The 54,773-nt window shown below is 68.8% G+C and carries 55 protein-coding genes and 1 pseudogene (2 of these 56 cut by a window edge); 26 read left to right on the top strand and 30 right to left on the bottom strand.

Translation table 11 applies throughout. From position 1 onward, the window contains the following. From D7X96_RS03390 to D7X96_RS03375, 5 genes are all read left to right on the top strand, one after another. A protein-coding gene (locus D7X96_RS03390; RefSeq protein ID WP_158626540.1) for an endonuclease/exonuclease/phosphatase family protein crosses the window boundary here: on the top strand, positions 1-952 show its 3' portion. It extends 221 nt beyond the left edge of the window; the window shows 952 of its 1,173 coding nt (coding positions 222-1,173); its start codon lies beyond the left edge, outside the window; the stop codon is at positions 950-952. 460 nt (positions 953-1,412) lie between these two features. After that, complete coding sequence (locus D7X96_RS40735; RefSeq protein ID WP_233609417.1) at positions 1,413-1,991, top strand: transposase domain-containing protein; 579 nt, start codon at positions 1,413-1,415, stop codon at positions 1,989-1,991. Then, the gene (locus tag D7X96_RS40730) at positions 1,949-2,761 is read left to right on the top strand and encodes an IS4 family transposase (RefSeq protein ID WP_244219431.1); all 813 of its coding nucleotides are present in this window, start codon (positions 1,949-1,951) and stop codon (positions 2,759-2,761) included. The genes D7X96_RS40735 and D7X96_RS40730 overlap by 43 nt, the downstream gene beginning before the upstream one ends. A 64-nt stretch (positions 2,762-2,825) precedes the next feature. After that, positions 2,826-6,386 (top strand): eCIS core domain-containing protein, encoded by a 3,561-nt coding sequence (locus D7X96_RS03380; RefSeq protein ID WP_121768960.1) that lies wholly within the window; start codon positions 2,826-2,828, stop codon positions 6,384-6,386. Beyond that, entirely contained in the window at positions 6,383-7,072 is a 690-nt protein-coding gene (locus D7X96_RS03375) for a hypothetical protein (protein ID WP_120546835.1), read from the top strand. The genes D7X96_RS03380 and D7X96_RS03375 overlap by 4 nt, the downstream gene beginning before the upstream one ends. A gap of 56 nt (positions 7,073-7,128) precedes the next feature. Here the strand turns inward: D7X96_RS03375 and D7X96_RS03370 are convergent, their stop codons facing one another. The 7 genes and pseudogenes from D7X96_RS03370 to D7X96_RS03340 all read right to left on the bottom strand — a co-directional run bounded on the left by D7X96_RS03370 (position 7,129) and on the right by D7X96_RS03340 (position 13,223). Beyond that, a complete protein-coding gene (locus D7X96_RS03370; protein ID WP_121768959.1) occupies positions 7,129-7,692 on the bottom strand; it encodes a hypothetical protein in 564 nt (187 codons plus the stop codon). 45 nt (positions 7,693-7,737) lie between these two features. Next, positions 7,738-8,160 carry a transposase gene (locus D7X96_RS41710; protein ID WP_368667099.1) on the bottom strand — a complete coding sequence of 141 codons (423 nt, stop codon included), beginning with the start codon at positions 8,158-8,160 and terminating at the stop codon, positions 7,738-7,740. A 196-nt stretch (positions 8,161-8,356) separates the two neighbouring features. Next, positions 8,357-8,788, bottom strand: a pseudogene (locus D7X96_RS41705) (transposase); the annotation flags it as partial. Between the two features lie 565 nt (positions 8,789-9,353). Continuing rightward, a complete protein-coding gene (locus D7X96_RS03355; RefSeq protein WP_121768957.1) occupies positions 9,354-10,490 on the bottom strand; it encodes a hypothetical protein in 1,137 nt (378 codons plus the stop codon). A gap of 235 nt (positions 10,491-10,725) precedes the next feature. Further along, the gene (locus D7X96_RS03350) at positions 10,726-11,943 is read right to left on the bottom strand and encodes a hypothetical protein (RefSeq protein WP_147468214.1); all 1,218 of its coding nucleotides are present in this window, start codon (positions 11,941-11,943) and stop codon (positions 10,726-10,728) included. An 8-nt stretch (positions 11,944-11,951) separates the two neighbouring features. Further along, positions 11,952-12,278: a hypothetical protein gene (locus D7X96_RS03345; protein ID WP_121768955.1), complete on the bottom strand. Its 327-nt coding sequence runs from the start codon at positions 12,276-12,278 to the stop codon at positions 11,952-11,954. Positions 12,279-12,506: 228 nt separating this feature from the next. After that, positions 12,507-13,223, bottom strand: coding sequence for a hypothetical protein (locus D7X96_RS03340; protein ID WP_147468213.1), 717 nt, complete (start codon positions 13,221-13,223; stop codon positions 12,507-12,509). 109 nt (positions 13,224-13,332) lie between these two features. Here D7X96_RS03340 and D7X96_RS03335 point away from each other — a divergent pair, with 109 nt between their 5' ends. Next, complete coding sequence (locus D7X96_RS03335) at positions 13,333-13,590, top strand: hypothetical protein (RefSeq protein ID WP_120546837.1); 258 nt, start codon at positions 13,333-13,335, stop codon at positions 13,588-13,590. Between the two features lie 118 nt (positions 13,591-13,708). Here the strand turns inward: D7X96_RS03335 and D7X96_RS03330 are convergent, their stop codons facing one another. Next, positions 13,709-14,899: a Kelch repeat-containing protein gene (locus D7X96_RS03330; protein WP_158626539.1), complete on the bottom strand. Its 1,191-nt coding sequence runs from the start codon at positions 14,897-14,899 to the stop codon at positions 13,709-13,711. A gap of 295 nt (positions 14,900-15,194) precedes the next feature. Between D7X96_RS03330 and D7X96_RS03325 the strand changes: the two genes are divergently transcribed. Next, a complete protein-coding gene (locus tag D7X96_RS03325; RefSeq protein ID WP_244219430.1) occupies positions 15,195-16,361 on the top strand; it encodes a hypothetical protein in 1,167 nt (388 codons plus the stop codon). Positions 16,362-16,385: 24 nt separating this feature from the next. Here the strand turns inward: D7X96_RS03325 and D7X96_RS03320 are convergent, their stop codons facing one another. Beyond that, positions 16,386-16,781: a hypothetical protein gene (locus D7X96_RS03320; RefSeq protein WP_120546839.1), complete on the bottom strand. Its 396-nt coding sequence runs from the start codon at positions 16,779-16,781 to the stop codon at positions 16,386-16,388. A gap of 146 nt (positions 16,782-16,927) precedes the next feature. Beyond that, positions 16,928-17,515, bottom strand: coding sequence for a Crp/Fnr family transcriptional regulator (locus D7X96_RS03315; RefSeq protein ID WP_120546840.1), 588 nt, complete (start codon positions 17,513-17,515; stop codon positions 16,928-16,930). A gap of 67 nt (positions 17,516-17,582) precedes the next feature. On the opposite strand from D7X96_RS03315, the gene D7X96_RS03310 reads away from it, so the two are divergent. Both D7X96_RS03310 and D7X96_RS03305 read left to right on the top strand, forming a co-directional pair. Next, positions 17,583-18,833 carry a sterol desaturase family protein gene (locus D7X96_RS03310; protein WP_120546841.1) on the top strand — a complete coding sequence of 417 codons (1,251 nt, stop codon included), beginning with the start codon at positions 17,583-17,585 and terminating at the stop codon, positions 18,831-18,833. 50 nt (positions 18,834-18,883) lie between these two features. Beyond that, positions 18,884-19,705, top strand: a complete 822-nt coding sequence (locus D7X96_RS03305) for an alpha/beta fold hydrolase (RefSeq protein WP_120546842.1) — start codon at positions 18,884-18,886, stop codon at positions 19,703-19,705. Here D7X96_RS03305 and D7X96_RS03300 read toward each other — a convergent pair. Continuing rightward, positions 19,683-21,029, bottom strand: coding sequence for a DUF418 domain-containing protein (locus tag D7X96_RS03300; RefSeq protein WP_121768951.1), 1,347 nt, complete (start codon positions 21,027-21,029; stop codon positions 19,683-19,685). The genes D7X96_RS03305 and D7X96_RS03300 overlap by 23 nt on opposite strands. An 82-nt stretch (positions 21,030-21,111) precedes the next feature. Between D7X96_RS03300 and D7X96_RS03295 the strand changes: the two genes are divergently transcribed. After that, complete coding sequence (locus D7X96_RS03295) at positions 21,112-22,638, top strand: TolB-like translocation protein (RefSeq protein WP_121768950.1); 1,527 nt, start codon at positions 21,112-21,114, stop codon at positions 22,636-22,638. On the opposite strand, the gene D7X96_RS03290 is transcribed toward D7X96_RS03295, so the two are convergent. The 4 genes from D7X96_RS03290 to D7X96_RS03275 form a co-directional block, all read right to left on the bottom strand. Next, positions 22,614-23,159 (bottom strand): DUF2378 family protein, encoded by a 546-nt coding sequence (locus D7X96_RS03290; RefSeq protein ID WP_233609413.1) that lies wholly within the window; start codon positions 23,157-23,159, stop codon positions 22,614-22,616. The two genes, D7X96_RS03295 and D7X96_RS03290, sit on opposite strands and share 25 nt — an antisense overlap. 125 nt (positions 23,160-23,284) lie before the next feature. After that, positions 23,285-24,346 (bottom strand): hypothetical protein, encoded by a 1,062-nt coding sequence (locus D7X96_RS03285; protein ID WP_147468212.1) that lies wholly within the window; start codon positions 24,344-24,346, stop codon positions 23,285-23,287. Then, positions 24,292-24,801, bottom strand: coding sequence for a phage holin family protein (locus tag D7X96_RS03280; protein ID WP_120546847.1), 510 nt, complete (start codon positions 24,799-24,801; stop codon positions 24,292-24,294). The genes D7X96_RS03285 and D7X96_RS03280 overlap by 55 nt, the downstream gene beginning before the upstream one ends. Before the next feature lie 11 nt (positions 24,802-24,812). Further along, positions 24,813-25,244 (bottom strand): hypothetical protein, encoded by a 432-nt coding sequence (locus D7X96_RS03275; RefSeq protein WP_120546848.1) that lies wholly within the window; start codon positions 25,242-25,244, stop codon positions 24,813-24,815. A gap of 398 nt (positions 25,245-25,642) precedes the next feature. Here D7X96_RS03275 and D7X96_RS03270 point away from each other — a divergent pair, with 398 nt between their 5' ends. Further along, the gene (locus tag D7X96_RS03270) at positions 25,643-26,821 is read left to right on the top strand and encodes an efflux RND transporter periplasmic adaptor subunit (protein WP_120546849.1); all 1,179 of its coding nucleotides are present in this window, start codon (positions 25,643-25,645) and stop codon (positions 26,819-26,821) included. Between the two features lie 21 nt (positions 26,822-26,842). After that, complete coding sequence (locus tag D7X96_RS03265) at positions 26,843-29,950, top strand: efflux RND transporter permease subunit (RefSeq protein WP_120546850.1); 3,108 nt, start codon at positions 26,843-26,845, stop codon at positions 29,948-29,950. A 59-nt stretch (positions 29,951-30,009) separates the two neighbouring features. Here D7X96_RS03265 and D7X96_RS03260 read toward each other — a convergent pair whose 3' ends face one another. Together D7X96_RS03260 and D7X96_RS03255 are read right to left on the bottom strand one after the other, a co-directional pair. Further along, positions 30,010-30,609, bottom strand: coding sequence for an MPN domain-containing protein (locus tag D7X96_RS03260; protein WP_121768949.1), 600 nt, complete (start codon positions 30,607-30,609; stop codon positions 30,010-30,012). Then, positions 30,606-31,565, bottom strand: a complete 960-nt coding sequence (locus D7X96_RS03255) for a 3-hydroxyacyl-CoA dehydrogenase family protein (protein ID WP_121721832.1) — start codon at positions 31,563-31,565, stop codon at positions 30,606-30,608. The genes D7X96_RS03260 and D7X96_RS03255 overlap by 4 nt, the downstream gene beginning before the upstream one ends. A gap of 400 nt (positions 31,566-31,965) precedes the next feature. Between D7X96_RS03255 and D7X96_RS03250 the strand changes: the two genes are divergently transcribed. The 6 genes from D7X96_RS03250 (at position 31,966) to D7X96_RS03225 (ending at position 37,836) form a co-directional block, all read left to right on the top strand. Then, a complete protein-coding gene (locus tag D7X96_RS03250; protein ID WP_120546853.1) occupies positions 31,966-33,138 on the top strand; it encodes an NAD(P)/FAD-dependent oxidoreductase in 1,173 nt (390 codons plus the stop codon). Beyond that, positions 33,128-33,760, top strand: a complete 633-nt coding sequence (locus D7X96_RS03245) for an LbetaH domain-containing protein (RefSeq protein ID WP_120546854.1) — start codon at positions 33,128-33,130, stop codon at positions 33,758-33,760. The genes D7X96_RS03250 and D7X96_RS03245 overlap by 11 nt, the downstream gene beginning before the upstream one ends. Then, entirely contained in the window at positions 33,757-34,527 is a 771-nt protein-coding gene (locus D7X96_RS03240; RefSeq protein ID WP_121768948.1) for an aldo/keto reductase, read from the top strand. The genes D7X96_RS03245 and D7X96_RS03240 overlap by 4 nt, the downstream gene beginning before the upstream one ends. Before the next feature lies 1 nt (position 34,528). Further along, positions 34,529-35,407: a DMT family transporter gene (locus D7X96_RS03235; RefSeq protein ID WP_120546856.1), complete on the top strand. Its 879-nt coding sequence runs from the start codon at positions 34,529-34,531 to the stop codon at positions 35,405-35,407. Between the two features lie 153 nt (positions 35,408-35,560). Beyond that, positions 35,561-37,069 (top strand): aldehyde dehydrogenase family protein, encoded by a 1,509-nt coding sequence (locus D7X96_RS03230; protein ID WP_120546857.1) that lies wholly within the window; start codon positions 35,561-35,563, stop codon positions 37,067-37,069. Positions 37,070-37,095: 26 nt separating this feature from the next. After that, on the top strand, positions 37,096-37,836 hold the full coding sequence (locus D7X96_RS03225; RefSeq protein ID WP_121768947.1) for a dienelactone hydrolase family protein: 741 nt from the start codon (positions 37,096-37,098) through the stop codon (positions 37,834-37,836). A 16-nt stretch (positions 37,837-37,852) separates the two neighbouring features. On the opposite strand, the gene D7X96_RS03220 is transcribed toward D7X96_RS03225, so the two are convergent. After that, the gene (locus D7X96_RS03220; protein ID WP_121768981.1) at positions 37,853-38,698 is read right to left on the bottom strand and encodes a class I SAM-dependent methyltransferase; all 846 of its coding nucleotides are present in this window, start codon (positions 38,696-38,698) and stop codon (positions 37,853-37,855) included. A 75-nt stretch (positions 38,699-38,773) separates the two neighbouring features. Here D7X96_RS03220 and D7X96_RS03215 point away from each other — a divergent pair, with 75 nt between their 5' ends. After that, positions 38,774-39,190, top strand: a complete 417-nt coding sequence (locus D7X96_RS03215) for a helix-turn-helix domain-containing protein (RefSeq protein WP_121768946.1) — start codon at positions 38,774-38,776, stop codon at positions 39,188-39,190. Here the strand turns inward: D7X96_RS03215 and D7X96_RS03210 are convergent. Beyond that, positions 39,172-39,804, bottom strand: a complete 633-nt coding sequence (locus D7X96_RS03210; protein ID WP_121721827.1) for a glutathione S-transferase domain-containing protein — start codon at positions 39,802-39,804, stop codon at positions 39,172-39,174. The genes D7X96_RS03215 and D7X96_RS03210 overlap by 19 nt on opposite strands. Positions 39,805-39,868: 64 nt before the next feature. Further along, positions 39,869-40,357 carry a hypothetical protein gene (locus tag D7X96_RS03205; RefSeq protein WP_147442647.1) on the bottom strand — a complete coding sequence of 163 codons (489 nt, stop codon included), beginning with the start codon at positions 40,355-40,357 and terminating at the stop codon, positions 39,869-39,871. Between the two features lie 293 nt (positions 40,358-40,650). On the opposite strand from D7X96_RS03205, the gene D7X96_RS03200 reads away from it, so the two are divergent. From D7X96_RS03200 to D7X96_RS03190, 3 genes are all read left to right on the top strand, one after another. Further along, on the top strand, positions 40,651-42,054 hold the full coding sequence (locus tag D7X96_RS03200; protein WP_121768945.1) for a hypothetical protein: 1,404 nt from the start codon (positions 40,651-40,653) through the stop codon (positions 42,052-42,054). Between the two features lie 157 nt (positions 42,055-42,211). Further along, positions 42,212-43,312: a DUF1521 domain-containing protein gene (locus tag D7X96_RS03195; protein ID WP_120546863.1), complete on the top strand. Its 1,101-nt coding sequence runs from the start codon at positions 42,212-42,214 to the stop codon at positions 43,310-43,312. A gap of 57 nt (positions 43,313-43,369) precedes the next feature. Continuing rightward, positions 43,370-43,900 (top strand): tetratricopeptide repeat protein, encoded by a 531-nt coding sequence (locus D7X96_RS03190; protein WP_233609411.1) that lies wholly within the window; start codon positions 43,370-43,372, stop codon positions 43,898-43,900. Between the two features lie 8 nt (positions 43,901-43,908). Here the strand turns inward: D7X96_RS03190 and D7X96_RS03185 are convergent, their stop codons facing one another. The 3 genes from D7X96_RS03185 to D7X96_RS03175 form a co-directional block, all read right to left on the bottom strand. After that, positions 43,909-45,132, bottom strand: coding sequence for a serine hydrolase domain-containing protein (locus D7X96_RS03185; RefSeq protein WP_121768944.1), 1,224 nt, complete (start codon positions 45,130-45,132; stop codon positions 43,909-43,911). A gap of 97 nt (positions 45,133-45,229) precedes the next feature. Then, positions 45,230-46,282, bottom strand: coding sequence for a hypothetical protein (locus tag D7X96_RS03180; protein ID WP_121768943.1), 1,053 nt, complete (start codon positions 46,280-46,282; stop codon positions 45,230-45,232). A gap of 96 nt (positions 46,283-46,378) precedes the next feature. Beyond that, the gene (locus tag D7X96_RS03175) at positions 46,379-47,179 is read right to left on the bottom strand and encodes a helix-turn-helix domain-containing protein (RefSeq protein ID WP_121768980.1); all 801 of its coding nucleotides are present in this window, start codon (positions 47,177-47,179) and stop codon (positions 46,379-46,381) included. Positions 47,180-47,256: 77 nt separating this feature from the next. Here D7X96_RS03175 and D7X96_RS03170 point away from each other — a divergent pair, with 77 nt between their 5' ends. Continuing rightward, positions 47,257-47,736: a DUF1772 domain-containing protein gene (locus D7X96_RS03170; RefSeq protein WP_121768942.1), complete on the top strand. Its 480-nt coding sequence runs from the start codon at positions 47,257-47,259 to the stop codon at positions 47,734-47,736. A gap of 85 nt (positions 47,737-47,821) precedes the next feature. Then, complete coding sequence (locus tag D7X96_RS03165; RefSeq protein WP_147468211.1) at positions 47,822-49,378, top strand: putative metal-binding motif-containing protein; 1,557 nt, start codon at positions 47,822-47,824, stop codon at positions 49,376-49,378. Position 49,379: 1 nt separating this feature from the next. Here the strand turns inward: D7X96_RS03165 and D7X96_RS03160 are convergent, their stop codons facing one another. Then, the gene (locus D7X96_RS03160) at positions 49,380-49,778 is read right to left on the bottom strand and encodes a DUF3224 domain-containing protein (protein WP_120546868.1); all 399 of its coding nucleotides are present in this window, start codon (positions 49,776-49,778) and stop codon (positions 49,380-49,382) included. A 178-nt stretch (positions 49,779-49,956) separates the two neighbouring features. Between D7X96_RS03160 and D7X96_RS39835 the strand changes: the two genes are divergently transcribed. Then, a complete protein-coding gene (locus D7X96_RS39835; RefSeq protein ID WP_158616149.1) occupies positions 49,957-50,127 on the top strand; it encodes a hypothetical protein in 171 nt (56 codons plus the stop codon). A 6-nt stretch (positions 50,128-50,133) separates the two neighbouring features. Here D7X96_RS39835 and D7X96_RS03155 read toward each other — a convergent pair whose 3' ends face one another. Then, positions 50,134-50,577 (bottom strand): DUF4437 domain-containing protein, encoded by a 444-nt coding sequence (locus D7X96_RS03155; RefSeq protein WP_120546869.1) that lies wholly within the window; start codon positions 50,575-50,577, stop codon positions 50,134-50,136. Positions 50,578-50,681: 104 nt separating this feature from the next. Here D7X96_RS03155 and D7X96_RS03150 point away from each other — a divergent pair, with 104 nt between their 5' ends. Then, on the top strand, positions 50,682-51,605 hold the full coding sequence (locus D7X96_RS03150) for a LysR family transcriptional regulator (RefSeq protein ID WP_158616150.1): 924 nt from the start codon (positions 50,682-50,684) through the stop codon (positions 51,603-51,605). 6 nt (positions 51,606-51,611) lie between these two features. Here D7X96_RS03150 and D7X96_RS03145 read toward each other — a convergent pair whose 3' ends face one another. The 5 genes from D7X96_RS03145 to D7X96_RS03125 all read right to left on the bottom strand — a co-directional run. Continuing rightward, entirely contained in the window at positions 51,612-52,115 is a 504-nt protein-coding gene (locus D7X96_RS03145) for a nuclear transport factor 2 family protein (RefSeq protein WP_120546871.1), read from the bottom strand. A 78-nt stretch (positions 52,116-52,193) separates the two neighbouring features. Continuing rightward, positions 52,194-52,778 (bottom strand): hypothetical protein, encoded by a 585-nt coding sequence (locus tag D7X96_RS03140; protein WP_120546872.1) that lies wholly within the window; start codon positions 52,776-52,778, stop codon positions 52,194-52,196. Between the two features lie 108 nt (positions 52,779-52,886). Then, entirely contained in the window at positions 52,887-53,645 is a 759-nt protein-coding gene (locus D7X96_RS03135) for an iron ABC transporter ATP-binding protein (RefSeq protein WP_120546873.1), read from the bottom strand. Then, positions 53,642-54,613 carry an iron chelate uptake ABC transporter family permease subunit gene (locus tag D7X96_RS03130; protein WP_121721822.1) on the bottom strand — a complete coding sequence of 324 codons (972 nt, stop codon included), beginning with the start codon at positions 54,611-54,613 and terminating at the stop codon, positions 53,642-53,644. The genes D7X96_RS03135 and D7X96_RS03130 overlap by 4 nt, the downstream gene beginning before the upstream one ends. Next, positions 54,603-54,773 carry the end of an ABC transporter permease gene (locus D7X96_RS03125; RefSeq protein WP_121768940.1) on the bottom strand. The gene runs 882 nt beyond the window's last position, so only the last 171 of its 1,053 coding nucleotides appear in the window; its start codon lies off the right edge, out of view — the gene reads right to left on this strand; its stop codon occupies positions 54,603-54,605. The genes D7X96_RS03130 and D7X96_RS03125 overlap by 11 nt, the downstream gene beginning before the upstream one ends.

Genomic DNA, 54,773 nt, shown 5'->3' with positions numbered 1-54,773 from the left:
CCAGTTCAACATGGCGGGTGGAAGCGATGAGTACGGTAAAAGCGAGGAGGAGCATGGCCCAGGCCTCAAGGCGCCCGAAGCCCTGGTGCGAAGCATCAAGGACCGCAGCCCCAAGCTGGCATTTGTCACCATCAACGAGGGCTGCAAGGACTGGTTGGACTACCTCGACGAGCAATTGCCTGACTACAACGTCAAGTTCGATCCTGTCTTCAAGCGCGACGACAAGGGCAACCTCCAGCCGGCTCTGTGTAAACACAACTCTCGGTTTGGCAATGCCATCATCTACCGGAAAGACTTCTCCGACCTCCAGATGGAGTCATTTGACTTGCAGAGCGGCCCGGGCCGCGAGCAACGCGGGATGCTGTGTCTGAATTCGGATTCGAGGCGTCTGGTTGTCTGTGCGGCCCATCTCGTCAACGGTGATGACCACAGGGGACAGCGACAGCAGGAAGCGGAGCGGGCGAGCAGTCTGCTGGCCCAGAACTACGCGGGCTACACCGTGATTCTCGGCGGCGACCTGAATGACGTGCCTGGGTCCGAGGCGCTGAGCAGCTTCTATCTCTCTGACTACGGACTGGGCGCGCACGGGTCGCTCAAGGAAGTCGACAGCCCCTGTGGGAATGACATCAACGAGCGCAATTCCGGGGCAGGGGGGTGCCGCGACGGCGAGCACACTCATGGCGAGCTTCCGAAGGGCTGGTTGGGCGGCGTCATGGAGAAGTTCGACTATCTCTTCGTGAGCCCCGAGGTCACCGTTAACGACGCCGATGCCACCAAGTCGCTCTACTCCGACCACGACCCTCTCTGGGCGGATGTCACGGTGACCTACCCTCATGGGGAGCATCGCATCTCACCTCCGGCACAGCCCCCTCCGGCGGAAGAGCCCACCCCCGCACAGCCGACAGCCCCCACCGCGCCACGAGCGCCTTCCGGAAAGCCGAGGCCGATTTGAACGACCCGGTCGAGAAGCATGGGGCGGTGAAACGGGTGCTGGAGCAGGGCAAGTCCACCCCCAGGTGGCCCGTGACCTGGCCTTGACGGAGTCGGCGCCCCCGAAAGGACCCTGGAGTTCGAGCCCCCAGCAGCCAAACTGCAGCAGGTGTTGCGTTGACCAATTGAGTGCGCCGCGGCGACTGCGCCTGGGCGAAGAGGCCCGAGTCCGAGCACAAGAAGGGAGCCGATGGCTCCAGCCGCCGGATGGGCCTCGAGGCGAGGAGGACCTCCTCGCTCGCCGTCCCCTGCCTGGCCAGAAGCGTCTCCCCCTTGGCGGGCGTTTCCATGGAGGGAACGCAGGATGTGAACGCGAGCGGCGATGGGCGCACCTGGCCCCAATGCCGATCAGATAGGTGGTCCTTGCGAGGACCTACCGCCATGGTTGAGGGTGTGGCGATCTCATTCTTGGAGATCGCCACATGGGGCTTTCCCAGGCCATCCAGGGGGCTGCGATGGTGGCCCCCGAGCAGTTCGACCGGTTTCGGCAGCACATTGACCCGGTATGGGTGGAGGAAGCCGTGGTGGCCACCGGCTTCGCCTCGATACGCCGTCGGCGCCTGCCGGCAGACCAGGTCATCTGGTTGGTGGTGGGCATGGCGCTGATGCGCAATGAGTCCATCCAGCGCGTCGCGTCCATGCTGAATGTGGCGTTGCCGACGGGGGCGGGCTCGACGGACGTGGCGCCGAGCGCTTTGACCCAGGCACGCCAGCGCCTGGGCGACGAGCCGATGGAGTACCTCTTCAATACGACGGCCTCGGTGTGGGCCCACCGCAGCGCCCGGGCGCGCCCCTGGCACAAGCTGGCCGTCTATGCCCTGGATGGCACGACGGTGCGGGTGCCGGACTCGCCCGACAACTGGAGTCAGTTCGGTGGCAGTCCGGGTAACGGCACTCGCGCCGGTAGCGCCTACCCAACGGTGCGGGCGGTGGCGCTGAGGCGGCACGCTCCCACCTGGTGGCGGCGGTGCGCTTTGGGGCCTACGCCACGGGAGAGGTGACACTGGCGGCGGAGCTATGGAGTCAGCTGCCAGAGAATTCAGTCGTCATCGTCGACCACAACTTCACCGCGGTCCGCGACCTGATGGAGATTTCCTCGGGGGCCAAGAACCGGCACTGGCTGGTGCGGGCCAAGGCTCATATGAAACCCGTCCGGGTCGAGAAGCTCGGTCAGAACGATGACCTGGTGGAACTGCCGGTCACCCGCTCCATGCGCGCTTCGAGCGCCAAGCCCCTGCCCGAAGCCGTCCGCATGAGGGCCATCCGCTACCAGCGACCGGGCTTCCGTGCCGCAGTGCTGCTGACGTCGCTGCTGGACCCGAAGAAGTACCCGGCCCAAAAGATTGTCCAGCTGTACCACGAGCGATGGGAAATCGAGCTGGGGTACGACGAAATCAAGACGCACCTCTTGGACCGGCAGGAAGCCATCCGCAGTCGCACGCCCCAAGGTGTCCGGCAGGAGGTCTGGGGCATCCTGCTGGCCTACAACCTGGTACGCGTGGAGATGGAACGGGCCGCGAACGAAGCCGGCGTGGAGCCGACGCGCATCAGCTTCGTCAATGCGCTGGCGCTCATCCGAAACGCATGGCTGGTCTGGTCGACCCCGCCGCTGGCACCCGGGCGGATTCCAGAGCACCTGCTCGATTTGCGCAGGCACCTGGGGTTGCTGCTGTTACCGGAACGAAGGAGCGAGAGGCGCTTCCCTCGAGTCGTAAAAATCAAGATGAGTAACTACGACAAGAAGTGGGTGAAGCGCCCCCAGCCTAACTGACCGGCATTGGTGCTAGAATGGGACAAGCACAAGAAGACGCAATGCATTGGCAAAGGAGCGCGGAATGGGTTCCCGGATCTTCTTGGAGCGGAACCGTGCGGGCCCGGCTCCGGCGACGAATGGGAAGCGTCCCCAATCCTCGTGTGCTGGATGTCGGGACGGTCATGAGGCGCTGCGCCGCGTCCTTGGGGATGAACAGTCTCCCTCAAGCGAAGCCGAGCAGGTCCCACGGGGGCTGCCGGCGGCTTCCTTCGACTTCGCGAAAATTCCGCTCTACTCCGCCAAGGAACGAGAGCTTCTGCCCAAGGCCTGGTCGGCATCAGCGGGCGGCGGTGGGCTCGAAGGAGAGGCGCGTCGGTTCGTCACCCAGCGCTTTGGCTCCGTGTCCGCCGCGCCGCGGGCGGCAGCGGGCCACGCACAGCTTGAAGCCGAGGCGGAGCGGCTCGCCTTTGGCGGAATGACCGGCCAGCAGGCACGGGTGCTCGCCCGGCCTGCCGCGCCGGCGGGTGTGGCCGAGCGGACGCTCATGGCCCATGCCCTTCGCGAGCCGGGCAGCCCCTTCCCGGCACCGGTGCGAGCCTCATTCGCCCACCGCTTCGGGCAGCCCCTTGAGGACGTGCGACTCCACGTCGGCGAGGGAGCGGACACGGTAGCCCGTGCCCTGGGCGCACGTGCCTTCAGCTTCGGTGCGCACGTCGGCTTCTCGCACGGCGCGTGGGCGCCGGAAAGCGCTGAGGGACGGTCACTGCTGGCACACGAGCTGACGCACGTGCTCCAGCAGCGCGGCGGCCCTCCGGCGCTCCTGCGGCAGGAACAGCCCCGCGGCATCACGTTCTACTTCTCTGTTTGCGTCGGCCAGGAACTGGACTCTGACACGCTGCTCCTGGAGTTCATCCGGCAGTACACGCGCTTGCAGACGCTCGACGAGGCGCGGGCCGCCCGGGAAGCCGCGGACTGGCGCTGGGCGGGAACGCCCCAGTCCGCGAGCGCAGAGGACGTCCGGCGGGGCTACGTGCTCATCCATGTCCGGGACCGCTCACTCTCAGCGACCTCGCCCGAGGAGCAAGCCGAAATCCAGGAGGAGGTGAGCGGCCTGGACCCGGCGGAGCGCGATGCCCTCCATGCTGAAGTCGACCGGCGATTCTGGGAGCGCACCCAATACCGTCCGGGAGAGCGCCTCGGAACGAGCCAGGATGACCGGCGCATGGCCGAGTACTGGCGCCACCTCCGCGCGAACCTCGTCCGGACGCGCCGGGCCCTCCTGTCCCTCCCAGCGCACGTCCGGGCCATCCTTTTCGACCCCCGGAGCACCCGGCACCTGTCGCCTGCGGACTACGACAGAGCGCTGCGCGTGGGCCAGCGGCTGGCATCGCTCTCCGCGGCCGAGCTCGCCGACTGGCAGTCGCGCATTGGCGGCGTGACGGACGACTGGGCCACATTCGAGTCTTCGCTCGGCAACTACCTCGCCGAAGAGGCGGAGCGGAGGCAGGAATCCCTGGAGCGCGGTCGTCTCTCCACCCGCCTCTACGGCCTCGATGAGGTCTACTCCCTCTACCGGAACATGCAGGCCACCGAGAGCCTCGCGGGCTTGCCGGCCAGCGACGAGTTCGGCGTGAGCGACCCGGACGTCGTGAACGCGCGCCTCGAGGCACCGCGCATGCGCGAGACGCTGGAGGCATCCCTCCACGCCCATGGCTTCGCGAGCATCGCGGAGTTCGAGCAGGCGATAGGGGCGTGGCGCGGCGCCTTCGAGCGCGAGACGGTCCGGGTGGCGGACGTGCTGCTTGACCGGTTCGACCACCTGCTCTTCGTCGCCGAGCAGCGCTACTCAGACCCCGCGGAGGCCGCCGCCCTGGCGCGGGCCGTGGCGGCCACCGGGGCCCCGGCGCACTACGCCGAGGCGGACGTGCAGGGCGAGCGGGCCACCTGGCGGCCCCGGCATGCGATGGACGAGGGAGGGGGCTTCAACGACGAGGTGGCTCTGGAGGCTGCCTTCGCGTCGGTGGAGGCGGAGCGCGCCGGCACCGAGGCCCTGCGGCCGCTTGCCAGTGACCACCCCCTCCTCGGCCTCCCGGACTTTCCGCTGGAGCGGCTGGGCCGCGCCGCGCCGGATGACGTCCAGCGGCTCGTGCTCGCCTACGTTTCCGAGCACCGCGCATCGGTGGTGTCCACGCGAGCGGAACTCCATGCCGGCCCCAGCCTCATCTACAAGCTCGATGAGCTGCTGGCGGCCTCATACGAGGCGCAGGGAATCACGCCGGGTACCATCTACGACCGGATCATCCGGGACCACGTCTCGGATGAGGGCATTGAGGCCCTTGTCGAGGGGCTCCTCCTCGGTGTCGTCACGCTGGCACTGACCGTGCTGAGCTTCGGCACTGGCACCCTTGCGGCCGCTGCGGGCGTCACCGCGTTCGGGTTGAGCGCCTGGCAGGCGATGGACGCCTGGCGGGAGTACCTGCGCATGGAGCGAGCCTCCGACGCGCAGCTTCTCTCCGAGGACCCGTCGATTGCCTGGCTCGTGCTGGCCGTGGTTGGAGCGGCGGCGGACTTCGGCTCGGCCCTGGCCGCGGTGCGCGCCCTGCGCCCCGCCGCGGAGGCGTTCAACACCACGGGCGAGTTGGCCGCGTTCCGCCGGGCCGTGAACGAGATCCCGTCACTGGATGCTCGGATTGCCAGCGCGGCGAACAGGGCGGTCAATGCCGAGGATGCGCTGCGCCAGCAGTGGCAGGCCCTGCTGGGAGTCGCGACGCGCGCGAATGACATCATCGGCGCTGTCACGGAGGCGGGTGGCCGGCTCATGGTGATGGCCTGGCATCTGGCCCGCCGGGGTTACTGGCGCTTCGACCAGTTCCTGGCCGAATTGCGCCGGGCGGAGTTTCTCCTGGACATTGAGCGACTGGCGCCCGAGGAACTCACCGCCCTCAAGCGGCTTCACGACGAAGGTCTGCGACGGGCCCGAGATGGCTTCCTCCCCGCGTCGGGCCTCTCGCAGGAACTGCGCGCGGCGCTCAGCCCCGACTCCATCGACGATGCCGCCGCCTACGGCCGGTTCCTCGGCCTGGAAGACGACGAGGTCCTCGATGTGCTGGAGGCCCAGGCGGTCGTCGCCAGAACCCAGGCCGACGCACTGTCGCCCAGGGCCCTCCAGTCCGCGATGCAAGAGCGGGCCGCTGTTCCGAGCGCCGCGGAGGCGCTGGTCCCGGACGTCAGGGCACTGCCAGAGTCGCGCGCGAGGACGGTGGGCGCCATCGAGCAGTCCTACGAGATTGGCGTGAGTGAGGGGCGGGCCCTGCTGGAAGGGCGAGGCTGGCGGCAGTGGGAGCATTGGATCAACCCCTTCGAGTTCAACGGGCGCTATGGCCAGGGGCTGGATGACGTCTTCGTCGACGATGCGGGCCGGCTGTGGATAGTGGAGTACAAGGGTGGAACGGCGGAGCTGTCGCCTGGTCAGATGAGCACTCGGTGGGTGAGGCGGCAGATTGACCGACTCTTCGATGCGGGCCATGAAGCCACGGCGGCCCGCCTGCGGGAGGCGCTGGACGACGGCACCTTGAGCGGCGCCGTCGTGTCCACGCCACATGGCCAACCCGCCAGGCTCATCCAGGAGTTTACCTACCCATGAGCCTGACCGACGCGGAGCGAGCCGTCCTGGAGCGAAGACGGACGGGCCCCGAGGGCCTGTCCCGGGCGGCGGCTGCGATGCTGCTCGATCGCGCCCCTGACGAAGCTCGCCGCCAGTTGATTGCCGAGGAAGAGGTGTTCAGCCGGGACCTTGCCCGAGCGCTCCCGCCAGATCCGCAGCGCTTCGGTTTTTCCCCCTGCGACTTCGCCATGCTGGCGTCCGTGCGGGTCCTGTGCCGGACACGGGAGGCCCGAGAGCTGGCCCCGCTGAGGATGGCCTTCGAGCCGCCGTTCTCTACCACCCACTACACCGGCTGCGGCCCCGTCGAGCGCGAGCCCGCGCTGATGCTGCTCGCCTTCCTCGCGGAGGACGAGCCGCGGGCGGCCCGGCACCTGGTGCGCATCCGCCACAAGGCACTCCCCCTGCTGGACAGCTTCCTGACGCAGACGCTCAGCCTGATGATCCGGGGCCGGGGGCAGGAGGTTCCTGCGCTATTCAAGCAACTCGAGCCCCAGTACGTGGCCGCGATGGCCCAGGGCCTGTGGCGCACCGACCCAGAAGCCTTCCTGCATGTGCGCCTGCTCGCTGCCCTGCAGGTGGGGCAGGAGCGTGGGTTGATTGACCTCGCTTCCCTTCCAGACGCCATTCCCTACGTGCCGCTGGGGTTGCTCACAGGGCGCTCCTGACGCTGTACCAGCTGCCACCCCGCAGTTCCGCAACCGCAGCCCATTCGAGGCCTGAATCAGGGGAAGGTCGGGAGCGACGAGGGAAAGGCGTGAGCGCGTGGAAAGCCGTGCTCGAAGAGTTCCTGAAGGAGTCGGCAGCGCTCGGGTTCGACGGAGGCGTCGCAGGTGGAGGCTTCCCGCCGGAGCTCTTCGATTGGGACGAGCGAGGAGTCCACCGGGCGCAGCGCCTGGGAGGAGTAGGCCCACGCGTTCCCCACGCGATACGCGGGCTTCTCGTCCGCGTGACAGAACGCGCAGCCGGTGAGGTCGGGCTGGAACATGACCTTCGTGTACGGAGCCTCGGGGGGCACCTCGGCTTCGATGGGGAAGGCCAGTTCTCCCTTGATGGAGCGGCCGGAGGCGTCCAGTTGGCTGAACTCGACGATCTCCGCTCCCGGGCCGTCGGGGACGACGGAGAGGATGAGGGAGCCCGAGAACAGGAAGATGCGAGGGCTGCGCCGGCCATGCGCGGGCTGCGCGCTGAATTCGCTCTCCGTGGCACTCATCCGCAGGGGACGGTCCAGACTCTCCACGAGGCAGGCCACGGAAGTGGGGCGGGGCAGGGAGTTGATGAGCGCCACCGCCTCCTCGATGGTTCCGGGGGCGCCCGTGCATCCGCTTCCGGTTTAGCCGCCGCTCCCGAGGGAAGCCTCGCGCTTACGCCGTTCCCGCTCGCGGCGCTGCTGGCGTGAACGCGCCGTCACCTCGGCGATGAGCAGGATGCGCTCCTCCAACTGCTCCAGCGTCACGCCTCGGCACATCATCGCATGCGACAGCAGCAGCGGGGCGCAGCGGGTCAGCGCCAGCACCAGCGCGAGCTGCCCTGTCGCCTGCTGCTGCTCCGGTTCGCCTGCCTTCTGTTGCAACGACAACTCCAGCAGCCGCGAGAGGGCGAGGGCAATCACCTTGGCGTAAACCAACGAGAGGACGGCTCCAGGCCGGGTGGCGCGCAGCGCCGTCAATCCCACGCCGGATGTGAGGGCTTTGAAAAGCAGCTCCACCCGCCAGCGCAGACGGTAGGCCTCGGCCACCTCGAGCGCTGTCAGCACGTGCCGGCCCACCGTCGTCAGGTACCAGCGCCGCTCCCCCCTCCGGGCCCTGCACGGCCACCACGCGCGCCTGGGCCATGCGTCCGTGCTTCTCCAGCTGTACGTCCACGTCGATGACACCGCCCTCCTCCTGGAGGACGCCCTGCAGCAGCGCGTCTGTCAGGCGCATGCCACGGGCCCGGACGCGCTCGCCCTTGCCCTCGTGCACTCGCAGCACCTTCGGGTCGTGCTGGGCCTTCAGGCGCACCAGGAAGTGGGCCCCGGCCTCAATCGCATCGAGGAAGCGGCCCGTGTCCGTGTACCCCAGGTCCAGGAAGGTGAGCGTGCCGGGCTCCAGCGCCCCGTCGGGCAGGGCGCGCGTATCCTGGGTGCGTTGGGGCGTCACCCCCTCGGCCACCGGCAACTCGTCCTTCAGCGACACCAGCGCATGCCACTTGAAGGCGGCCGGCCTCGCCTCGCTGGTGGACGGCGCCCAGTCGGCCGCCAGTCGCCGCAGCAACTGGCACGTGGAGTCGGCCACCCGCACGTCCGTGAACTCGTCCAGCAGCGCCCCCAGTTCGTTGAATGGCTTGTCCTCGCCGGCCACCTCCCGCACGGCCTGGACGGCCCGAGAGGCCACCTCCCGCATCAACTGTCCGAAGGCGTCGTTGAAGCGCTCGTAGAAGGCGCTGGGCGCCAGCTTCTGCCCGGTGAGCGCGATGTAATTGACGAAGGCCGTCGTCTGCGTGCCGGGCACGGGCGTCACCGCGGCCACGGTGGACTCCACCAGCGCCACCAGGTCCACCTTGCGTTGGCGCTGCAAGGCTCCCAGCCGACGCGCGGCCTCCAGGATGTCTTCGGCCGACACCAGCGCGCGCAGTCCCTCTGCCACCTTCGTCCTCGGAGCGCTCTTCTTCATGCCAACAGAGTGTTCCTGGCCACCCCATTTCTCAGGACCTGCCTGCTCAGCTGCCTTTATGTCCTTGATGCTGCTCTGCTTTTCTCCATCACGCTAAACGGACGCGGATGCGTCAACGGTGAGGACCACAGGGAACAGCGAGAGCGGGAGGCGAAGCGGGTGAGCAGCCTGCTGGCCCAGAACTACGCGGGTGAGCCTGCCCCCTGAAGCAGAACCGGCGGGTGGCGACGCGCTACGAGAAGCGCGCCGCCAACTGCCTGGCGATGCTCCACATCGCCTCCATCCGCCTCTGGCTCTAGTTTGCGGACACGTCCTGTCTCACGAACGTGGAATTCCAGAGCATGAAGCTGCCCAGCAGCCCGGCGGCGAAGCTGACGAGCACCCCAAGCCACCAGACCGTTTCGTAGGTGTTGCTGGCGCCCCGGGACGAGAACGTCACGGAGAACGCCTGGGTGGTGGAGTCCTGCGCTTCCACGAATCTGCTCGGGGCGACGACCTTCGGGTAGCGCACCTGGAGGCTCACCTGGAACCTGCCCGTCTTGCCCACCAGTGCGGGATTCCCCGGCAGCGTGATGTTGACCCACGGCGACACCTCGCGGGAGACGCTGCCGCGGGATTGGATGGAATCTCCCCAATGGGCGCTGGGCACCTGGACATCGCAGGGCTCGTGCACTCCCAGTTCCTCCGCGTTCACCCAGGTGCACGTGGCCGTGCCGCCCCAGTAGCCCGCGGCGCTGTCGATGGTCCACGGCAAGGTGTAGCTGAACCGCTCGCCCGGACCCACGAGGGTGGGCTTGGCCGAGGGGTTGAACTCCCAGTGGCATAGGATGTGGAGCAGCTCCGGCGCGGCGGCGCCCAGGACGCTGAGCAGCAACAGCCCCACTGCCAGCCGGCGCCTGGGCGAGGCCTTCTCGGCCACCGGGACGAAGCTCCCCGGCGCGATGGCGCCGGCCTTGTCGAGCATCAGCTCGCCAGCATCCACCTGCTTCCGGGAGTCCTTCAGGTTGGCCTCCAGGTCGCGGTTGGGGTTGCGCAGGAGCACCAGCAGGTTTGCCGCCAGGGCGACTGCCGCGCACCCCGCGAGGAGGTTGGACAGCTGACCGTCGGGCAGGAGCGCGAAGCGGACGAAGACGTAGCCCAGGGCCACTGGGCCGCACAGCATCAGAAGCATCGTCCAGGTGTGAACGGCTCTGCGCCGCGAGTTCACCATCTCTGGCTGGAAGAGGCCGCAATGAGGGCAGGGCCGGAGATCCACTTCCTCCTTGGATGCGAGCTCGAGCTGTGCGTGCAGCGCCCGGCTCGCGGCCTCGGGCGAGGCGCCCTTGCCCATCAACTTCCGGGTGAGGAGGTAGCGGTAGATGCCGCCGCATCCGTGGCAGAGGTGCTGCTTCCAGCAGTTCAGCTCGCTGGTGGCTTTGTAGGTCGTGGCCAAGATGTCCCCCTGGAGAGCCGGTGTCCTGAAGAAGGGTGCAGAGAATCCGCGGGCCGTGCGAGCCAGCCCCGGGCCTCGCGCTCCTGAGCTGAGTCATCAAGTAAAATACAGGACGGATGGGAGCCCTGTTGAGGGCGGCGCTGTGGCTCGTTGCCGTTCCCCGAGGCGCTGCGGGCCTTCGCGGTGCCGAGGCTTCGATGGATTGAGCGCCGTCGCAGGCCGGTGTGCCGCACGGCTACAGATTGGAGATGCTGTCGAGCGCGTTCGAGAAGAGGCTGCGCTGGCCCAGCAACTCAAGGACGAGGAGGAACCGGCGCTCGTCCTCCCCCTCCTTGCGCAACTCGTATTCGACGCGGGGCGTGATTCTCAGAAGGCCCCGGTAGTCGACCTTGTCCTTGCCCTCGCCAAGCACCTCCGCGAGCTGGAGGTAGAAGGGGACGTCCAGGCCCAGCGTGATTTGATTTCCGCCCGTCGTGACCCTGGGGCCGGCCGCGAACCGCCATTGGGCCTTGGCGGGGTCGATGAAGCCGACGAGCAGGTTGAGCGTTGCCTGCCGTTGAAAGGCGGGCGCTCCCACAAGGCCATTCTTGCAAGCCGTGGTGGGGAAGGACTGGCCAGGTGTGTCGCCACCGACAGGCACGTTGGGCACGCACCACTCCACACTGACCTCCGACTCCTCCCGGGACGCGCTCAGCGCCGCGAGGGCCTCGATGCTCACGTTGCGCCCCACGATGGTCGTGTAACCCGCTGCGAGCGCCCACACGTCGAAGGTGCGCTTGGCTTCCGTGAGCAGCCCGTCCTCTCGTGGGCTGAGGAACTTGTAGCGCTCCTGCCCCCACAGGCCCGCGATGGAAAACAACGGGACGGGGAACAGCTTCACGTCACGGCGCACACTCTTGCCCTCGAGGCTGGCCGCTTCCAGGCGCACGTACAACGCCGCCCCTTCCGCGCACATGTGCTCGGGTGACACCGCGGTGGGATCCGGAGGCGGCGCCTTGAACCTGTCGCAGTTCTTGGTCTCCGGGCTGGCCGTGCAGACCTGGAGGCAGCGGTCCACCGCGGAGACCTTCCAGGCACGCTCGAGTTCGGGAGGGGCCAGGTTTGAAGTCCCGGAGTCAAACTCGCCGAGGTCATGCAGGACGACGCTCCCTCCGACCCGGAACGGCAGTGTCGTGGACACCCCGTCGTCATCCGCTGTCAGCAGATTGGCGAGGCCCTCTGTCGCCTGGACCTGCCCTGAAGGCAGGAATGACATCATGTAGCGCTCGTTGAGGTTCAGCGCTACGTCCACCGATGCGCGGAACGTCGCCTTCCCCGAGGTATCCCCCGTCAGTTGCACCGAGGGAACCACAGGCGCGAACCCTGGCGAGTTGCTGCCTGTTGATTCCTGTGCGAGCGAGCGTCCTGCGAGGCAAAGCACAACAACGACAGCGAGCCGAGGCAGCCAGACCATGGTGTCCCTCAAACCGTGAATGACAGCACCTTGCCTGAGAATCCGAAGGCGGTATCGAACTCGTCATTGCCCAACCACTTCGTGGTTCCAATCTCCCGCACTCCAACCCGGAACTTCCCGGTGCCCTTCTCGACGTGGAAGCGGTACTGGTAGGTGCCCGGCGTCGTGACGAAGCGGGATGGCCAGCCCAGCCGCGCTTTGATGTCGCTGACGTCCAGTTCGCTCTTGCTGGGGTCGGCGGTATTCACTTCGTAGATCTCGCCGATAGCGGTGAGCGTCTTGCTTGTCGTCTCATGAACCACGAGTTCGACGCGGCGCTTCTCTCCTGTGGGCATCGCGGACCTCCCTCAAAGGGACATCAATCTATAGGGATTGGGGGAAAGCGAGGAGAGCAGGAGGGAACGGCTGGACTGGCTCGGTTCCCCAACGGATCTGCTCTTCTATCAGCGATAGGCATTGCACGCCCGGTACCGCCACCGATTCCAGGAGAGGACATGGGCGAGGGCGGTGTCCACCAGGGTTGGGCGACTCCAGCGCCCGGCCCCAGGCAGCCGAGGCCTGAATCAGGGGAAGGTCGGGAGCGACGAGGGAAAGGCGTGAGCGCGTGGAAAGCCGTGCTCGAAGAGTTCCTGGAGGAGCCGGCAGCGCTCGGGTTCGACGGAGGCGTCGCAGGTGGAGGCTTCCCGCCGGAGCTCTTCGATCGGGACGAGCGAGGAGTCCACCGGGCGCAGCGCCTGGGAGGAGTAGGCCCACGCGTTCCCCACGCGATACGCGGGCTTCTCGTCCGCGTGACAGAACGCGCAGCCGGTGAGGTCGGGCTGGAACATGACCTTCGTGTACGGAGCCTCGGGGGGCACCTCGGCTTCGATGGGGAAGGCCAGCTCTCCCTTGATGGAGCGGCCGGAGGCGTCCAGTTGGCTGAACTCGACGATCTCCGCTCCCGGGCCGTCGGGGACGACGGAGAGGATGAGGGAGCCCGAGAACAGGAAGATGCGAGGGCTGCGCCGGCCATGCGCGGGCTGCGCGCTGAATTCGCTCTCCGTGGCACTCATCCGCAGGGGACGGTCCAGACTCTCCACGAGGCAGGCCACGGAAGTGGGGCGGGGCAGGGAGTTGATGAGCGCCACCGCCTCCTCGATGGTTCCGGGGGCGCCCGTGGCACCGCCGGAGGGAACGCAGGTGCGGGGAGCCTCATCCGGGGGATTCGACGCGCCGCACCCCGCCGCCAGCACCGCCATCGCCACCTGCGCGAACGCCCTCTGTCGCCACCTGCGCCTCACGTGTGACCTCCAGGGAGCATCATGCGCCCGTGGCCACCCGAGCGCGAGCGTTCCATGGTCTCGCGGACCCTGCACGTCTTGCCCGCAGCCACCCAGGAACCCCGACACGATGCTCCCCTTGCAGCGCTGGTTGTCCCAAGAGGAAGCCGCCGCCTACCTGCGCCCGTGCACGGCCTTACGGTGGCTGGCAACCACGGAGCTATCCCAGCGGCAACAGCTGGAGGAGCTCCGTGCGCACTGGCTCCCCCGGCTGACCGGCGCCGAGGTGCGTCCGGAGGCCCTGCGCATCATCCGCAAGGCCCTCAACTCGAAGAAGCTCGTCGTGGAGCGTGACGCCCTCCTCCGGTTGCTGGACGGAAGCGCATGACGCGCCTGCTGTCGGACGGCACGACGCACCGGCTCTCTCAACTTGAGCAGGTCCGCCATGCCTGCGTCGAAAACACGGGCTGGAGGCCTTCACGGTCTCCAGCCCGTTTCGCTTCAGGTCACGGGGTGTAGAGCTCCGTGGAGGCGAGCCCCAGGCCCGAGCTGTTGGTGCCGCCCACCGCCAGCACCTTGCCCGACGGCAGGACGCTGAGCGTGAACTGGTTGCGCACCGCGAGCATGCTGGCCGTGGCGCTCCAGGTGCCGGTGGCCGGGTCGTACAGGCTCGCGCTGGACAGGTACTGCGTCGTGGTGGTGCCGCCAATCTTGTTCAGGCCCCCCGCCGCCAGGACGGCGCCCGAAGGCAGGACGACGGCGGCGTGGCGGTAGCGCGCGCCGACCATCGTGCCCGCGGACGTCAGGGTGCCCGCGCTGAACGACTCAGCCGCGGAGACCGAGTAGTGGCTGGTGACCCTGCCGTCGCCGGCAATGCCTCCCACGATCAGCGCATCACCAGAAGGCAGCAGGAGCGACACGTGCTCGCTGCGCCCCGTGGCGAGGTAGCCCGCCGAGGACCAGGTGCCGGTGGCCGGGTCGTACAGCTCCGCGCTGTCCAGCCGGTACAGGGAGGTGAAGATCATGTAGAGGCCGCCGCTGACGAGCACCTGCCCGTTGCCGAGCAGCACGGCGGAGTGATCCATGCGGCCCGTGGCGAGGCTGCCCGTGGTGGACCAGGTGCCGGTGGCCGGGTCATACAGCTCGCAGCTGGTCAGGTAGACGCCGCCGGTGCCCCGGCCGCCCGTGACGAGGACCTGTCCCGAGGACAGCAGGGTCGCGGTGAAGTTGGTGCGCAGCGTGGAGAGGCTGCCGGTGGCGGTCCACGTCCCCGTCGCCGGGTCGTACACCTCCGCGGTGGTGGTGCTGCCGAAGGTGCCGCCAATGACGAGCACCTTGCCCGACGACAGCAGGACGGAGACGTGGGCCGAGCGGGCCGTCGTCATGCTCCCCGTGGAGGCCCAGGTGTTGGTGGTCGGGTTGTAGAGCGCCGCGCTGGAAAACGGACCGGCCGAGCCCGACTCGCCACCGGCCACCAGCACCTTGCCCGACGGCAGGACGGTGGCGGTGTGGTTGTAGCGGGCCGTGGACATCGACGCGGCGGAGCTCCAGCTGGCGAGTGCCTGGCGCTCGGTGCCCACCTCGACCGCGGAGGAGGCCCCCGCCGGCGTCTGGTCGTCGGACGGGCCGGGACCGCAAGCCGTGCTGGTGAGCAGGAACACGATGGATGAGAAGGCGGATGCGAAGGAACGCGTCATGGATTGTCCCCCTTGGACGAAGCCCTGCCAGGGCAGGAATGTCCTTGTCATGTCAGGGCGTGATGGCCAGCTCACGCGAAGGTGGAAGCCCTTCCATCCTTCTCGGGCTGGCGATGCGCATCCTTGTCACCGGCAATGGGAGACTTCAAGCGGACACCCATACAGGGTGGCACCCCGCACTCATGGGTAAAGCACCACCCCTGCACGCCTTGGTTCGCCATTCCTGGGAAGTGACATGCGCACCGTCCATGGTGAAGCGGGCTGGAACGCAGCGGATTGAGCGACAATGGCGGACATGGCGGTCCGCCTTGCGTTCATCGTGTGTCTCCTCGCCGCCGTGCCCGCCGCCGCCAACGTCGCTGCCTCCTCGCGGACGCCAGCGGCCTTGACCCTGTCATCAGGGACCGCGCGCACGCGCACGGAGGTGCTCAGCGAGCAGCTGGACTTCGACTGCGCGGAGGAGGCGCAAGAGGCGGTCTGCTGCTTCGAGGCGCGCTACCGGCTGCGCAACGGCACCTCCGAGGCGGAGGTCATCGATGCCGCCTTCCTGGGAGTCCGCACGCAGGAGGTCCGCGTGCGATTCGATGAAGCACCTCTTCCGGTGACAGATGCGCAGGCGGCCGCGCCAGGCCCCATGACAGAGTCTGGAGGGCTCGCGGACTCCGGAGCGGAGCGCTTCGGCTTCACCCTCACGTTTCCGCCCGGGCGGGAAGGGGAGCTGGTGGTGCGCGGCCAGATGCAGCTCGAGCAGCGCTTCCTGCCCACGGGCTATGTGTGGCCCGCGGTCCAGTCGCGCCACGCGCTTCTTTCCCCCAATCGTTCGCGGGCCACGCATTGGGACATCGACTACTTGTTGGGACCCATCCGGACCTGGGCGGGCAACCCCACGCTCCACATCACGGTGCGGGTCCCCTCCTCATGGGAGGTGGGCAGCAGCCCGAACACCTCGGCGCGCTCGCTGCCGGTGGCCACGGGCTGGCAACTCCGGCACGAGGGCGGACAGGTGGTGGCGGAGCGGAGCCTCACGGCGGAGAGCGCTCCCGAATGGCTCAACGTCACGCTGACGAAGCCCAAGCCGTGGTGGATTCCGGGCGGTGTGCAGCTGGGCCTGGGCGCGCGGCTCGGTGACGGCTCCCGCTTCATGGCGCGGCTCGGCTACCAGCTCGCCGCGCCCGAGTCCTTCCTGCATTCGGTCTCGGTGGAGACGGATTTTCGAGAGCAATTCGTCATCACGCCGCTCACGCAGTACGCGACGCCGCAGGTCGCCATCATTCCGAGCTTCGGGCTTGGCGTGGGTGTGCCGGTGCAGGTGCTCCCTGACGTCAGGCCGGGACTGCGGCTCCTCGCGGACCTGCACTTCGGTCCGGTGGGAGCCGCGCTCAGCTGGGACCACCATCCTGCGCTGCGGGAAGGCACCGACTCCTTCTCGCGGCTCATCCTCTTGCTCCAGGTAGGGCTGTAGACCACGGGGCGGAGCGCTGGCGGGCTACTTCTTCCGGCCCTTGCCCTTGCCGCCCTTGTGGTGGTCGTCGTGATGATCGTGGTGGTGATCATCATGGTGATCGTGCTCGCGGTACGACGCGGGCACGGCCGCCCGCTTCTTCGGGTGCTTCCACCGCTTGTAGCGGCCGGGAGGCACCTTGACGACGGTGACGGGGACGCGGCGCTCCTCCACGTACTCCCAGCCGCCGTGGTAGTCGCGCGCCCGGAACCAGCGCCCATCGCGGCGCACCCAGTACACGTTGTCCACGACGTAGAGGTCCTCGTCGTAGTCCTCCACCACCTGCACGCCGGGCTCCACGACGACGAGCGCAGGCGGGGCCTTGAAGACGATGTCCGGCAGCTTCACGTCGATGTCCACGCGCACCTGCCCGAAGGCCATCGAAGGAAGAAGAATCAACGCTGCAAGCAGTCGGGTCATCCGGCGAGAGTAGAGGCGCGCGTGCTCGCCAGACAACCTCCATTTGTCTCAGGATTCACACGAGGCGTCTTGTCAGCCGGCCGGGCTCGCACTGTGTGTCATTGCGTTCAACCGCTGCGCTTGCGGCGCCGTGACATGATGCGACTCAATCCCACCTCGGTGATGCCGAGGTAGGCGGCCACGTCGCGCTGGGGAATCCGCCCCTTCAGGTGGGGATGCTCGTCCCAGAAGTTCACCAGGCGCTCCTCCGCGGACAGCTCCAGGAACTCCTGCTCGCGGCGCTCCTTGAGGAGGAAGTGCTGTTCCGCCACCCGGCGTGCCAGCCGCTCCCAGCACACGTGGCCCTGCTCCAGCGTCTGGAAGTCCCGCGCGTGGAACACCAGCACCCGGCTTGGCTCCAGCGCTTCAATCGCGGTCATCGACGGCCGCCGCTGCAGCATCTCCGCGTAGGCGCCAATCAGCTCTCCCTCGGCGCGGAAGGCCTTGATGGACTCGCCGCCGCGAGGCGACACGCGCACGCCCCGGAAGACGCCCTGAAGCACCACGGCGAACCGGTCCGCCGCGTCTCCGGGACGCAGGAAGAGCTCCCGCTTCGCGAGCGATTGCTCCTTCGCCACGGCCTCGGCCTTCGCCCATTCCTCGGGAGGAAGCGGGGCCAGCGTGGCGAGGCGCTCGAAGAGCTTGGGGAATCTCATGTCTCCAAGGGTGCTGGCTTGACCTGGGTTAAGGCGCGGGCCGCTGGGGGAAACATATACCGGCGGCATGTCCATCAACGTCTATGCCGTGGCGACGCCCTTCGTCATTGCCCTGGCCCTGGCCGAGTTCGCCTGGTGCGTGGCGCGCAAGAACGGCTACTACAGCTTCCAGGACTCCATCGCGAGCATGGGCACTGCGGTGATGAACCAGTGCGTCAACGTGGCGGTGGCGCTGCTGGTGCTGCCGCTCTTCACGCAGCTGGGCCAGTTCGCGCCGTGGCGGCTGGACGCATCGTCGCCGCTGTCGCTGGTGGCGCTCTTCCTGGGGGTGGACTTCCTCTTCTACTGGTTCCACCGCTTCGGGCACCGCACCAACATCGGCTGGGCGGCGCATTCACCGCACCACTCCACCGAGGAGCTCAACTACGCGGTGGCCTTGCGCGCGAGCGTGACACAGCGGCTCTTCTCGTTCCTCTTCTACTGGCCGCTGGTGCTGATGGGCTTTCCGCCGGAGGCCGTGCTGGCGATGGTGGCCTTCCACCTGGTGCTCCAGTTCATTCCCCATACGCGGGTCATCCCCAAGCTCCCGCGCTGGGTGGAGTCGTGGCTGAACACGCCGTCGCACCACCGCGTGCACCACGCGCGCAATGACGCATACATCGACAAGAACTACGCGGGCTTCCTCATCATCTGGGACCGGATGTTCGGCACCTACGCGGAGGAGACCGAGCCGTGCTCCTATGGCCTGACGACCCCGGCGAACACGTGGGATCCGACGGCCATCAACTTCCAGTTCTGGAGCCGGCTGGTCTCGGACGCGGTCTCCACGAAGAGCCACTGGGACCGGCTGCGGCTCTGGGTGATGCCCACGGGCTGGCGGCCCGCGGACCTGCCGCCTCGCGCGCTGGGCTATTGGAAGCAGGAGGGCGCGGAGGTGAAGTACCACTCGCGGGAGCTGCCGGGCGTCCGGGGGTACCTCGTCTTCCAGCTGTTCGCGTCGATGCCCTTCATGCTCCTGGTGAGCCACCATGCCTCGCCGCTCTCCGGCTGGCAGAAGGTCGTGTTGAGCCTGCTGCTCTGGGCAATGGCCACCGCCTGGAGCGGGATGCTGGAGTCGAAGGCGTGGAGCGAGCCCCTGGAGCTCACCCGGGTGCTCGCGATGGGAGTCGCCGTGACGCTCTGGCTGGTCCAGGCCCGAGCGCCCCAGGCCTGGAGCGCGCTCACGGCGGCGTGGTGGATGGTCTCGCTGGTGTGGCTGCGTGTGGCACGGGGGGCCACGGGCATCAGGCCTGGACTCCGGTCCTGGTTGTCGCGGTAGGGCACGCCATCCACCTTCCGAGTCCCCCTGCTGAATGCTCGGAGAGGTCGATGACCACTCAACAGAACCTGCGACGGTTGGGCCTGTTTTGTGTCCTGCTGGCTGTCAGCGCCATTCCCTCCCGGGCTGTCGCAGCTGAAGACACGTGGGAGGCCCGCTGCCGTCGCAAGCCCACCATCGTCCTCGTCCACGGCGCGTTCGCTGACGCATCCGGCTGGGCGGACGTGATGAAGCGGCTGCAGAAGCAGGGCTATACGGCCCATGCGTTCGCCAATCCCTTGCGGAGCATGTCGGGGGATGCGGAGTACCTGCGGTACTTCCTGGGGACCCTCAGTGGTCCCATCATCCTGGTCGGCCACTCCTACGGCGGAGCCGTCATCACCAACGCGGCCACCGGGAACCCGAACGTGAAAGCGCTCGTGTACATCGCCGCGTACGCACTCGATGAGGACGAGAGCATCTCGGAGGCCAACACCCTTGGCGGCGGCGACTCCAAGCTTGGCGAGCACCTCATCTTGCGCCCCTTCCCTGGAAGTGTGCCCTTGAACGCCGACGCATACATCGACCCCGCATTCTTCCGTCAGCTCTTCGCGGCCGACCTCCGTGAGAAGGACGCGGCGGTGCTGGCCGCCAGTCAGCGCCCGGCCGCCAGCTTCGTCTTTGATGAGCCTTCCGGCCCGCCAGCGTGGAAGTCCATTCCGTCCTGGTACCTGGTCGCCAGCGACGACAACACCATTCCTCCTGGGGCCGAGCGCTTCATGGCCCGGCGCGCTCGCGCCCGGACCTACGAGATCCGCAGCTCACACGTGGCGATGATGAGCCACCCTGAAACCGTCACCGAGCTGATCTTCAAGGCAGCCGGCTGCCGTTGACGGCAGGCGCCGTGCGCTGATTCGCCGCATCCTCGCGGCGCATGGGCTGCGCCTTCCCATACGTCAGCGACCGCCACACCCACTCCGTGGGGCCGAAGCGGAACCTCGCCAGCCACAGGTGGCTCCACACCACCTGGACGCTGAAGACAGACAGGCAGTAGGCCACGCCGGCCGCGGGGCCCAGCTTCGTGATGAAGCCCAGTCCGAACCCGTAGAAGAACAGCACGCTGATGATGGACTGGGACAGGTAGTTCGTCAGCGCCATGCGCCCCACCGGCGCGAGCAGCCCCAGCCCCCGCTGCCAGGGGGCCCGCTGGAAGAGCAGGGCGATGCCGGACACGTACACGGCCGCGAAGCCCAGCTCGCCCACCTGACGCAGCGGCGCCATGGCGAAGGACACCCATGCCGGCAGCGACTCTGGAGTGAAGACCTGCTTCACCAGGAGCTGCTGCAGCACCAGCCCGCTGCCGCTGCCAATCACCCCGGCCACGAGCCCCCATCCGAGGAGCCGGCGGAACAGCCGCAGGTGCTGGGGCACGTCGTGGAAGATGCGGCGCTTGCCCGCCAGCAGGCCCAGCAGGAACCGGCCGAACGTGGAGAGCAGGATGGTCAGCAGCAGCGGTGAGTAGTCGCGGAAGAAGAAGTGGAACGTCGCCTTCGTCGTGTCCAGCCAGCTGCCATGGGCGTAGGCCGCCAGCGTCCGCGCCTTGATGTCCGAGGATCGCTCGTTGGCCGCCTTGACGATGGCCGCGCCGGCCTCCGGCGTGTCCGCCATCAGCTGCGGGAGCTTGAGCATGACCACGCCGATGACGGACCCGACCAGGGCGAACAGCAGGGCGCTGACAAGCAGCGTCCGGTCCGAGCGCCCCCGGAACAGCAGCAGGCCGAAGCCCAGCACCGCGTACGTGCTCAGGATGTCGCCGTACCAGATGAGGAACAGGTGGGAGAGCCCCATCACCAGCATCACCCCCAGCCGCCGGACGTAGAGCGGCGTGATGGAGGCCCCCCGCGCCTCGGCGCGGCCCATCTGCACCGCGAAGCCGAGGCCGAAGAGGAACGAGAAGAGGGTGATGAACTTCCCGGCCACCAGCAGCGCGAACCCCTGCCAAGCGACAGTGTCGGCGAGCGACGCGGTGTTCAGTGCTGAAAGGACCTGCTCGCGCGGCAGGAAGGCCCTGCCGCTGAACCAGCCCATCACGTTGGAGATGAACACGCCGCACAGCGCGAAGCCACGCAGCGCGTCGAGCAACACCAGCCGCTCGCTGGAATCCACGGGGCGGGCTTCGGCGCTGGAGGGCGAAGCCTCGGAAGGGGCTGGGGTCATGCTTGGGAAAGAGTGGTCAACGCATGCCTGCTTACCTCTACTCCAGACACAGGTAAGAATGGAAGGTGGAGGAGATTGGCAGATGCGGTGTCATTTCTTGCTGTTCGCCCTGTTGCTGTCCGCGTGCGCTTCCCAGGGGCCCGCGTCACGTCCGGTCTTCTTCACGCCTCCGGCGGGAGTGGCTTCCGGCGATTACGGCACCGCGAATCCATTCCTGCTCATGGACTCCGCGCCGGACGGGAAGTGGCTCCTCGCCTGCCAGGCGCGAGAGGACACCAACGGCGATGGTCGCATCGCGACCGTCTTCGGCTTCCACGGCAACATCGTGGGGGACGTGCTTCGTCCGTATCTCTTCCTGGAGCCCGGCGCGGGCATCCGCATCGACGAGGTGCTCGCCGTGGCTCCCTCGGGGCGCTTTCTTGTCGTGGTGCGTGACACGGCGCTCTGGCTCCTCGACGTGGAGACCCGGAAGGAGACGGTGCTGGCCTCGGGCGTCACGCCTGACACGACGAGCCCCCATCCCCCCATCCGTGCCAGCTTCTCTCGTGATGGCCTGCGGCTGCTCTACCTGCGTCCCGACGGAGCCGTCGTGCGCGACCTGTTTCTGGGAACCGAGCGCGTCCTCGACGCCGGGCGAGGACGTGTCGGGCAGGCCTCGCTGGATCCCTCCGGTCAGTGGGCGGTGTTCGACGTGGTGGAAGACACGAACGCGGATGGCAAGGAGACCTGGCCCCACGAGGACACCACGCTCGCATCCGCGACCTGCCGGCCGCCGGTCCTCTCCAGCTCACACTTCGGCTGGGAGGGCGACACCCCCGTGCGCCGCTACCGCCGGGTCTCGGGAGGTCCGCTTCTGCAGGGCGAGGATGTCCTGCAACCCCTGGGGGAAGGAATGCTGCGTCGCGCTCCGGACCGCTCCATCTTCCTCGAACATGCGGATGGAAGGCGGGAGACCTGGGTCCCTTCGAGCTGCAATGCAACCCTGGTGTTCGCGGACGCGGCACGCGAGCAGGTCGTGGTGGTCTGCGAGAGCCAGCCGGACCTCGGCCCGTTGGAAGTGCACGGCGCCCGGATTCATCAACCCCTGGGTTGGCGGATGGCTCTCCCGCTTTCGGAAAGATCCATCCACCTGGCCGGACGGGACGGAAGGCTGTTGTCGTTGTGGGTTGCTTCCGAGCATGAGCCGTCCGATTCAGTGCCCATCGTCATCGATTTGGAGCAGCGCATTGCTCGAGCCGTGCCCTTGGGTCAGGTCGTGGCTTTGCTGGGGGGACATGCGTTGCTGGAGGAGAGCGTCAAACCCGCGGAGCCCTGCGGCCGGTGCGGAAGTCGGCTGTGGCTCTGGAAGGTGGGGACAGGTTTGCCCCCGAGCGTCCTGGGCGAATCGACGCACTCAGGCCTGTTCTGGGCGGGCGACACGGTGCTCGTCATGGGGATGGTGGTCAACCTGCGAACGGGCAGGGTGCTGGGGAGCGTCACGGACGAGCCTCTGGCGCTCGATACCCAGGGGCGTGTTCTGCACCAGCGACTCGCCCCCATGGAGGAACCGGGCCTGGCCCCCGCCGGCCCTGTCCGGTGGCTTGCTCACGAACCCCAGCGCACCCGGTAGGAACAGGCGTGGCCGTCGAAGTCGAAGGGCTCCACGCGGAGGTTCTTCGCGCCAGCCCGGGTCAGCCCCGCTTCGATGATGCCCAGGTGGTAGCCCGGGTTGCCGTTGCACTCGCTGACCTTGATGGTGTGGTCCGCGCGGCCGTGGGTGATGAGCTCGGTCTTCAGGTAGTTGTTCACCGTGGCGAAGCTCTCCTGCATGCGGGAGAGGACCCGGTCGGGCCCGAAGATGGGCCACAGCGACACGAGCGCCTTGCCCAGCAGCGTGTGCTCCAGGCCGGCGATGACGCCCATCCCCAGCCGCCGGTAGCCTTCGTGCGCGTCCACGTTCGGGTAGAGGTAGCGCGCGGTGATGCTCAGGGCCTCCGCGAAGACGTGGCGGGGCGTGTGGTGCGGAATCTTCTCATCCAGGTCCAGACCAATGGCCCGCAGCTGGCCCTTGAGCTCCGGCGTGAGACGCGGGCCCAGGGAGCGCAGGAAGAGCCCCTCGATGGCGTGGCGGTAGACAATCTCTTCACTCACCCCGGCACCCATACCTGCATTGACCCTGTAATGCACTCGCGCGCGGGGTGAATCCGAGACAGCGAGGCCCCCAGGTCAGACAGCCAGACCTGGGGTGCCTCCGTGTATCAGCGTTATTCAGGGACTCAATGCACCTTGGGAGCAATCGTATCCAGCGGCGGCAGCGGCGGGATGCCGCCGGTCGCGCCCATGGAGACGGAGTCCGTGCGGGACAGGTCCTCCTCCTGCGACGCTTCGCTGCCCTCCAGCTTCTGGCTCACCTGGTCTCCCAGCTGGGACAGGCCTTCCTGCGCGCGGCGCTTGGCCGGCTCCAGGAGCTGGCGCTCCTTGTCCGTCACCGGCAGCAGGCTCGCGGCCATCATGCCCAGGGCCACCGCGCCCAGCGCGAGCGCCAGGGGCTGCTCCTCGAGGGCCCGGTCGTACCACTGCGAGGTGCGTCCCCGGAGGGCCTGGGGCGACGGCACGCGCTCGCGCAGGTGCGAGGCCTGGCTGCGCACGGCGTCCGCCGCGTCATGGACCCGGCCGCGCACGTTGTCCGCGGCGCTGCTCACGCGGTCCTTCACGTTCTCCGTGGTGTTCCCCACGCTCTCCTTCGCCATGTGCAGCGCTTCGCTCGCGCGGTCCTTGAGGTGCGCGCCCTCGTGCTCACCCGAATCCGCGCTGTATTCCTCGCGCGTGTTGTATCCGGTGACGGGGATGACCCGGCCCGCGTCATAGGTGCCGTAGTACTCGCGCTCGGCCGTGTACAGCGGGATGCGCTCGCGGCCTGGCGGGACCCGCTCATGGTCCCGGACGCGGTACTCGCGCTCCTCGATGCGCGAGCGGAAGGCCCGCTTCATCAACATGGAGCCCACGCCGGCACCCACGAGCGCGCCCAGCAGTCCCAGCCCCCGTGGCGTGTGGGTGGCCTCATCCGTCCATTCGTACGTCTTGCGCATCGCCTTCTCCTTGGCCTGTGATTTCCAGTCGAGCACCTTCTCGCGAGCCTGCTGTTTCAGCTCCTCGCGCTTCTCCGCGGCGAGCTGCTTCGCGTGCTCCGTCACCTCTTCCTTCTTCTCCAGCGCGAACTCCTTCGCGCGCGCCTTCAGCAGCTCGGGATTCGCACGGCGGCCGAGCTCGTCCGCCAGCACGCTCATGCGTGCCCGTGCATCTGCGATTTCGCGGAGCGCATCGTCGTGCTCGCCCATTGGCTGTCCTCCTTGAGGGTCTGGATGGTCTTGCGCGGTGCATGCACCGCCTTGAGTCGTTTGGCGCCCACGGCGGCGATTCCCGCCCCCGCGGCGATGAGCAGCACGGTCACCAGCAGCGCGCTGGCCCACAGCGGCATCACTTCCGCGAGCGCGATGACCAGGAAGGCCACCAGGGCCATGGCGCCCAGGAGGAGCACCACGCCGCCCGCGGCGAGCATGCCGCCACCCGCCGCTGCCTTCTTCGCCTCGGCGCGCATCTCCGTGCGCGCCAGGCTGAACTCCGCCCGCAGCAGGTGCCGGCCCTGCTCCAGGAACTCCGACACGATGGTGCCAAGAGACTGCTCGCCCAGCGAGTCCGTGTCACGGAAGCCGTCCGACGGGCGGCGGGACCGCACTTCGTCCTCGTCCAGCCCCATGTATTGACCGCGTGCGCGTGAGGATGAGGGATCCATGTCCGTCCCCCTCACGCCTTCAGGAATCGAGCGGCGACGAAGCCGAGCAGCGCGCACCCCGCCAGCGCCACGCCCGGGCGCTCGCGCATCCGCGTCTGCGCCTGGCGCAGCAGCTCTTCCGTCGAGTTGTTTTCGAGCGTGTCAGAGGCCTTGCGCACGAAGCCCACGGCGCTGCCGATGAGCTGCTGCGGAAGCTGCGTGTCCCCCTGGCCGGAGATGGACTCCAGCTGCTTCGCGAAGCCGTTGAGGCTCTCCACCAGGACACCCTTGCGGGAGTCCACCTGGGAGAACGCGCGCTGACGGGTGATGCCGCCAAGGCGCTTCACCTGCTCCTTGCCCTCCTGCTTCAGCCCCAAGCGCTCACTGCCCGCTGCCGACGAGGACTGGCTGTCACTGTAGAAGCCGGGATTCCTCAGGCCCTCTTGCTCGATGATGCTGCCCATGTCGCAACCTCCCTGGCGTGATGTGTTCATGTGTGTCGTTGAACGACTGCTCATCAAGCTATGCAATCAGCCGGAGGCTGCCGTGGAGGGCGTGTGCGCTGGTCGTGGAGCAGGCGGAATGGCATGCCCCGCGCCTGGGAATAGCTCGCCAGGTGAGACGGGGTGTGTCCCACGGCTCTATCGCTGTGTCGTGATGGGCCCGGGGGTGTGGACCCACGTCCGATGCCGCGAGGCGCGCGGCCCACTAACGGGCACGCCGCCTGCCCGCTCGGCAAAATCGACCAACCCCAGAGGTCACAACCTGAACGGATTTTCAAGGGAGCAAACGCGAAACGGTTCGGCTAGAGCGCGGCGCATTCCCTGACCCGGCTGCCTCCCGCCAGCCCGTGGGTGCCACGATGCATGCCTCCGCTCCTGAAGTGACGTCCTCCCCACCGCCTCGCGCCAGCCGCCTCAAGCGGTGGATCATCGGCGTGGTGCTGCTGCTCGCGGTCTTCGCGGGGCTCGCCGCCGTCAAGGCAGGGCAGATCGTCTCGATGATCAAGGCGGGTGAGACCTTCGTGCCTCCTCCCGAGTCGGTCACGTCCGCCCAGGCGGAGTCCTTCGGCTGGCAGGGGACGCGCAGCGCCGTGGGCACCGTGCTGGCGCTGCGGGGGGTGACCCTGAGCGCGGAGCTGCCGGGCGTCGTCAACGACATCCGCTTCGAGAACGGCGCCTCGGTGAAGAAGGGCCAGGTGCTCGTCCAGCTCGACACGTCCAGCGAGCAGGCGCAGCTGGCCGGCGCCGAGGCCGACGCGGAGCTCGCGCGGCTGACCCGCGAGCGCGCCGAGAAGCTCAACGCCCAGGGCGCCAACACCCAGTCGGACCTGGACGCCGTCCGCGCGCGGGCGCTCCAGTCCTCCGCCACGGTGGCCCACCTGAAGTCGCTCATCGCCAAGAAGACCATCCGCGCGCCCTTCGATGGCCGCATCGGCATCCGCCAGGTGGAGCTGGGGCAGCTCGTGTCGCCGGGCATCCCCATCGCGTCCCTGCAGTCCTCCTCCCCGGCGCTGGTGGAGTTCCAGCTGCCCCAGCAGTCGCTGGCCCAGGTGAAGCAGGGCCAGAAGGTGCGGCTGCGCGTGGACGTCTTCCCGGGCGAGTCCTGGGAGGGGGAGCTGACCACCATCAACCCGGAGGTGGAGCTGTCCTCGCGCAACGTGCGCATGCGCGCCACCGTGCCCAACGCGGACGGCCGGCTCCTGCCGGGCATGTTCGCCAGCGTGGAGGTGCTCTCCGACGCCAGCGAGCAGGTGGTGGCCATCCCCGCCACCGCCGTGCTCTTCGCGCCCTACGGTGACTCGGTGTTCACGCTCTCCGAGGGCAAGGACGCCGCGGGCAAGGCGGCCCTGCTGGCGCGGCAGCAGTTCGTGCGGCTGGGAGAGCGGCGGGGGGACTACGTCGCGGTGACGTCCGGCCTGAAGCCCGGGCAGACCGTGGTCAGCAGCGGCGTCTTCAAGCTGAAGAACGGCGCGGCCGTGGTCGTGAACAACGCGCTGGCGCCTCCCGTCGAGGCCGCGCCCCAGCCGGTGAACCCGTAAGGGACGCAAGAAGGCGAACCCATGAACTTCACCGACCTGTTCATCCGGCGCCCGGTCGTGGCGCTGGTCGTCAACCTCATCATCATCATCGCCGGCCTGCAGGCCCTGCGCTCCCTCAACGTGCGGCAGTACCCGCGCAGTGAGAACGCGGACATCACCGTCACCACGGTCTACGTCGGCGCCAACGCGGAGCTCGTCCGGGGCTTCATCACCACGCCGCTGGAGCGCGTCATCTCCGCGGCGGACGGCATCGAATACGTCGAGTCCACCAGCTCGCAGAACGTCTCCATCATCCGCGCCCGGCTCAAGCTCAACTACGACGCCAACCGCGCCCTGAGCGAAATCAGCGCCAAGGTGGACCAGGTGCGCGGCGACCTTCCGCCCGAATCCCAGGTCCCCATCCTGAGCATCGAGTCCGCGGACAGCCAGTTCGCGGTCGCGTACCTCAACTTCACCTCCGAGTTCCTGGAGCAGAACGAGCTGTCCGACTACCTGGTGCGCGTGGTGCAGCCCCGGCTGTCCTCGGTGGAGGGCGTGCAGCGCGCGGACATCCTCGGGGCGCGCACGTTCGCCATGCGGGTGTGGATGAAGCCGGACCAGATGGCCGCGCTCAACGTCAGCCCCATCCAGGTCCGCCAGGCGCTCGCCACCAACAACACGCTCGCCGCCGTGGGCCAGACGAAGGGCTCGCTCGTGCAGGTGAACCTCACGGCGAACACGGGCCTGCGCTCCGTGGAGGAGTTCAAGCAGCTCATCGTCCGCAAGGACGGCGGCGCGGTGGTGCGGCTGTCGGACGTCGCGGACGTGGTGCTGGGCGCCGAGGACTACGACACCGACGTGACGCTCAACGGGAAGACGGCCGTGTTCGTCGGCATCTGGGCGCTGCCCAACGCCAACTCGCTGGACGTCATGCAGGGCATCCGCGTGGAGATGGAGTCGCTCAAGAAGGACCTGCCCGAGCAGATAAAAGGCGGCGTCGCCTTCGACGGCACGGACTACATCCAGAACGCCATCGACGAGGTGGTGAGCACGCTGATTGAGACGCTCATCATCGTGGTCCTCGTCATCTTCCTGTTCCTGGGCTCGGTGCGCTCCATCCTGGTGCCGGTGGTGGCCATCCCGGTGTCGCTCATTGGCACGGTGTTCCTGATGCAGGTGTTCGGCTTCACGGTGAACCTGCTCACCCTGCTCGCGGTGGTGCTGTCCGTGGGCCTGGTGGTGGATGACGCCATCGTCGTGGTGGAGAACGTGGAGCGCCACCTGCGTGAAGGGCTGCGCCCGGTGGACGCCGCCCTCAAGAGCGCGCGCGAGCTGGTGGGCCCCATCATCGCGATGACCCTCACGCTGGCCGCGGTGTACGCGCCCATCGCCTTCCAGGGCGGCCTCACGGGCTCGCTGTTCCGCGAGTTCGCGCTCACGCTGGCCGGAGCGGTGGCCCTGTCCGGCGTGGTGGCGCTGACGCTCTCTCCGATGATGTCCTCCGTGCTCCTGAAGGCGGGGCACGAGGACAAGGGGCTCGCGGGCGTCATCAACCGCGCCTTCGAGCGCCTGCGGGCCGCGTATGCGCGCTCCCTGGACAGCTCGCTGCTGGTGCGCGGGCCCGTCTACGCGGCGTGGATCTTCCTGAGCGTGCTCGCGCTGATGATGTTCAGCCAGTCGCCCCGGGAGCTGGCGCCGGTGGAGGACCAGGACTTCGTCATCGGCATCGTCAGCACTCCGGCCAACTCCACGTTGGATCAGCTGAAGCCGTCCATCACCAAGACGAGCGAGACGCTGATGTCGATGCCGGAGTCCAGCTTCAACTTCCAGATCGTCCAGCCGAGCAACGGCTTCTGGGGGCTGGTGCTCAAGCCGTTCAAGGAGCGCACGCGGACCACGGCGCAGGTGCTGGCGGAGGCGCAGGAGCGGGTGAACGCCATCCCGGCGGTCCAGACGTTCACGCTCCAGCCCCCCGCGCTGCCGGGTGGTGGCAACTTCCCGGTGGAGTTCGTCATCGCCTCCACGGCGGAGGCGGACGAGCTGCTGGGCTTCGCGCAGCAGCTCCAGGAGAAGGCGGCGCAGAGCGGCCTGTTCGCCTTCCCGCCCATCATCGACGTGAAGCTGGACCAGCCCCAGTCGGAGCTCGAGGTCGACCGCGAGAAGGTCGCGCAGCTGGGCTTGAACCTGGGGACCGTGGGCCAGGACCTGGGGTCCGCCGTGGGCGGCAACTTCGTCAACCGGTTCAACATCGCGGGCCGCAGCTACAAGGTCATCCCGCAGGTGCTGCGGACCTCGCGCCTCAACCCGGAGCAGCTCAAGGACATCCACGTCACGGGCCCCGACGGCAAGCTCGTGGCCCTGTCGTCCATCGCGACGCTGAAGGACAAGGTGGCGCCCCGGTCGCTCAACCGCTTCCAGCAGCTCAACGCCGTCAAGCTCAGCGGCGTGGCCATCCGCCCGCTGGATGAGGCGCTGACCTACCTGGAGACGGAGGCCTCGCGCATCCTGCCCGCGGGCTACCGCGTCGACTACACGGGTGAGTCCCGGCAGCTGCGCACGGAGGGCGACTCGTTCGCTCCGGCGTTCGGGCTGGCGGTGGTGTTGATCTTCCTGGTGCTCGCGGCGCAGTTCAACAGCTTCCGGGATCCGCTCATCATCCTCGCGGGGTCGGTGCCGCTGGCGCTGTTTGGCGCGCTGGTGACGACGTTCCTGCGGATGCCGAACCCGACGATGCCGTACTTCACGGACAGCTTCACCACCACGCTCAACATCTACTCGCAGGTGGGCCTGGTGACGCTGGTGGGGCTCATCGCGAAGAACGGCATCCTCATCGTGGACTTCGCCAACCGCCTCCAGGAGGAGGGGAAGACGAAGCTGGAAGCGGTGAAGGAGGCGGCGTCCGAACGGCTCCGTCCCATCCTGATGACGACGGTGGCGACGGTGGCGGGCCACTTCCCGCTGGTCCTGGTGTCGGGACCGGGCGCGGCGGCGCGCAACAGCATCGGGCTGGTGCTGGTGACGGGCATGGCGCTGGGCACGCTCTTCACCCTCTACTTCGTGCCGGCCATCTACCTGCTCATCGCGAAGACGCGCACCGTGGCCGCCCCCGAGGCCGCGGAGGTCCAGGCAACGCAAGACGCCGCCGCGTAGCAGGAAGGCGAGGGCCGCTTGGGAGCACCTGCCCCAGGCGGCCCGTCCGTCATCGCCGGCTATCCCAAGCCCGCTTCCGGCGTTCGCAACCGGATGGTGAGCGCGCGGCAGGCCGCGTCCGGTTCCGCGTCGGAGGGGGGGGCCCAGGCTCCGAGTGAGTGATAGAGCCCGCCCTCGCGCCGCTCCAGGTAGAGGATCATGTTGAGGGGCCAGCCGCTGCCCTGGAACAGGTGCCGGTCCATGGGCGTGGGCTCCTGGCTGACGCGCAGGCCTCGCTCGTGGGGCGGGCCGATGCGGTGCCAGTCCGGGTGCAGGTGGATGGAGCCGAGCACCTCCAGCCCCTGCGCCTCGGCCTCGGTGGTGATGCGCAGCAGCTCGCGGGGCTCACACCAGTAGCCTCGCCTCCCGTTGGCGTAGCAGGCGCCGAAGCGGGGGATGATGGTCGCGTTGAACTCCTGGAGCACGCTGTCATCCGTCTCGCGGATGTTGGTGGCGAAGCCCACGCGCTCCACCTGCATCGCGTCGTCCGTGAAGCGCCCCAGCAGCACGGCCCAGCTTCGCGGCGGCAGCTCCGGAGTGCACGCCTTGTACTCACGCACGGCGTCCGCGAGGAAGTCCGCCAGCGCCGCCGGGTCCATGAGCACGACGTTGGCGCTCATTCCCCGGACTCCTGCTTGGGCGTACGGCCCGCGGCCCGGTCCTCGCGCAGCTGGGTGATGAGGTGGCGGGCCATGCGCTCCTCGAAGGCCGCGGCGCTGTCCGGCGTCCACGGGTAGAAGCCCTGGCCCGTCTTCAATCCCAGCTCACCCCGGTCCACCTTCTGCGCGAGCACCGGAGGCACCGGGCGGCCTGAGCCGCGCAGGACGTTCGTGATGAAGTCCAACCCCACCAGGTCCAGCCGGTCGAAGACACCGGACGCGCCCAGGCGCCGCCCGATTCCTTCCGTGAGCACGCGGTCCACCATCTCCGGCGTGGCCACGCCCTCCGACACGATGCGCAGCGCTTCACCGATGAGCGCCTGCTGCAGACGCGGGCCCACCGAACCCGGCACGTCCTTCGCGAACACCACGGGCGACTTGCCCAGCTCTTCAAGGAAGCGACGCACCGTCTCCACCGCGTCCGGCGAGGTCTTCTCTCCCGGGATGACGTCCACCAGCGGCACCAGGTGCGCGGGCAGGTAGTAGTGCGCGGAGAGGACGCGCTCGGGATGCGCGCAGTCCCGGGCAATGGCGGTCACGCTCAGCGCGGTGGTGTTGGTGGCGAGCAGCGTGTCCGGCGAAGTGAGCCGGTCCAGTTCCTTGAAGAGCTGCTGCTTGAGCGCCAGGTCCTCGGGGATGGACTCGATGACCAGGTCCTGGCCCACCGCGGCCTCGGCGAGCACCGTGGTGCGCCGGATGCGCGCGAGCGCGGCGGTGCGCTGCTCCGCCGTCAGCAGCCCCGTCTCCACCAGCAGCGCCGCGTCACGCTCCAGCTTCACGCGCGCCGCCTCGCTGCTGTCCGCCTGCCTGTTGAAGAGCACCACCTGCCTGCCGGCGATGGCCCACTCGAGCGCGATGCCGCACCCCATGGCCCCACCACCGACCACCCCCAGCTTCGTCAGCCGCTTGTGTCCCATGCGGCGAGCGTGGCCGCCCGACACCCGGCTGGCAATCACTTGAACGCTGGCTGCAATTGTCCAGGGCGCATGCGTGTCGCGCCGTGCCGCCATGCGGCGCCAGTGCCCGTCGCGGCAGGACGTGGGGGGGGCGCCCGGGATGGACCCCGGGGAGTGCGCGCGCACGCGTGAATCCGGAGACACCCGGCCCGGCTTCCAAGCCAGCACGTCGCTTCCCGGCAGCCCGGGCCATCCGCCCCCAAGGGGGACCCGCGGCCCGGCCATGGACAGACGCCGCGCATCCTTCCGTTGCCGAAGCTGAACAGGCAAATCTGCCACGGCTTGGATTTCTTGAAAGTCACGTATTGGTGACGATTTGGGCCGGGAATGGATTCGCCATGCAACGACAAGGAGGCATGCCGTGACGCGCGACGTCCGCCGCTATGACGTGGTGTTGGTGGGAGGAGGCATCACCGGGCTGATGGTCAGCCACAAACTGTCGCGTCTGGGATTGCGGCTGTTGCTGCTGGAGAAGCAGCCAACGCTCGCCAGCGGCCCCTCGACGCGGAATGAGGGATGGCTGCACCGTGGCAGCTATCACGCCGGCTCCATCCGCGACCGGGAGAGCGCGGTCCAGGTGGCGCGGCGGTGCATCTACGGGCACGAGCAGATCCGCGCCTTCGCCCCCGAGGCGGTGGAGGACGCGGACCGGACACCGCTGGTCCTGGTGCGCGACGCGGACCGGGTCCAGGAGCTGGTGTCCCGCTGGGACGAGGCCGGCGTCTGGTACCGGCCCCGGACCCGGGCCGCGGCGTCCGCGAGCTTCCCGTCCGCGGACCTGTCCCGGGCGGCCGCCGTGTTCGAGGTCGCGGACGTCAGCCTCAACACCCGGATGCTGTACCGCAAGCTCCTCACGTCGGCGCAGCAGGGCGGCACCGAGGTCCTCACCGGGGCCCGCCTGGAGCGCATCAATGGATTGGAGGCGAGCGTCCGTACCGCCAGCGGCGAGACGCTCCAGGTCGAGGCCGGGCTGTTCGTGTACTCGGCGGGCTTCGGCGCCCGGGACCTCTTCCGTGACTTCTTCCAGCTGGAGCTCCCCATCCGCTACTGGAAGAGCCACCTGGTCGTCGTGCCGCGCCTGGGCGCCCACGGCCTGTTCTACGTGGACGCGCACGAAGCGGCGATGATGCACCACGGGGGCTACAGCATCGTCGGCCTGAACGAGGACGCGCTCCTCTGCACCGAGCCTGACTACAACGTCATCGCGGAGAAGGCGGACAACCTCCACCGCGCGCTGGAGCGGCTGGTGCCGGGGTGGAAGAACGGCGCGCCATTCACGGACGTGGCCTGCACGAAGGTGGACTTCGCGCCCGACGCCAGCGCCGCGCGCTCGCTCAACATCGCCATCCATGAGCCCGTCCCCGGGCACATCTGCATCCTGCCGGGAAAGATGACGGAGACGCCCTTCCTGACGGACGTGCTGACGGCGCGGCTCTACGAGCGCCTGGAGGACGGCCTCATCGCGAAGCGCCCCTGTGACGTCCTCCACGCCAACCTCACCCTTGCCCGTCGCGAGTCCTCCCATGCGGCCTGACCTGGACCTGCTCTCCGCCCTCAATGCCCCCCGCCGCGCGGCGGACCTGCTGACCATCGAGGAGGTCCTCGGGCTGGCCAGCCGGGGCAACGTCATCTTCGACCCGTTCTCCGTGCTCATCTCCCGGCATGCCCGCATCGGTGAGGGCAATGTCTTCCACCCCTGCGTCACCCTGACCTGCACGGCGTCCGCGGTGCTGTCGCTGGGCGACCGCAATGTCTTCCACACCGGCACCCTGATGGCCGCGGAGACCGGCCCCATCTCCATCGGCCATGGCAACCAGTTTGGCGAGGGCGGCTTCACCGCGAAGGCGAACAGCCCCCAGGCGCGCATCGTCATTGGCGACGGGGGGCGCTACCTGGGCGGGGCGTCTGTCTTTGGCCAGACGGAGCTGGGGTCGGGGACCCAGGTGCTGGGGGCCATCACCGTGGACAGGTGCACCCTGGCCGGAGGGACCGCGTTCAGCGGCCCGGACCCGGACCTGCGCGGTTCCGTCCTCAAGGGCTCCGGCACGGCCCGGGGGCTGGTGCTCGGCGTGGGGCAGGTCATCGCGGGCAGTGGCGCCTTCCGCCTGGAGGACGCGAAGCCCCAGTCCTTCTTCCATCCGAAGGTGGCGCCATGAGCGCCACGCATGAGGCCGGACTCGGGCTGGGGCTGCTGTCCATTGGCCGGACCTGGGGCTACCGCTCCGAACCTCCTCCGTCCGAGGCGGACGCGCGGCGCCTCCTGGAGGTGGCCTTCGAGTCGGGCATCCAGTGCTTCGACACGGCCCCCGCGTATGGAACCAGCGAGGAGCGCTTCGGGGTCTTCCTCGCGACGCTGGGGGCTCTCCGTGAAGGGCTGCTCGTGGCCACCAAGCTGGGCGAGCACTGGGACGCGCAGACCCAGGCCTCCTTCACCGACCATTCGCACGACGCGCTTCGCCGCAGCCTGGACCAGAGCCTGCGCCGGCTCGGGCGCATCGACCTGCTCCAGGTGCACAAGGCCACCGCCGCCAACGTGGGCGCGCCCGGCGTGGTCCGCACGCTCGAATACGCCCGCTCGCTGGGCATCCGCTGGCTGGGCGCGAGCATCAGCGACGTGGCGGCGGCGGAGGCCGCGTGCGCGGTGGGCCTCTATTCGCACCTGCAGTTTCCCTACAACACGCTGAACCGGACGCTGGAGCCGGTCTTCGCGCTGGCCTCGCGGCACGGGCTCCAGGTGCTCATCAACCGGCCCTTCGCCATGGGACAGGTGCTCCATGACACGGACCGCCCGCGCGAGACCGTCCTGCGGGAGGCGCTGGACCACGTTCTGCGCCAGCCCTTCCGCGGCTGGGTGCTGACGGGGACCAAGTCCACGGACCACCTGCGCCAGACGCTGGCGGCCTTCCGCTCACGGGGAGGCTGACATGTGGATTGCCTATGGTCTGGGCGCGGGGGTGATGCTCGGCCTCTATGACGTCTGGACGAAGAAGGCGATGACGGACAACGACGTCATCCCGGTCGTCATGTGGTCCTCGCTGTTCGGGGCGCTGGTCTGGGTGCCCGTCCTGTTCACCGGGGCGCTGCCCATCCATGTCGACCCGCTCGGGCTGTCGCTCCGGGAGCATGCGCTCCTGCTGCCCAAGGGCGTGGCGATGACGGCGTCGTGGATCCTCGCGTACCAAGCGGTCCGGGAGCTGCCCGTCTCCATCGCGGGCGCGGTCCGGGCGTCGGGGCCGCTGTGGACGCTCGCGGGCGGCTTCGTGATGTTCCGGGAGCTGCTGACGCCCATGCAGTTCCTGGGGCTGATGATCACCGTCTGCTCCTACTACGTGCTCTCCGTCATCGGCCGGAAGGAGGGCATCGTCGTCTTCCGGAGCACCCCGGTCCTGCTCATGCTGTCCGCCACGGTGCTGTCGGCGGTGACGACGGTCTACGACAAGTACCTCGTCATCCAGCTGCCCACGCTGGCCATCCAGGCGCACTCCGCCTTCCAGCGGTTCGTGCTGTCCGTCCTCCTCTTCGTGCCGTACATGCTGCGCAGGGGAGGCGGGGGGATGGGCCTGCGGTGGAGCTGGGCCGTTCCGCTGGTGGGCATCTCCTGGGTGCTGGCGGAGCTCATCTACTTCCACGCCATCGCGGATCCCCACGCCCTGGTGTCGCTGCTGTCCGTCCTGCGCCGGACCAGCCTCATCGTCGCCTTCCTCCTGTCCGCCTTCCTCTTCCGCGAGGCGAACCTTCCGCAGAAGACGCTGATGATCCTCGTCCTCGTCGTGGGGATGGCCATCCTCATCCTGGGGCGGTGACCTCTGCGTCGGGGGCGTCCTGGGGGCCGTCCCCCTTCCTGCCTCCCCAGACAGACGCCGTGTGCATGCCGATACTTCCGGCATGCCGCGGCCTGTCATGGGTCGCGCCCTCAACCGATTCAGCGCGAACCCCACGCGCGAGGAGGAGCACCCATGCTGGAGACCGGACGTGTTGGCGAGCCCCTTCGGCACCTCGAAAGCCGCCGCCTGCTCATCGAAGCCCGGAGGGCCGTGCCAGAGGCCTTTGATGCGCAGGGCCGGCTGCTCTCACCCGTCGCCGGCAGGTGGGTCGTGCCGCCCGCCTGGTTCAGCGCCGTGTCGCCCATCGACTGCAGCGTCATCGCGGAGCTGCCGCTCTTGGGCGCCTCCCAGGTCGCCGCGGGCGTCGAGCATGCCGCCGACGAGTTCGCGCCCTGGGCGGCCCGTCCGCTCCGGGACCGCGCCCGTGCGGTCGCCGAGGCGGTGGTGCTGATCCATGCGCACCGCGACCTGCTGATCCGCATCCTGGCGTGGGACATCGGCAAGACGCTGCCCACGGCCTCCAACGACGTGGACCGGTGTCTCGCGGGCATCGCGTGGTACCTGGAGCGGATGGACGGGATGCTCGAGGACCGCGAGCCGCTGGGCCTCATCTCCAACATCGCCTCCTGGAACTATCCCTTCTCCGTGTTGCTGCTCAACGTGCTCGTGCAGGCGCTCTCGGGCAACTCGGTCATCGCGAAGATTCCCACCCAGGGCGGCGGCGTCTCCCTCACGATTGCCTTCGCCTTGCTGCGCCGCGCGGGGCTTCCCGTCTCGCTCGTGGGCGGACGCGGCAGGGACCTCTCCGAGGCGCTCGTCGCGCATCCCCGCATCGCGGGCGTCGCCTTCATTGGCGGCCGCGCCAACGGCGGCGAGGTCCACCGCCGCCTGCGTGACACGGACAAGCGCTACGCGCTGGAGATGGAGGGCGTGAACGCCTACGCGATTACACACTTCTCGGACTGGGACCGGCTCGCCGGACAGATTCGCGCGGGCTTCGACTTCGGCAAGCAGCGCTGCACCGCGTACACGCGCTGGATCGTCGAGAAGTCGCTCGTCCCGAAGTTCGTCCGGACGTACGTCGACGCCGTCTCCACGCTGCGCGTCGGCCATCCGCTCCTGGGCGCGCACGTGGACTTCGGGCCGCTCATCTCTCCCAGCAAGGCCGAGGAGCTCCGGGCCCTCATCGCCGAGGCCCGGGAGCTGGGCACGGAGCTGCTGCATCAGGGGGAACTCGCGGAGGACGCCTTCACCGAGCGGCAGGAGCGGAGCGCGTACCTGCCGCCCGTGCTGCTCTTCGGCATCCCCCGGGACAGTGAACTCTACCTGCGCGAGCCCTTCGGCCCCGTGGACATCCTGGTGTCGGTGGACTCGGAGGAAGAGCTGTTGCGCGAGGCCAACGTCTCCAACGGCGCGCTCGTGGCCTCGGTGGCGACGGATGACCCGGAGCTGGCCCGGCGCATCGCCGCGCGGCTGCATGCCTTCAAGGTGGGCATCAACGCGCTGCGCTCGCGAGGCGACCGGGAGGAGTCCTTCGGAGGCAGGGGCGGCTCCTGGGCGGGCGCCTTCGTTGGAGGCACGCACCTGGTGCGCGCCTTCACGGACGGCCCCCACCCCGCGGAAGGCAACTGGCCCACCTGAGCCAGGCAGCGGGGCATACTCCCCGCATGCCTGACGCATACCGCTTCCTCGTGGATGGCCGCATCCCGGTCCTCAAGGTGCACGGTGAGCCCCGGCCCGGTCCGGCCGTCATCGTGCTCCATGGGCTGTTCTCGAACGCGGATGATCAGCGCGCGGAGCTGGAGGCGCTCGCGGCGTGGGGCCTGGCCGCTGTCGGCGTGGATGCCCCGCATCACGGCGCCCGGCGCGACGCGTGGCTCGACGGGATGCACTCGCTCGGCCCGTCGGACGCGCACGCGCGCTTCCTGTCCTTCATCCGCGAGGCCGTCCACGACGTCTCCCGGGTCATCGACCACGTGGTGGCCGAGGGCCACGGGCCCATCGGGCTCGCGGGTGTTTCCTTTGGCGCGTTCACCGCGCTGGCCGTGGCGGCCGAGGACTCCCGGGTCCAGGCGACGGTTTCCCTGCTGGGCTCACCGGACTGGGCGCCCCCGGATGGCCACGTCACGGACGAACTGCGCGAGCTGATGCGGCACGCGCCCGTCCACCGGCCCTGGGACTGCGCGCGCCATCCGCTGCTGCTGCTGAACGCGGGGAGGGACCGGCTCGTCCCCGCGCACCAGGCCCGGGACTTCGCGCACCGGCTCTGGAGGGACTTCCCCCAGCTGGGCTCGCACGTCACGCACTACGAGTATCCCGAGTCAGACCACACCATGCGCCCCGAGGACTGGCACGACGCCTGGGGCAGGGCGCTCTCCTTCCTGCGGCGCACCCTGGTTTCATCGTGAGTCCCTGGTTCGTGTTCTAGGGACTCCTGGCGCCAATGCTCCAGCAGGCGGCGGTGTAGCGGACGTCCGCCCCGTGCACGAAGGGCTCGAACGCGGCGCGGACCGTTTCGATGAGCCGGGCGCGGCTCGGGTCGTCCAGCTCCGGCAGGAACCGGCTGAGGACCCCGAACCGGGTCAGGTACGGGACCAGCTCCTTTTCGGGCAGGGTGCAGGTGACGTCGATGGGCTGGATGTCGATTCCGGTCCAGCCGCTCTCCGCCAGGATGCGGTGGACCCGGTTTGAATCCGCGAAGCCGAACTGTCCCGGCGCGTCCGGCCGGCGGGCGGGGAGGTTCGGAAGGAGCGGCGCCGCGGCGCGCTCGGCCGTCGTCATGAACGGGTTCTCCGAGGGGCCTCGCCACGCGATGAGGTGAAGCGTGGCGCTGTCCTTCGCGGAATGCCGCAGGTTCGCGAAGGCGCGGGCGGGGTCGTCGAAGAACATGACGCCGAAGCGCGAGATGATCCGGTCGAAGCTGGCGGGCTCGAAGGCATGCGACTGCGCGTTGGCGCGGACGAAGCTCGCTGGAGTGCCTTCCTCTTCGGCCCGGGCGCGGGCGACGGCGAGCATCGGCTCCGAGAGGTCAATGCCGGTGCAGCGGTCCTGCGGGCCCAGCCTCCGCGCGACGGCGAGCGTCGTGGCGCCCGTGCCGCAGCCCACGTCGAGCACCTGGCTCGCGGCGCTGGCGACGACCGCCTCCACGAGCAGGTCCTCGAGCGGCTTGAACATCGCATCGAGCACCGTCTGCGCTTCGGCCCAGGCGCGTCCCGCGGTGCCGTTCCACAGCGCCGTCTGTTCGTCCTGGGTCTGGCGGGTGACATCCATGTGCGTCTCCTCCTGCTTGCCTTCAAGAACGGATGGCAGCACTGTGCCACTTCAAGTCAACTTGAGGTCAAGGGGATGGACGCGCTGGACATCACGGAGGTGGCGCGGCGCTCCGGGGTCCCAGCCTCGGCGCTGCGCTTCTACGAGGAGAAGGGGCTGATTGCCTCCGTTGGCAGGCGGGGGCTTCGCCGCCTGTTCGACCCCGGCGTGCTGGAGCGGCTGGCATTGATTGCCCTCGGGCGGGCCGCGGGCTTCTCGCTCGATGAAATCGCGCGCGTGTTCGCGCCGGGAAGGCGGCCGCGCATCGACCGGAAGATGCTCACGGCCCAGGCGGAGAAGCTGGACAAGCGGATCCACGAGCTGAGCGCGATGCGCGACAGCCTGCGCCACGCCGCCGCCTGCCCCCACCCGAACCACCTGGACTGCCCCACCTTCCGCCGCCTGCTTCGGGGCGCGATGAAGGGCTCGCGGGCTCAGGTGTCGAAGCGGTAGCGGGTTTCGCTGGCGGAGGGCCGCTGCTCGAACTGCTGGCGGAACTGGTTCAGCGCCGCGTACGGCTGGACGGGCAGGACGTCCCGGAACTCCAGATGGGTCACGAGGCAGAAGAGCGTGACCTCCAGGTAGCTCACGTCCCGCTCGGGCGGGAGGGCCGCGAGCGCTGCGTTCGCGTTCTCCTCCAGCCACGCCATCATGTTGAGCAGGGATTCGCGCAGCTTGCGCGCATGGGTGGTGCCCTCACCGGCGCCGGCCATCTTCTCCATGACCAGCGTCACCTCCGTCGCCATGGCCTGCAGGGTGAGTTCCTGCATGTTGGCCAGCAGCGGCGTGTCCAGGTCCTCCGGCCACACCACGCGGAGCCGGGGGCTCGACTGCCGCCACATTTCACGGGAGGCATTGAGCGCGCCGAACCAGACACCCCGGGAGGTCTTCAGCACAGGGATCCGGAGCGCGGGATTGCCGCCGTAGTCCCCCGGGTCCGTCGACAGCAGGTCTCGCACCACCTGGAAGGAGGGGTCGACACGCAGCTCCGCCGCGAAGATGCGCGCGATGCGCGTGAAGTGCGAGCTCGAGCGACCGATGATGACAGGCTTTTCCAACACGGCCATGCGGGGCCTCCGGTCAACGTGGCGCGGCAGGCTACCGCGCCACGGACCGGCGACCCAGCCGGAATCAGGGGCTGGTCGTGGTGCTACCCCACGGCTCCCAGCTCCAGCCGGCCGACGGCGTGTCGCAGGCGGAGACGCTGCCGTCGCAGCGGCCGATGCGCAGCTCCAGCCGCTTGCCCTCCGGAAGGTCCTTGTCGCACTTGCCGGAGCCGTTCGCCCCGCCGGTGAAGACACACAGGCCCCGGCGGGAGTCGTCGCCCAGCCGCCAGTGGATGCCCACGCGCTTGCCGTCCGACCGGTCGTCCATCACGCAGAAGCTGTCGTACTGCTTGTTGAAGGCGCCCTGGCCCCACTGTCCGGAGCCGTCCTGGCCAAAGGTGACGAAGTCGAAGGAGTCGCAGTTCCCGCCGGCCACGTTGTACTCGAGCGTTGCGACCTCCGCCTGGACGGTGCCCAGCGGCTCACCGGCCTGCGTGTCCTCCGTACCTCCGCCACAAGCACTTCCAACGACGAACACAAGACCCAGACACACGCGCGAAAGACGGCTCATCATGGGGAGACCTCGATGGGGACAGCCAGGGCTGTCCACGGTGAGCGACGCCTTCTAGGAGACACATCCCCGGCACTCAACGCCTCACCAGGTATGGCGTTGAGGTGCGGACAGGCGACCAGACACCTGCGCTGTCCCCGGGTACTAATGCACTGCGTTGCCGCGCGATGCACGCCGCCGCTTTCTTTTGCATTTCCTGTAGAAAGTTCTGGTTCTGGCGCTTGAGGTAACTTTCCTGGATATTCACGGATAATTGAAGACGGGGGAGGACTCCCGCTGTTCCCAAGGAGATTCCAGTGAAGATTGTCGAGCGCGCGCTCAACGCTGTTCTTTCCAATACCCAGAGCCAGCCGACCGCGAAGTCGGCCCAGTCAGCGGAACTCGACTTCCTCAAGGGTTTGCAGCAGCTGACCGCCACGCAGGCGACGGCGGCGACCCCCACCACGGCTCCGGTGGAGACGGCCCGCACCAGCTACGTCACCGCCCAGGCAGCCCCGGTCGCCAGGGGACCGCTCCTGCCGGACAGCCGCCCCAGCCCGTCCGCCATCACCTCCCGGGTGGATGAGGCCTACCAGCAGATCGGCCGCGTCCCCACCACCAGCGAGCGCAAGGAGATGGTCAAGCTCGCGGAGGAGCTGGCGGGGAAGGGCAAGAACGGCACGGAGATCAAGTACGCCGTCATCGCGAAGCTCCGTGAGATCCAGGCCGGCACCGCCGTGAAGCCTGGCTCCGCGGAGCTGCGCAACGTGGCGGCGGAGACCTTCAAGACCGTCTTCGGCCGGGCCCCCGGTGATGCTGAACTCACCAGGTGGGCGGCGGAAGCCCAGAAGCTGGCGGATGACGGCATGGACGCCATCTCCATCAAGTACAACCTTCCCTCGAAGATGCGCGAGGTGCGCGACGGTCTGGACAAGACCGACACCGCCACCCTGCGCAACATGGCGAAGGACATCTTCAAGACCGTCTTCGGCCGCGAGCCCTCCTCCAGCGAGCTGGCGACCTGGACCGAGAAGGCCCAGAAGATGGTGGACGACGACAAGATGAGCGCCACCGGCGTCAAGACGACGCTGCCGTCCATGATGCGCGACGTGCGTGACGGCCTGGACAAGACGGACACCGCCACCCTGCGCAACCTGGCGAAGGACGTCTTCAAGACGACCTACGGCCGCGAGCCCACCTCCAGCGAGCTGGAGACCTGGACCCAGAAGGCCCGGAAGATGGTGGACGACGACAAGATGAACGCCACCGGCGTCAAGACGACGCTGCCGTCCATGATGCGCGACGTGCGCGACGGCCTGGACAAGACGGACACCGCCACCCTGCGCAACCTGGCGAAGGACGCCTTCAAGAACACCTACGGCCGCGAGCCCACCTCCGGCGAGCTGGAGACCTGGACCCAGAAGGCCCGCAAGATGGTGGACGACGACAAGATGAACGCCACGGGGGTGAAGACCCACCTGCCCTCCATGATGCGCGAGGCCCGTGACGGCCTGGACAAGACGGATGACGGCACCCTGCGCCGCCTGCTGAACGAGGCCTTCCGCGAGGTCCTGGGGCCCAACGGCCGGCCTCCCAGCGACGCGGAGGTCAACGCCTGGCTGAAGAAGGCCCACGACATGGTGAAGGACGACAAGGCGAACGCCACCACCATCAAGTACGCCTTCATCACCGGCCTGCGCATCGCCCTGGAAAACCAGTAGTTTCGCGGGGATGGCGCCAGGCCCCCCACCGGGTCTGGCGCCCTGCTTCCCACCCTGCTGGAATTCACCGTGTGGGCACAACTTCTGATCGCGCCTGCTGGATAATCCAGGTTCAGAAAGTCCGCGCCTTCCGAGGCGCCATCATCGAGGGGAAAACATGGCTGGCATCACCTCCACCGGCAACAGCGCGCGCGTCCTCCAGAGCACCACCAACGCCCCCGGCCTGAGCGAGGCGGAGCTGGCGAAGAACATCAAGCTCATCGAGTCGACCGCCAACGAGGCGCTGTCCCTCATCGATGCGCAGCTGAAGCAGGCCTCCGCGCAGCCGGCCACCTCGAAGACCGCGGACGGCAGCTCGTTCGTGAGCGGCCAGTCGTCCACGCCCGAGCAGGCGTCGACGAGCGGGGCCTTCCCCTCGGAGGCGCCGAAGTGGGAGGCGCAGATGCGCCCCGCGGACAAGCTCAAGGTGGACAGCAACGGCGTCATCACCACGCCGGGCGGCTACAAGATTGAGCAGCTGGGCACGCAGGAGTGGAAGATCTCCGGCCCGGACGGCAAGAGCACCCGCATCTGGGGCGACCCGCACGTCGACGAGAGCGACGGCGGCAAGTTCGACTTCAAGCGCGACACGACCTTCGTGCTGGGTGACGGCACGCAGATCCACGTGGGCTGCGTCCCGTACGGCAACGGCATGACGGTGACCGGCAAGCTGGACATCACCTGCGGCGACGACCACATCCAGGTCACGGACATCGACAAGGGCAAGGGCAAGGTCGGGCAGATCACGAAGGACGGCTGGGAGACCTCCGCGGACTTCACGACCAAGCACTTCTCGGACCGCCTGAACATGGGCGACTCCACGGCCTCCTGGTCCTACGGCGGCCGCGAGGTGACGGGCAACGACGGCACGGTGGACAAGTTCAAGACCGGCGACTTCATGACGCTGAGCGAGAAGGCCACCTCCAGCGCGGACGGCAAGTCGAGCTCCGCCACGTTCAACAAGGCGACCTTCGACGCGACGCGCGACAACGCGCTGAGCAAGGCCACCGAGGCCGTCACCAAGACCTTCAACGCGCTGGGCAACACCCAGGCGCTGGGCTTCAACCCGTTCACGGGCGCGGACGACCTGGGCAAGTACAACAAGGACGACCACCGCGAGGGCATCCAGAAGGCCTTCGACAGCGTGAAGAACATGTTCAGCGCGCTCGACGACGTCGGCCGCCTGAATGATATCGTCAAGCGCAACCTGTTCGTCTGACAGTAACCCGCTGGATTCGGGGGGCGCTTGCACCGGGCCCCCTGGCTTGAGGTGCCCGTGAGCAGCAAGGCCGTGAGCAACAAGGCCGAGTCCCCCAAGGACACGCCGAAGGATGCACCGCCGCTGACGGAGGAGCTCATCCGGGGAGAGGTCACGCTGGGCCAGTTCCTCGGGATGTCGAACGACCGGCTCTACAAGTACGCCGCCACGGGCCACCAGATGCTCCAGGCCGGCCGCACGAAGGTCGCGCTCCAGATTTTCGAAGGCCTGGTGGCCGCCTCGCCGCACGACACGGTGTTCCGCGCGCAGCTGGGCGCCGCGTACATGACCGTGGACCGCGTGGATGACGCCTTCGACGCGTACGACCAGGCGCTGCGCTTCAACAGCTCCAACGTGGACGCGCTGGTGGGCCGCGGTGAAATCCACCTGCGCCGCGGCAAGGTGCCGGAAGGCCTCAAGGACCTGAGCAAGGCCATCGAGTACGACCCCGGCCTGCGCCGCAAGTCCACGCAGCGGGCCCGTGGGACGCTGCTCGCGCTCAAGAAGCAGGCGGAGCAGGCGAAGGCGAAGCCCGCCGCGAAGAAGTAGCTCCCCGCTCAGGGCCGGGCGGGCGCCATCAGCGCCGCCGCGATGATCCGCGCGGCGATGTCCGGCTGGGCGCCCCCCATGTGGAGCGTGTTGACCGAATAGACGAGGCGCCGGCGCAGGTCCCGCGTGGCGCCCATCCCGTTGTTGTAGCCGTGCCGGTCTCCGCTCTTGCCCCAGAACGTGACGCCGCCCAGCTTGTACCGGTTGAGGCCCGCGCTGTAGGTGGCGCCGGGCAGGTCCGGGACGGTGAACATCTCCTCCAGCTGCTTGCGCGGCAGGAGCCGCCCCTGGAAGAGCGCGACGAGGAAGCGGTCCACATCCTCGGCGGTGGAGATCATGTTCCCGGCGGCCCAGGGCACGGACTGGCTGGCCTCGGTGACGTCCACCATGCAGCGCGCGCCGTACGCGAAGGCGCCGGCCGGGCACTGTCCGTCCTCGGGCGTGAGCTCCTCGTAGCCCCGGGCGTGGCGTCCGGGAATCGTCACGTCGTTGCCGGGCACGAAGGTGTCGCGCAGGTGCAGCGGCCGCAGGATGCGCTCGCGCACGGCGTCCCCGTAGGGCCGGCCCGTCACCTGTTCGATGAGCAGCCCCGCGACGATGTAGCCGATGTTGCCGTACTCCTGCTTCGTGCCGGGAGCGAAGCGAGGACCCGGAGGAAGTGACAGCGCGACGAGCTCTCGCGGGCTGAAGCGCCGGAAGCGGTTCTCGAAGAACCAGTCCGGGTCCTTCTGCGGCACCGGCACGCCAGGCAGCCCGTGGGTGTGATTGAGCAGCTGGCGCACGGTGATGGGCGCGTAGACGCCCGCGGGCAAGAGGCGCGGCAGGTAGTGCTGGACGGGCCGGTCCAGGTCCACGCGCCCCTCGGCGGCGAGCTGGAGCACGACGGTGGCCGTGAACGTCTTCGTCATGCTGCCAATCCGGAAGTGCGCGTCCGCGTGCACCGGAGCGCCGGTGCGGAGGTCCGCCACGCCGGACGTGCCCAGCCAGCGTCCGTCCGCGCCGCTCACCCGGACCAGCGCGCCGGTGACCTCCGCGTTGGGCAGCCCCGCGATGGCCTGTCTCAGGGCCTCGCGGTCGAGGGGCGGCAGCGCCGTCTCCACCGCCAGGTCCTGGGCCTCCAGCTCACCCAGCTCCAGCTCGCTGCCAAACGGGAGCTCCGGCCCGCAGGCGGGGGCCATGACGCTCGCGAGCAATGCCATACCCACCCGCAGTCCTCGGTGCAGGACAGCCATGTTCCATCTCCTGTGAGGGAAGGGCCGGTGCTTCTTCCAGCCGGCGGATGGAACACCGGTGATGCCCGGCGGTGTCACCGGGCAGCGGGCGTGTTCTTCAATCCGCCGCCACGTACAGCTCGCCGTTCTGCCCGATGGCGCCCGGGGACAGGGACCAGCCCGGGTGCTCCGGCATGAGGTAGAGCGTGCGCTTTCCCTCTGGCGTGCGCGCGGCCCCGATGAGCAGGAACCGGCGTGTGCGCTTCGCTCCGGCGACCGTCAGCACGTCGTGCTTCACGCTCCAGGTGCCCTGGTCGTCCTCGGAGCCGAACCGCATCGCGCCCACCTGGCCGGACGCACCCGCGTACTTGTATTGGAAGGCGTGGCCGGGGCTGAAGGTGTACTCGGCGCTGTAGGAGACCGCCGTCATGGTGGTGCTCCCGGTAAGGGTGTTGACCCACTGGGCGCTGGTGCTGCTGCCGTAGATGAAGTGGCCCACCACCTCCGGGTCGTCCACCAGCGGCAGCCCCACGGGGCTCCCGCGCACGCCCTTCAGCGCTTCCTCCACGCGGGCGTAGGACGTGTTCCAGGAGAACGAAGCCGACATGGCCTCGCCCAGGCCTCCGGGCGTCATGAAGCTCTGGATGAACACCAGCGGCTCCAGGCGGTCTTGCGCCTCCACCAGGTAGAGGCTCACGCGGAAGGTCCGGTCGTTGTTCTTCGCGCGCACCACCGCCGCGGTGAAGAAGGCGCGGGCCCCGTTGGCCATGAAGCGCCGCATCACCAGCGGGTTCGGCTTCACGTCGTTCCAGTCCGCGCCCACGCGCTCCTGCCACATCCGCGCGAGCTTGCCCTCGGCGTCGTCGAGCCCGGGCACGGCCGGCAGCCGGAGCGCCTCGACGCCCAGGGTGTCGCCCCGCTCGTCCCACTCCAGGATGAAGCGCCCGTCCGCCTGGGTCTTCCAGCCCTGGGGCGCGTCGAAGGCGAAGCCGCCGGGCTCACCGGGGTCGCCGCGTCCCCGGGGCACCGCGCCCGGAGCCCCCGGCGTGGCGCTGTCGTCTCCGGCGAAGAGCCCCAGGGCCATGAGCCCCAGGGCGCCGGTGCAGCAGAGCGCGCAGGCGCCTCCGGCCGCGAGGAGGATCCAGACGAAGGGACTCTTGGGACGGGCCATGCCGCTTCTACGCGCTCCGGGCCGGATCTTCCCTCCCATCCCCCTGAAACAGCACGGCGGCCCTCTCCGGGCTGGAGGGTGGCCTCGGGCCTTGATTCAGTCGTGGGTGCGAAGGCTTGCGCGCCGGAGCACCGCGGGCGTGAGCCCCGTCACCCGGCGGAACACCGTGGTGAAGTGACTCTGGGAGCTGAAGCCGACTTCGAGCGCGATGTCTCCGAGGGAGCGGGTCGTGTGGCTCAACAGCTCCCGCGCCCGCTCCACCCTCCGCTGCTGCACGTAGGCATGTGGGGTCATGCTCATGGACTGGCGGAAGGCGCGGGTGAAGTAGAACACGCTCAGGCCCGCGCGCCGGGCCAGCTCGCCCACGTTTATCTTCCGCGCGAGGTGCGCTTCGACGAAGAGCCGCACGCGGTGGAGCGCGGCGGCGGAGAGGCCCCCACGCCGGCGTGCCGCCCGGGTGCCTCCGGGCTCCTGGAGCAGCTTCGCCACGCGGGCGGCGTGGCGGTCCTGGGACTTGCGTGCCTCGCCCAGGAAGCGGGCAATGACCTTCAGCTCCGCGTCCGTCAGGGGTGACATCAGCTGGAGGCCATCCGCCTGGACGGGACCCCAGAGCGTCTCAATCCATTCGCGTGCGTGCGCGGTGAGCGCGAGCCTCCTGCTGCTTCCCGAGCCCTCGCGCTGGACGTAGCCCGCGAGCTCCAGCCGCTCCACGTCGGCGTCTTTCGCGACGGCGCTCAGGGGCGTGGGGCCTCCGAAGTGCAGCTGAGCCAGACACGTCAGCTCCGCGCGGCCGAGCGCGAGCACCTGCCCCACGGCGGAGTCGAACTCCACGGAGGCCTCCTGGAAGCGGACGATGTCGGTGCCAATCTGGGCGAGGAGGGCGTGCCGGGGGCTCATGGAGAACACCGCAGGATTGCGAAAAACAGCACAAGGGCGCGAAAGAAGTTCGCGGGCCCGGGACGCATGCTGGCGCCATGATGAACCTGAAGGAAACCCTGTTGTGGCTCTTCGTGCTCAACCTGGGCGTCTCGTTCGGCGCCGGGCTCTATGAACACCGCGTCTCATTCCCCCGGTGGCTGGACGTCACGGGCGCGCACTGGTCCGCGGAGGCCGCGCGGCAGGACGACGTGGGGCGGCGCTTCTGGGGATTCGTCAGCACCGGGCCGTTGACGCTGCTCACGCTGGCCAGCCTGTACTTCGCCACGCGGGCCACGGGGCCGCTGCGGACATGGTGGCTCGCGGCCGCGCTCATGGCGCTCGTGGATCGGCTGCTGACCTTTTCGTACTTCATCCCGACAATGATCCGGCTGATGCAATCACCCGACGTGCCCGCGACCGTGGAGACCGCGACACGGTGGGTCCGGATGAACCACTTTCGTCATGGTTTGGTCATGGGAGCGTGGCTCGCGGGTCTTCAAGCCCTGTCATGGGTCCGGGTGAAGGCTGGCGCTTGACCTGCGCGGCGTTGATATGGATTAGGATTCATCCGGGGGCGGATCCCATTGCAGGTCCGCCAAAGAGGGGATGATGGGAGTGCGGATGCGAAGCGCAAGGCGTTGGGCGGTGGTGCTGGCGGTGGGAAGTGGGGTGCTGGGGGGATGCGAGGATTCGGATCCGCCTGTGGATCCGCTCCCGGACTCCGGGAGCGTGGACTCGGGGACTCCGGATGCTGGTGGCGCGCAAGGCGATGACGGCGGCACGCAGGTGGAGGTGGATGCCGGCACCGACGCGGGCTCCCTGGGGGAGCCGCTGCCCTGTGAGAAGACGCAAGGCGTCTGTTCTGGAGCCCGGCGCGCCCTGGTGGATGGGGCCTACGAGCCGGTGTGCACCGCGCTCTCGTATGGCGCGGACTACGAGGCCTCGGAGACGCGCTGCGATGGTCTGGACAATGATTGCGACGGCGTGACGGATCCGCCGCCGTCCTGGTCACAGGTCGCGTCGCTGGGATGGCCTCCGCACGCAGGCCGGATCAGCAGCCTCCGGGTGACGGAGGGTGTCCTGGCGGTGGTCTTCGACCGGGAGGTGGTGGCCCGTGTCATCCAGATGGACACCGCGATGACGCCGCTGGGCACCACGGAGATTCCGGTGGAGGTCCAGGATGACGTCCTCGCGCTGGACACGGTGAGCACCCGGCTGCTGCGCACGTCCCAGGGGCCGGCGCTGTACTACTCATCCGCGGGACCCAATGGCGACCACACCCGGGGCCACCTCATCCTGCTGGATGAGCAGGGACACCGGGTGCCCCGCGAGGGCGAGCCCGAGGGGGGGGCGCTTCTCTTCGACCAGACCGTGGGCGACAGGGCCACCGCGGCGGCCGTGTCGGCGGATGGAACCCGGATCTTCTCGGCCTGGAGGAACAGCTCCTCGTTCGTCTCCGGGGGCCGTGAGGTGCGGGGCGCGCTCACGGAGCTGAACGGCCAGTCCGTGGTGGCTCCTCGGGTCCTGATGCAGGCAATCGCCAAGGACACGGTGCTCTACGGCGTGGACGTGATGGGGCTGCGTGACGGTGGCTTCGTGGTCCTGGCCCAGGAGATCAAGGACGGCGCGGTCGAGGGACTGCTGCGGCTCCAGCGCTTCGACGCCGGCCTGCAACCCGTGGGCGATGAGCGGACGTTCCCCTCCGAGGCGAATCCGGAGACCCGGCTCGTGGACCTGGGCGCGGCGGCGGGCGACGCCCTGGCGTCTCCAGCCATCGTGCTGCGTGGCATCCAGGCCGGTCAGCGCGTGCTGACGGTCCTGGGGAACCTCTTTGGCGAGGTGAGCAATCGCACCCTGGCCACGACGACCCCCATGGAAGCCTCCTGGGCCGGGACCGCGGTGACGTCTCGTGGCCTTGAGGCCGCGTGGCTCTCCGTCTCCAGGAACTCGCAAGAGAGCGATCCCCTCTTCTCGTGGCGCGGCCGGTTCTGGGCCCTGGGGAAGGAGGGCGTCCCGGCGGACCTGACCCCTGGACCCGAGTACCTGCCCCTGCACCGGTACGCGCAGTGGGTCCAGTTGCAGGAGCTTCCGGAGCGTTGGATGGGGGCGCTGGTGATGACGTCCACCAAGAGCCCCCTGTCCCACACGCTCCAGGCGGTCCGCTACTGCGCTCCCTGAATCAGGGCAGGGTGTACTGGAAGTCGTAGGAGTGCTTCCCGCCCGGCGCGATGTCGATGGTCATCGAACCGGCGAGCCCCGTCAGCTCGCCGGTTCCGGAGTCCGGCACCACGGAGATGACCAGGTGGGGCGCACCGCGCGTCATCACGCCGAAGTGCTGGAGCGCGAAGGTGCCGCTCCGCCCGTCCAGCGTGCCGCTGACGCGCTCCATGGCCACGTACCCCGCGGACCCCTCCACCGGCGTCCGCACCGCGAGCATCTGCCCCTGGCTCGTGGCGTCCAACGCACCGTGAAAGCGCTTGTCGAGCATCATCCGGCCCGGGGCCGCCTCCACCGCACCGGCCTCTGGCGCCATGGGGGTGAGCTTGACGTCGAAAGGACCACTCGCGCGCTTCGTCATGGGTGTCTGCTCCCTTGCCTGGTTCCCGGACCCATACGCCAGGAGCCCCGGCCTGGATTGCAAAAACGCGTCACTCCGGATCCAAGCCTGCCCGCCCGTGCTCCGTCCTGGAGGGATGGCAAGCCTCCGGGGCGTGATGCATCTTCCGGGGACAGCCACCCGGACAGGAGCCCCGCCGATGTTCCAGCCTCAGAAGGAGACCACCTCGAAGAAGCACCGCGGTGGCTTCATCCAAGAGACGAAGAACTTCCAGAAGATCCGCAAGCCCACCCAGGTGACGGGCAAGCGCATTGGCGGGGCGCTGCGGGCGGAGTTCGCCCGGCAGCAGAAGCGCCGCGACTCGCGCTGAAGCGCGTCACTTCGCCTTGGCGGGCGCGAAGTCGAAGGGCTTGTCCTGGGCGATGAGCAGCACGCACTCGGCGTCCGGCGAGCACTGGTTGCGGTGCACCACCTTGCCGGGCTGGTCCCACGTGCTGCCCGCCTCCACGGCGCCCGCCGCGACGGCGCCCTCGCTGGTGTTCGTCATGCGGCCCTTCACCAGCACGCCGTGGTAGCCGGCGGAGTGGGTGTGCGGCCCGGAGTCGAACCCGGCGGGGAACTTCATCAGCAGGGCGTACGGCCCCTTCTTCATGTCACCCCAGAGGACGTGCACGGACGGGCCTCCGGGCATCATCTCCGTCCAGCCGAGCTTGTCATAGGCGGTCTGCTGGAAGGCCGCGGCCTCCTTGCCCCTGGCGGCGGCGAAGGTGAACGCGGAGACGACGGCGACGGCGGCGACGAGCTTGGGCAGGGTCTTCACGGGAACGGCTCCTGGGGTTGGAAGGAAACGCCCGGGAGGATGGCGTCGAGCAGGGTCTGCGAAAATGCCCGTTTCCGCAGACCGCCTCTGCGAGAATGCAGACCATGCCCGAATGGAGTGACCTGCGGCACTTCCTGGCCATCGCGAGGGAGGGCAACCTCTCCGCGGCGGCGCGGCGGTTGAAGGTGGACCAGACCACGGTGGGCCGGCGCCTGGCCGTGCTGGAGAAGGAGCTGGGGGCGCGCCTCTTCGACCGGACACCCACGGGCCTGAAGCCCACGGCGGTGGCGCTGCGCATCCGGCCGGCCGCGGAGGCGGTGGAGACGGAGGCGCTGCGGGTGGAGCGGCTCGCCAGCGGCGAGGACCTGCGCCCCTCCGGCCCGGTGACGGTCACCGCGACGGACTCCTTCCTGGTCCACAACGTGCTGCCCCGGCTGGCCGCGTTCCAGGAGCGCCATCCGGAAATCGAGTTGCAGCTGCTCTCCGGTTACGAAGCCCTGTCGCTCGCGCGGCGCGAGGCCGACGTGGCCATCCGGCTCGTGCGCCCGCAGGAGGCGTCGCTGCGGGCCCGGAAGGTGGCTGCCATTGGTGTCGTGCCCTTCGCGTCCAAGGCGTACCTGGCCCGCCGGGGGCCGGTGCGCTTCGACACGGGGCTGCAGGGGCACGCGGTGGTGGGCTACGCGCAGGACTCGCGGCGCTGGCCGGAGTCGAAGTGGCTGGACGTGCACGCGGCGAGGGCCACCGTGGCGCTGCGGCTGACGTCCATCCTGGGGCTGCTCCAGGCCGCGCGCGAGGGCCTGGGCGTGGCGCTGCTGCCGGCGTTCTTCGGCCACCTGCACCCGGAGCTCGTCCCGCTGCGTGACGCGCTGCCGGAGCTGGAGCGGACCGTGTGGCTGGTGTTCCACGAGGACCTGGCCCACAACGCGCGGGTGCGCGCGGTGGTGGACTTCCTGGCGGAGACCATCAGGGCGCAGGCGGAGGCGCTCGCGAAGCCCCCCGCCCGGTCCCGGAAGAAACGCGCGCGGTGACCTGGGTCAGGGCGTGCCGAGCCGCTTGCCCCGGGCGAACTCCAGGCCCAGCAGGTTGCCCCGGTGGTGGATGGGATCCAGCGTGACCTTCTGGATGCGCCACCCCTCCGCGGCCGTCTTCACGACTTCGTGGGTGTAGCGCCCCACCAGGGTCCACTCCTGGGGGTAGCCGTCCATGTTGAAGAAATGGGACACCTCCGCGTAGGCGTGCACCGTGGCGTGCGTGGGGCTGGTGAACTCCGTGCGCACGGTGTTGGCCGTGGAGTGCTGCACGCGGGTGAAGCACTCCAGCGCCTTGTTGCCGAACTGCGCCAGCACGGCGCGCGGCGCGGTGGACGGCGGCACCCCCATGAAGCGGGAGTAGTCCGACGTCACCTCGGGGGCGAAGACCCGCTCCCACCGGGTCCAGTCGCCCGTGTCCTTGCCGTGGTCGATGGCCTGCCCGTACTCGGCCACCAGCTCCTGCACGGCAATCCAATCCAGCATGTACTCCAGGCTCTTCTCACGCACCCGTGTCTGCCTTTCGTCAAGGAGGAGGGCGCAGGCTTTCACCCTCCGCGGAGGCAGATCAAACTCGGGCTGCCCGGCTCACGGCTCCGAGACGATGACGGCGAAGCCCTTGGGCGTGCTGGAGGTATCCACCACGTGCGCGGAGGCCGTCGCCGTCCACACCACCTCCACCGTGCCGGGCGCGGCGCCGGGCTGCAGCTCGAGGTTCAGCTTCGGGGCCCACTCGCAGCGCGTTCCCAGCGTGCAGTCACGGCCGAGGTAGTTGTGGACCTGGAACGTCACCGGCTGCCCCGCCACCAGCACGCCGCTCGCTTCCGGACCGGTGAACTCCGAGTCGCCCTCGGACAGCGTGGCGCGGACCCAGGGTCTGGCGGCCTGCTCGGGGTTCGTGGGCGTCCACGTGGCCGACACCAGCACCGTCACCTCCGCCTCGACGAGCTTGTCGGGCGACTTCGTGGCCGTAGCCGCCACCACGAACGGCACCTTGGCCCTGGGCGCATCGGGGGTGAGCTGGACCGCCCGGCCCGTGTAGGGCTCGGAGGTCAGGTCCTCGGACGTGGCCTGCGACGTGGCGATGGCGCTGACGCCCGCGACCAGGAGGGCCAGCCGGGAGGCCCAGTGACGCAGGCGGAGGTTCGGAGCGGATTCGGGGTGGTGGGTCATGGTGCCCGGGCCTTCAGCAAGCCGGATGCCACGACTTCACAGAGGGAAACATTCCCGGGACGCACCGGCGGTCAACGCCAGTCATGACACGTGTGTCACATCCCGGGCTCAGCGGTAGTGGACGGCGATGCGCTTGCCTTCAACCAGGTGGATGCCGATGTCCATGCCATAGATGTCGCGCAGCACGTCGGGGCGCATCAGCTCATCCGGCGTCCCCTGGAAGGCGACCCTCCCGCCGCGCATGGCGATGACGTGGTCGGAGTAGCAGGAGGCGTAGTTGAGGTCGTGCAGCACCAGCACCACGCACCTGCCCAGCGTGTCCGCCGCGCGCCGCAGTTCCTTCATCATGGCCACGGCGTGCTTCATGTCCAGGCTGTTGAGGGGTTCGTCCAGGAGCACGTAGTGCGTGTCCTGGCACAGCACCATGGCCACGAAGGCGCGCTGGCGCTGGCCACCGGACAGCTCGTCCAGGAAGCGGTGGGCGATGGGCTCCAGGCCCAGGTGGTGGAGCGCGCCCTCCACGAAGGCGCGGTCCTCCACCGTGGGGCGGCCCTTCGAGTGCGGGTAGCGGCCGAACGTCACCAGGTCGCGCACGGTGAGCCGCGACGTGACGGCGTTGTCCTGCCGCAGGATGGCCAGCCTGCGCGCCAGCGCGTCGCCGGGTGTGCGGGCCACGTCCATGCCGTCCACCAGCACCGTGCCGGAGGACAGGGGCAGCAGCCGGCTCACCATGGACAGCAGGGTGGACTTGCCGGCGCCGTTGGGCCCGATGATGGACGTCACGCCGCGCTCCGGCAGCTTCAGCGTGACGTCGTCCACCACCAGGGTGTCGCCGTAGCGGCGGGACACGTTCCGGGCTTCGATCATCGCAGCGCGCCTCGCATCAGCAGGGAGATGAACATCAGGCCGCCCCAAAACTCGATGATGACGCGCAGGTTGGCGCCGAAGGAGAAGACGCGCTCCAGCACCAGCTGACCGCCCAGGAGGCCAATCACCGCGAGGCAGACCGCCGCGGGCAGCACGTGGACGTGCCGGTGCGAGCGCACCAGCCCATGCGCCAGGTTCGCCACCAGGAGCCCGAAGAAGGTGACCGGCCCCACCAGCGCCGTGGACACCGACACCAGCACGGCCACCACCGCCAACAGGCGCGACACCGTGCGCCGGTGGTCCACGCCCAGGTTGATGGCCACGTCGCGGCCCAGGTTCAGCACGTCGCAGGCGTGAAGCAGGCGCAAGCCCAGCACGGACGCGCCCGCGGTCATCACCGCGGAGACGAGGAGCAGGTCCGGGTCGGGGTTGTTGAAGCTGGCGAAGAAGCGGTCCTGCAGGAAGTCGAACTCGCCCGGCGCGATGAGGCGCTGGAGGAAGCTGGACAGGCTGCGGAACAGCACGCCCAGCACCACGCCCGTGAGCAGGAGCAGGTGGACGCTGCGCCGGCCGCCCTCGAAGAGCCAGCGGTGCAGCACGGCGGAGAAGCACACCATCACGGCGACCTCCACCGTGAAGAGCAGCCGGGTGTCCAGGCTGGCCATGGTGCGCGAGCCCAGGAAGAAGAGCAGGCCGGACTGCAGGAGCAGGTAGAGCGTGTCGAAGCCCATGATGGCGGGCGTCAGGACGCGGTTCTCCACCACGGTCTGGAACAGCACCGTGGAGACGGCGATGGCGTAGCCCACCAGCAGCACCGTGGCGGCCTTGCGCGCGCGGAAGGGCAGCACGAAGTCCCACCTGCCGCCCGCGTCCACGGTCATGAACACCCCCACGCAGAACGCGGCCAGGCCTCCCAACAGGAGCAGCCGGCGCTCATGGCCCTCCAGTCGCAGCGCGCTAGCCGACACGGTCGTTCCTCCGCAAGAGCAGGTGCAGGAAGACGAGGCTGCCCACCACGCCCGCCACGGTGCCCACCGGAATCTCATAGGGCTGGCGCACCACCCGCCCGACGATGTCGCACAGGAGCACGAAGCCCGCGCCCAGCACCGCCACCCACGGGATGGAGCG

Source organism: Corallococcus interemptor (assembly GCF_003668875.1).
In the GTDB taxonomy this organism is placed as follows: Bacteria; Myxococcota; Myxococcia; order Myxococcales; family Myxococcaceae; genus Corallococcus; species Corallococcus interemptor.
Note: the sequence above shows the minus strand (reverse complement) of the source record. Positions and strands in the feature narration are given on the sequence as shown.

Bases quoted from the DNA above. Each gene is read 5' to 3' on its own strand.
- D7X96_RS40735 (WP_233609417.1), top strand. From the start codon at position 1,413: ATGGGGCTTTCCCAGGCCATCCAGGGGGCTGCGATGGTGGCCCCCGAG.
- D7X96_RS03380 (WP_121768960.1), top strand. From the start codon at position 2,826: ATGGGTTCCCGGATCTTCTTGGAGCGGAACCGTGCGGGCCCGGCTCCG.
- D7X96_RS03375 (WP_120546835.1), top strand. From the start codon at position 6,383: ATGAGCCTGACCGACGCGGAGCGAGCCGTCCTGGAGCGAAGACGGACG.
- D7X96_RS03350 (WP_147468214.1), bottom strand. From the start codon at position 11,943: ATGGTCTGGCTGCCTCGGCTCGCTGTCGTTGTTGTGCTTTGCCTCGCA.
- D7X96_RS03345 (WP_121768955.1), bottom strand. From the start codon at position 12,278: ATGCCCACAGGAGAGAAGCGCCGCGTCGAACTCGTGGTTCATGAGACG.
- D7X96_RS03335 (WP_120546837.1), top strand. From the start codon at position 13,333: ATGCTCCCCTTGCAGCGCTGGTTGTCCCAAGAGGAAGCCGCCGCCTAC.
- D7X96_RS03330 (WP_158626539.1), bottom strand. From the start codon at position 14,899: ATGACGCGTTCCTTCGCATCCGCCTTCTCATCCATCGTGTTCCTGCTC.
- D7X96_RS03325 (WP_244219430.1), top strand. From the start codon at position 15,195: ATGGCGGTCCGCCTTGCGTTCATCGTGTGTCTCCTCGCCGCCGTGCCC.
- D7X96_RS03320 (WP_120546839.1), bottom strand. From the start codon at position 16,781: ATGGCCTTCGGGCAGGTGCGCGTGGACATCGACGTGAAGCTGCCGGAC.
- D7X96_RS03315 (WP_120546840.1), bottom strand. From the start codon at position 17,515: ATGAGATTCCCCAAGCTCTTCGAGCGCCTCGCCACGCTGGCCCCGCTT.
- D7X96_RS03310 (WP_120546841.1), top strand. From the start codon at position 17,583: ATGTCCATCAACGTCTATGCCGTGGCGACGCCCTTCGTCATTGCCCTG.
- D7X96_RS03305 (WP_120546842.1), top strand. From the start codon at position 18,884: ATGACCACTCAACAGAACCTGCGACGGTTGGGCCTGTTTTGTGTCCTG.
- D7X96_RS03300 (WP_121768951.1), bottom strand. From the start codon at position 21,029: ATGACCCCAGCCCCTTCCGAGGCTTCGCCCTCCAGCGCCGAAGCCCGC.
- D7X96_RS03295 (WP_121768950.1), top strand. From the start codon at position 21,112: ATGCGGTGTCATTTCTTGCTGTTCGCCCTGTTGCTGTCCGCGTGCGCT.
- D7X96_RS03285 (WP_147468212.1), bottom strand. From the start codon at position 24,346: ATGGGCGAGCACGACGATGCGCTCCGCGAAATCGCAGATGCACGGGCA.
- D7X96_RS03280 (WP_120546847.1), bottom strand. From the start codon at position 24,801: ATGGATCCCTCATCCTCACGCGCACGCGGTCAATACATGGGGCTGGAC.
- D7X96_RS03275 (WP_120546848.1), bottom strand. From the start codon at position 25,244: ATGGGCAGCATCATCGAGCAAGAGGGCCTGAGGAATCCCGGCTTCTAC.
- D7X96_RS03270 (WP_120546849.1), top strand. From the start codon at position 25,643: ATGCATGCCTCCGCTCCTGAAGTGACGTCCTCCCCACCGCCTCGCGCC.
- D7X96_RS03265 (WP_120546850.1), top strand. From the start codon at position 26,843: ATGAACTTCACCGACCTGTTCATCCGGCGCCCGGTCGTGGCGCTGGTC.
- D7X96_RS03260 (WP_121768949.1), bottom strand. From the start codon at position 30,609: ATGAGCGCCAACGTCGTGCTCATGGACCCGGCGGCGCTGGCGGACTTC.
- D7X96_RS03255 (WP_121721832.1), bottom strand. From the start codon at position 31,565: ATGGGACACAAGCGGCTGACGAAGCTGGGGGTGGTCGGTGGTGGGGCC.
- D7X96_RS03245 (WP_120546854.1), top strand. From the start codon at position 33,128: ATGCGGCCTGACCTGGACCTGCTCTCCGCCCTCAATGCCCCCCGCCGC.
- D7X96_RS03240 (WP_121768948.1), top strand. From the start codon at position 33,757: ATGAGCGCCACGCATGAGGCCGGACTCGGGCTGGGGCTGCTGTCCATT.
- D7X96_RS03235 (WP_120546856.1), top strand. From the start codon at position 34,529: ATGTGGATTGCCTATGGTCTGGGCGCGGGGGTGATGCTCGGCCTCTAT.
- D7X96_RS03230 (WP_120546857.1), top strand. From the start codon at position 35,561: ATGCTGGAGACCGGACGTGTTGGCGAGCCCCTTCGGCACCTCGAAAGC.
- D7X96_RS03225 (WP_121768947.1), top strand. From the start codon at position 37,096: ATGCCTGACGCATACCGCTTCCTCGTGGATGGCCGCATCCCGGTCCTC.
- D7X96_RS03220 (WP_121768981.1), bottom strand. From the start codon at position 38,698: ATGGATGTCACCCGCCAGACCCAGGACGAACAGACGGCGCTGTGGAAC.
- D7X96_RS03215 (WP_121768946.1), top strand. From the start codon at position 38,774: ATGGACGCGCTGGACATCACGGAGGTGGCGCGGCGCTCCGGGGTCCCA.
- D7X96_RS03210 (WP_121721827.1), bottom strand. From the start codon at position 39,804: ATGGCCGTGTTGGAAAAGCCTGTCATCATCGGTCGCTCGAGCTCGCAC.
- D7X96_RS03205 (WP_147442647.1), bottom strand. From the start codon at position 40,357: ATGATGAGCCGTCTTTCGCGCGTGTGTCTGGGTCTTGTGTTCGTCGTT.
- D7X96_RS03195 (WP_120546863.1), top strand. From the start codon at position 42,212: ATGGCTGGCATCACCTCCACCGGCAACAGCGCGCGCGTCCTCCAGAGC.
- D7X96_RS03185 (WP_121768944.1), bottom strand. From the start codon at position 45,132: ATGGCTGTCCTGCACCGAGGACTGCGGGTGGGTATGGCATTGCTCGCG.
- D7X96_RS03180 (WP_121768943.1), bottom strand. From the start codon at position 46,282: ATGGCCCGTCCCAAGAGTCCCTTCGTCTGGATCCTCCTCGCGGCCGGA.
- D7X96_RS03175 (WP_121768980.1), bottom strand. From the start codon at position 47,179: ATGAGCCCCCGGCACGCCCTCCTCGCCCAGATTGGCACCGACATCGTC.
- D7X96_RS03170 (WP_121768942.1), top strand. From the start codon at position 47,257: ATGATGAACCTGAAGGAAACCCTGTTGTGGCTCTTCGTGCTCAACCTG.
- D7X96_RS03165 (WP_147468211.1), top strand. From the start codon at position 47,822: ATGCGAAGCGCAAGGCGTTGGGCGGTGGTGCTGGCGGTGGGAAGTGGG.
- D7X96_RS03160 (WP_120546868.1), bottom strand. From the start codon at position 49,778: ATGACGAAGCGCGCGAGTGGTCCTTTCGACGTCAAGCTCACCCCCATG.
- D7X96_RS39835 (WP_158616149.1), top strand. From the start codon at position 49,957: ATGTTCCAGCCTCAGAAGGAGACCACCTCGAAGAAGCACCGCGGTGGC.
- D7X96_RS03150 (WP_158616150.1), top strand. From the start codon at position 50,682: ATGCCCGAATGGAGTGACCTGCGGCACTTCCTGGCCATCGCGAGGGAG.
- D7X96_RS03140 (WP_120546872.1), bottom strand. From the start codon at position 52,778: ATGACCCACCACCCCGAATCCGCTCCGAACCTCCGCCTGCGTCACTGG.
- D7X96_RS03135 (WP_120546873.1), bottom strand. From the start codon at position 53,645: ATGATCGAAGCCCGGAACGTGTCCCGCCGCTACGGCGACACCCTGGTG.